Consider the following 57671-nt stretch of genomic DNA (forward strand, 5'->3'; position numbering starts at 1 on the left):
AGCACTCCAAATATCAAAACATTACAGAATGTAACATAAAGAATCATCTACAAAATGTTCTATCTAAATGGCATTGCCCTCGCGCTCCCACCCCGTTGGGCACGGAAGGAGTTCTGCGTTGTTGTGTGTGCTACGTTGTTGACTTTTGTCTGTATGCTTCGGTATTGGATGTGGAACGTTGTGCTGATCTGGTTCCTGGATTCTTCGATATTTATGGCGGTACGCTGTGCCGATCTGCGATCTGGTTCTGGGATTCTTCGGTACTTATAGTGGTACGCTGTGCCGATCTGCACCCTGTATTCTTCGATATTTATGGTGGTACGCTGAGCCGGGCTGCTGCGGAGGAGGGGTGATTACTACTTGGGCTGCGGGAGACGGCGTTATTGCGGCAGGGCCTGCTTTCTGAGCCGAAGGCGAGTTCTGTACTTGGCGATCTTTGCGATCCCTTTCACAAAGGTGACCGTCGTCAGCCGCAAAAATTCCCGGATACGCCGGACTCTCACCCACATAACCATGTGTAACCATTGATGCAGGAATATGGATACGGGTAAGACTTGTACATTGCTTAAATGCACCTGCTTCTACCACCACCCCATTATCCAGAATGTGGATGGAAGAAAGGGATGTACAGCCGGAAAAAGCTCCTCTTCCACTGCCTGTTCCACACTCTCTTCTGCTGAAAAATCAGCTGCACTGACCAGCATTCCCGAATCCAGGCTGCCAGCCAGAAGCGTCATTGTCAGCATCAATGCCAGTTTTCTTTTCATACCCAATCCTCCTTAAAAAATATAAAGCAGCCATATTTTATTACTGCTTATTATCCTGATTTTCTTTCTGATTCTTTTCTTTTTTCTGAGCAGTACTGTCGGACTCTGCAGAATCTCCCTGCATGATCTTATTCAGTTCCTGGATCATCTCTTCATCCTTCAAACGGAATTTTACCTCTACACGTCTGGACGCATCCTTATCTACATTTCCATCTGCATCCAGAACCGGATCTGACATGGAATGCCCATTCACTGTCAGACAATCCTTCAGTTCCTGAACCTGTGAATCCTTCAGAAAATCACTCTTAATATCCAAAAGATACTGCGCTACCGCCAGAGACCTCTTCTGTGACAGCTCCAGGTTATAACTGTAATCTCCGTCTGTATCCGTATAACCATCAATAATGATCTCGCCAAGATATTTCTTGTAGGAATCATCCAGCAACACCTTACAATATGTCGGCAGCACCATAGACAATGTCATCTTACCGGAATCGGTAAGCTCTGCCTGATCATAATCAAACATAACATTGGCATTCAGCGTCAGCGCACCTGTCTGTGGATCAATATCCACATTGAGGTTCTTTTTTTCAAATTCCTTCTGCAAAGCTTCCACAACCTCAGCTTTCACGCCGATGATCTTGTCAATCTTCTCCTGTTGCTCTTCCAGAAGCTCTGTTTTTTCATCCAGCGCAGACTGCTGCTCTTTCAATGTATCCTGCTGGCTGGAAAGCTTCTTTTTCTGAGAGGCCAGCTTTTTCTGCTGCGCCTCAAGCGTTTCCTGCTGTCTGGCAAGCTTCTCCGCCAGAGAAGACAGTTCTTCATCCTGAGATTTGATCTGCTTGTCCTTGGACTTGAGCTGCTCATCCTGGCTTTTTAATGTCCCTGCCTGCTCATCCAGCGCATTCTGTTTTTCCAGAAGCTCTTCTGTATATTTTTCCTGAAGAGCGATTTTTTCATCCCGTTCCTTCAGACTGTCCTGATAGCTCTTCTGTGCCTGAAAAAGTGTCACACACATGATCAGAACAAAAAGCAGCAAAACTCCTGCCATCATATCCGAATAAGAACGCCAGACATTAAACCCATGCTCCTCCGGCTTTCTTTTTTTGCGCATTGACAATTCCTCTCTTATTTAAATAAACCAAAACGGCTTTTCTGTGCTGCCTTCGTTGCCTCACGGATACTGCGCTCGATCTCATCCAGCAGCGCTTCCTGTCTTGCGCCCTGTCCTTCCAGAAGATCCTCCAGACCCGTCAGCTTATCCTTAAGTTCCTGGATACCGGCATTGCTTCCATAACCCCAGGGCTGTCCGGCGATCAGATGGATATCACGGTTATTTTTTGCCGTCTTGATCTCAGAAAGAAGCCTGCGTACCTCATCCAGAACACTATTGACCATCTTCTGGCTCTCGGTAAATTCTTTCACTCTGGCTTCAAAATCTTCGATCATCTTCTTATCTTCACGAAGAAGCTCCTCGCTGATCCTATTGGAATCCGCAACTGCTTTCATCCCTTCTGCAGCACTGTCCACATACTGGCGCATAGATGCATTGCAGGTTTTCCAGAGATCTGCGGATTCTTTTTCATTTTCATGCATATGCCGGGCAAGCTTTTCGTAATCCTGTTTCTGTAGCTGCTGGATCATCTGATTATCCCGGATAATACGATCTGCAGTCTTCATATAACTGCTCTGCATCTCATCGATTTCCTTAATGGCATCCTTCATGGCACGTTCCTGCCTCGTAAAAGTTTCACTCAGCTGACTGCTCATGGTCTTGTACAATTCTGATGTATATTCTGTATTCTCCTTCTGCACCTTCTTAAGTTCTGCCAGAGCATCATTAAAATCTTCAAACTGCATCTGAAAGGAACCATGCATCTCGCTTAAAAACGTATCCAGGATCTCCCGGATCGCATCCTGCTGCCCTTTTGTCACAGATGCGGTAAGAACGTCCAGAGAATCATTCATCTTCTGAAAAGTAGGTGTGATCACTTTCTCAAAGCTATCTGCCATCTGCACAGAAAACTGTTCCGCCATCTGTTTCATGGCTTCTGTCTGCGTCTTCTGGCTGGAAACAAGGAGATTCCAGGACTCATTCTCCGCAGTAGGGAGCACCAGTGCGTGAAAACGATCCAGAAAATCCTGCATCGCCTGGGACATCGCAGAATATCCGCTTTTCATCCCAAATGTGTACACAACAGAAAGTGCAACTCCATAAATGGAAGTCAGAAACGCAACTTTGATGCCATCTACAAGAGCGGATACCGAGCTTGTCATCACTTCATAATCTGTGGGCTGGAAATTCTTAAGTCCCCACACAAGACCGATAAATGTTCCAAGGATACCAAGGCTTGTAAAAATGTCCGGAGCCATCTCAAGGAGTCTCTTGTGGATATGTACATCTACATCCTCAATATTCACAAAATCCTCTACTTCAGCGATCCCTTCTTCCGTTCTGCTGATGCTGTCAACAAAATCATCCATCTTTTTGTCGAGATAGCGGTCACCGAAAATCCCTCGCAGCTGCCCAATCTCTTCTTTTCTGGCTCTTCCCGGAAGCTGAAACACTTCTGTGATCTCACCAGAGCCATGCTTCAGTGCTCTTGACAGGTTATCCATCCGATATAAACCTGCAAAAAGCCCCACTGCGTATATGATCAGCATAAGTCCCAGAAATGCAAAATTATAAAGCAACACATTCCCGGAGCCTTTTCCAACATAAGCAGTCAGGGTTGCCGCGGCCACTGTTACTGCCAGAAACAGCACTGTATTCATAAACTTTTTTCCCATAATATGCCTCCCCTGTCTTTATTTTTGAAAAAAGTTACTCTTTTGTTCCCATACTATCATAACATCTTCCCTAAAACAACCAGAAAGGACAATTCCTTCGCCAAAAGAATTGTCCTTTCGTCTTTTTTCTATTTATACTTTTATTTATACTTTTATACGGCAGGCTGCATCATCGCTGATCAGGATCCTGCGTCCGCAAACACCTACGATCACTCCGCCAAGTATCCTGCTTATGATCTGTACGGTCTTTCCTTCGCTGACATCATATTGCCTGATCTGTTCCATAGTCTCCGGCATTCCGGTCATCCACTTGATCGTGTAGCTTTCCCCTGCTTTTGTCTCATTTAATGACTGCATATACTCACCCCATTCCATATATCACATCGCTATCAGTAATTATCCTCTATCCGTAGGCGGATATTCGCAATCCGCACTTGGTTAAATGATTTCATATAATTTCAACACAATTCTGCATCTTTATATAATTAGTAAAGTTTAACTTTTATTTTTCTGAATCATTCATTGCTTTTATATATTTTATCTCATTTTATCTCAATTAGTCAATCATAACCTGTGAAATTCCACCAATAAAAACAAGCAAAAAAAGAAACGCAGAACAGCCATTACAGTTATTCTGCGTTTCTCATTATTTTCTATGCATAAACTCTATCTTCTTCCAGAAGCGTTGTCTTTCCATTCTTTACTTCCACAAGATTAACACAGCAGTTTGGCGGCACGGAGCCTCTCCAGAAATTCTCCGGATCAGGATCTACATTCTGAAGAAGAGCACGGACTGCACATCCATGAGAGGCAACAAGAATTGTTTTATCCGCAAGAGTCGGATCTGATGTTATTTCATCCCAGAAATCCTTTGTCCTGGCGATCACATCAAAAATATCCTCGCCCTTTTCCGGTCGTTTAAAATTTACCGGAGCACGGAAAAAAGTCTCGATCTGCGGATCGATATAATTGCCATCTGCATCTCTTACTTGATCACCCTCCAACACACCAAAATCGATCTCCTGGATCCGTTTATCCGGTATAATCGGAACATCACGTTTCCCCAGAACATATTCTGCTGTCTGTTTTGCCCTTGAGAGCGGACTTGTAAAACAGATATCAAACTTCACATTACGGAGAGCTTCTCCGGTTTTTTCTGCAAGAAGGATCCCTTCCTTCGCAAGAGGTACATCCGCTGCACCCTGAAGCTTTTTTAATTTATTCCACTCAGTCAGGCCATGTCTTACAATGTAGATCAGCATCAGCTTCTCAGCTCGATTCCAAGTCCGTTAAGACCATTCATGATCTTTTTCATTGCTGCGGAGATCTCGTTTTCACCAAGAGTCTTGTCATGGGCACGGAATACCAGAGAATAAGCCATGGATTTGAAACCTTTCTCAATCTGTGCGCCCTCGTAGATATCGAACAGCTGATAACTCTCAAGAATATTTCCGCCTCTCTGATCAAAAATCTCCTCAATCTGCCCTGCGAGAACTGCATGGGGAACTACAAGGCTCAGGTCACGAGTTACAGCCGGATATTTGGCAATTCCTGTATATTTGTGGTTGAAACCAGCAAATTCCAGAACATCCAGAATGTCGATCACTGCGATATATGCCTTTTCTCCGATAGAGTAATTATCTGCAACAGCCGGATGAACCTCACCTAAGTATCCAACTACCTTACCCTCGTAGATCATGTTAGCCTGTCTTCCCGGATGAAGGAATGGTTTTCCGCTGTTTGGATCGTAGGTAACCTTTTTCTTCATTCCGATCTTCTCGAAGAACTCCTCGCATACACCCTTCATATCAAAGAAATCGCCTTTTCCGTACATTCCAAGTGTAAACATGGTACGCTCATCCGGAAGCTCTGTAACCGGAAGGGACTTCGGAAGATAGATATTTCCAAGCTCGTAAAGACGAACATCTTTATTACGTCTGTTATAGTTTGTGGAAAGGGATGCCAGCATACCGTTCAGTGTGCTTGTACGCATGATACTGTAGTCCTCTCCAAGAGGATTGCTGATGGTGATGACTTTACGAAGATCACTGTCCTCAGGAATACAAAGCTTGTCAAATACCTTCGGGCTTTCGAAAGAATAGGACATTCCCTCTGAGAATCCGCAGTATTCTGCGATATCTCTTGCAACCTCCTGGATACGAAGCTTAAATGGCAGCTTACCTGTAGTAGCCTCTCCTGTAGGAAGTGTCATCGGGATCTTATCATAGCCATAGAATCTTGCAACCTCCTCTGCAACATCTGCATTACAGTGGATATCCTGACGGAATGTCGGTGCAACGATCTCGTCTGTTTTTTCATCATAAGCCAGTTCTACACGTCCAAGATAATCGATCATCTCTTCTTTTGTAAGGCTGGTTCCAAGAAGCTTGTTGATCTTCTCAGGCTCAAATTTTACTCTGGATGGCTCTCTTGTCTCGCTGCAGACATCAACCATTCCGCCTACAACCTCACCTGCACCAAGCTCTTCCATCAGCTGGCATGCACGGTCAATTGCAGCCTGTGCATTGTTCGGGTCAAGACCCTTCTCAAATTTACCGGATGCATCTGTACGAAGTCCGATTCTCTTGGAAGAAAGACGGATGCTGGTTCCATCGAAGCACGCCGCCTCAAAAAGAACCGTTTTTACATCGTCTGTGATCATGGAATTCTCTCCACCCATGATACCTGCGATGCCGACAGCCTTCTCACCGTCACAGATCATCAGAACGTTCTCATCCATGATACGCTCCTGGCCATCCAGTGTGACGAATTTCTCATCTTTTCCTGCACGGCGTACAACGATCTCCTGATTTGCGATGGTATCCAGATCATATGCATGCATTGGCTGTCCAAACTCTTCCATTACATAGTTTGTGATATCAACCAGGTTGTTGATCGGGCGGATTCCATTGGAAGCCAGACATCTCTGCATCCACTTCGGGGACGGACCGATCTTGACATTTTTTACAACTCTTGCACAGTAACGCGGGCAAAGCTCCGGATCCTCTACAGTAACCTTTACATAATCGGAAGCTTTCTCATCATTTTCCTTAACCTCTACAATCGGCGGGCAGAATTTCTTCTGGAAGGTTGCTGCTGCCTCTCTTGCGATTCCAAGAACACCGTAGCAGTCTACACGGTTGGAAGTGATCTCATACTCAAATACCACATCGTCAAGGCCAAGTGCCTTAACAGCGCTCTCACCCACAACTGCGTCCTCAGGAAAAATATAGATTCCGTATTCCGGTGCTTCCGGATACATTTCTCTGGTGCTTCCAAGTTCCTCGATAGAGCACATCATACCAAAGGACTCAACGCCACGGAGTTTGCCTTTTTTGATCTTGATCCCTCCGGGAGTCATTTTTCCATCATGGCCGCCTGCAACACGTCCGCCATCAAGAACAACCGGAACCTTATCTCCTTCTTTTACATTTGGAGCGCCTGTTACGATCTGCACACTCTCAGTTCCGATATTTACCTGGCAGATAATCAGCTTATCTGCATCCGGATGCTTCTCGATCTTATCGATCTGGCCGATCACGATCTTATCGAGATCTGCATCCAGCTCTGTAAAGCCCTCTACCTTTGTGCCTGTTAAGGTCATGGCATCTGTATATTCCTGTGCCGTTACATCCAGATCCGGCACATATGTTTTAATCCAAGATAATGAAGTATTCATTTTGGTTGTCCCTTCTTTTTTCTATATTTACTGTCAGACGGATACTCATGATCCGTGTTCACTGTTTTAGAACTGTTTCAGGAATCTGCTGTCGTTCTCATAGAGAAGACGCATATCATCGATCTCATATTTCAGAAGTGCGATACGCTCCAGACCTACACCAAAGGCAAATCCTGTATACTCATCCGGATCGATCCCACACATACGGAGAACATTCGGATGAACCATACCACAGCCAAGGATTTCGATCCAGCCGGAACCTTTACAGAAACGGCAGCCTTTTCCGCCGCATTTGAAACAGGAAACATCAACCTCAGCGCTCGGCTCTGTGAACGGGAAATGATGCGGACGGAATTTGGTCTTTGTCTCCGGTCCGAACAGCTCTTTTGCAAACTCCTGAAGGGTTCCCTTAAGATCTGCAAACGTAACATTCTTATCAATAACAAGGCCCTCGATCTGATGGAAGGAAGGTGAATGTGTTGCATCTACCTCGTCAGAACGGAATACACGGCCAGGTGCGATCATACGGATCGGAAGCTTACCTTTTTCCATCTCACGTGCCTGCACCGGTGATGTCTGGGAACGGAGCAGAATGGAATCATTGATAAAGAATGTATCCTGCTCATCTCTTGCCGGATGATCCTCCGGAATATTCAGCTTTGTAAAGTTGTAGTCCGCATACTCAACCTCCGGACCTTCCACAACCTCATAGCCCATTCCGATGAAAATACGCTCAACCTCTTCCAGAGCAATAGTATTCGGATGGCGATGACCGATCTTCGCTTTCTTTGCAGGAAGTGTTACATCGATCACTTCTGCTTTCATTTTTTCCTCACGGACCTTCTCCTCGAAATCCTTTTTGGAGGCTTCCAGAAGTTCTTCGATCTTAGCTCTTGTCTCATTGACAAGCTGTCCAACCTTCGGACGTTCTTCCGGAGCAACATCCTTCATACCTTTTAAGATTGCAGTAAGCTCACCTTTTTTTCCAAGATATGCAACACGCACATCATTCAGCTTATCCAGGCCCTCGGATTCCTCGATCCGTTTTCTGGCATTTTCAGCCAGTTCCTGAAGTCTTTCTTTCATATCCATGGTCTATTTCTCCTTTAATTAAAATGATCAAATGATCCGCCGCCCACCCCGAAGATCCAGATATGGGCAATAAAAAAACCGTCCCTTATAAAAGGGACGGAATATCCGCGGTACCACCCAGTTTCCCATGAAAAGATCACGGGCACCTCTTGTCTGCTTAACGCGCAGCTTACGTCATCTCCTACTGTTACTTCAGAGAGGCAGCTCCGGTGGGAAATTCAAGAACCATCTGAACCCGGGGAAGCTTACAGCCGGTGACTTCCCTTCTCTGTGAGAAAATGATCCTCTATAAACACCTTCACAGCTTTTCTGTCTTTTAATACTATGCCACAAGGTCTGCCTTCTGTCAAGCGCAAAGTCAGGATTCTTTGGAACTGTTTTTTTCATTTTCTTTCTTGGAAAGAAGTGTTTTTACAGATCTCTGGGCCTTTCGGAATTCATTTTCGAAGTAGGCATTGATCTCCGCCCCGTAAAGAAGCAGGTTCATACACACATACAGCCACAGCATTACCATGATCAGCGCAGTCAGACTTCCGTACATATTTCCAAAACTCGGAAAAAATTCAAAATACAGGGAAAATCCATAGGAAAATATCATCCATGCCACTGCGATCATAAATGCACCCGGAAGCTGGCTTTTAAAGGTTGCCTTTCGGTTTGGAAGCACTTTATAAAGGACCAGAAACACTGCAAACAGCACGGCAAATACAAGCAATGTCCTGGCCCCTATAACCTTGGCCAGCAGCCTCCCGAGAATCGGAATGGTTCTCTGTGCAGCTACTTGGATTCGATTACCAAGAACCAGGACCAGAAGAGTGACAATGATCGCCAGCACAAACAACAGCATATAAAAAACCGAATAGATTCGGGTCATCAGCCAGTTTCGGGTTTCCTTTACATGATAAATGGTATTTAAGCCATTGGTGATCGCCTGCATTCCCTTTCCGGACGCCCAGAGTGCCATCAGCGCAGACAACGGCACGATGGCTGTACTTCTTTTGTATACTTCTACCACAATGCTCAGCACAAAGGTCTGCAGATTTCCGGGCACAAACCCGATGATGGCATCCCTGACAACATTATAGCTTAACGGTGTATAACGGATCAGCGTTGTAAGAAACAGTATAAACGGGATAAAAGACATGATCAGAAAATACGCTGCCTGGGCCGCATATGCACTGACATGATCTCCGTTTGCCCTGCGCACAAATCCCAGCATGAGCTGGATTATATTTTTCTTTTCCTCGTCCATGCTGACCTCCCTCAGGTTTTTTTTCACCAGGAAAAACGTTCAAATCCGATCTTATCCTGGATTTCCGGAAAAAGCTTTACTTCCGGCTGCAGGCTCTTATGTTCGCCTATCATCTTTTCCATCCATACCATATTATACCAGCGGTTAAACTTATAGCCGCATCTGTGGAACTCTCCCACACGCTTATAGCCGAAATGCTTATGAAAATCCACACTGGCACTGGTCAGGTATTCATCATCTTTTGGTGCAACTGCAATGCAGGCGTTCAGGTTCAGAATTCCCATCTCTGCAAGAAGACTCTCCAAGGCTCGATAGAGTCTGCCTCCTGCACCGCTGCCCCGCCGGTCATGCCTCACATAAATGGACATTTCCGCACACCAGCCATAAGCAGCCCTCGGGTGAAACGCCGAACCATAGGCATATCCCAGGATCTCTCCCTTCTCTTCTGCCACAATATACGGATATTTCGCCTTTATATCATGGATCCGATGCGTAAACTCTTCTATGGAAGGTGTTTCATATTCAAATGTGATCGCAGTTTTTTCTACGTAGTAGGAATAAATCTCTAAAAGTGTTGCTGCATCTCTCTCTTCTGCCACACGTATCTGCATTGCCTTCTCGCACCTCTTTTAATTCTGTTTATCTGTTATTTCACAAAGAAACGGTAAACCGTTTCAGAGCTGTACTCTTCACCGGGAAGCAGGATCGGAGAATGGAAATCCTCTACATTGACTGCATTTGGCTCCACCTGTGTCTCCAGGCAGAATCCATAGCGTTCATGATAAACATGACCGTTCTTTCCCTTCTCATCCTTAACAAAATTGCCTGCATAGAACTGCACACACGGACAGTCGGAGGAAACCTCCATACCGATACCGGATTCCCTGCAGTATGCAGTAGCGATCGAACGGACATTGCCCTTTGCATAATTATCGGTTACATAGTTATGGTCATAACCGCCTGTAAACTTCAGCTGTTCAAAGTCCGCCTCAATGTCTCTGCCGATCGGTTTGGAAACATTGAAATCCATCGGTGTTCCCGCCACCGGTGCATATTCACCGGTAGGAATGGACTGGCTGTCTTTTACCGGAGTAAAATACTTCGCATGAATACATACTTCCTGATCAAGCACATCTCCGCTGCCTTCTCCGTTCAGATTAAAATAAGAATGGTTGGTCATATTGGCAACGGTAGCTGCATCAGAGCGTCCTCTGTAAAAAATCTTCAGTTCGTTTTCCTCTGTGAATTCATATTTCACAACAATGGAAAATTCTCCCGGAAATCCGTTCTCTCCATCCGGACTGATGCGGAAGAAATCCACGCTGTTCTTCTCCTGGGAAATTTCTTTTACCTCCCACAGCTTTTTCTCAAAGCCATCCGGACCGCTGTGAAGATTGTTATGATTCTCATTCTCTGCAAGAACCACTTCTTTATCATCAATAAAAAATCTGGAATTCTCGATACGGTTTCCACTTCTTCCAATGATCGCACCGAAAAAGCATCCATTAATCTCATATCCCCGGATATCGTCATATCCAAGGACCACATCCTTCAGATCTCCCTTCTTATCCGGAACACATATCTTCACCAGGATCGCACCATACTGAAGCACTTCAGCATAGGCACCTTTTTTATTCTCAAGATGATAGATTTTTACTTCTTCCCCTGTAGGAAGTGTCCCAAATTTCCTTTCAGAAACACTCATGCTGTAATTCCTCCCATATATGAAAAAAGAGCCACTAACCGGCTCTATGTCTTTAACCGATTAATCCCGGGATGCCGTTCCCTTATTTTTGACGCCTAGCAGATGCTAGGTGGGTATCCTCAACAGTGTCTTCTGCCTACCACGACGTGAGGTCTGACATCCAACCTGCGATTTTGGATTCCCAAAATGTCAATGTAGGTTCAAAAAGAAAAGGGGGATCGAACATTCCAGGATTCGGTTTTCGTTGTTTTTATTATAAACCAGTATTTGTGCTTTTTCAACAGAAAATACATTTTCTTACTGATTTTATTATCAATTATTATTTGATCTTAAGGATATCCTTTACTGCTGCCGGCATATCCACTGCATCTACCACCCTGTCATGAAGAACCGGGGCAGTACGGATTTCTTCAACTGCACGTGGAACAGGTACTCCGGAAAGCGCACTTAATGCGTCTACAAGGCCAAAATCATCCAGATCTTTATGCTCCTCACCAAGTGCTTCCATAACACTTCTTGTGAATTTATACGGACTTGCAGTAGAGGCGATCACTGTCGGAAGATGATCCGCTGTCTCACTTACATACTTCTTATATACGCCGGCTGCAACTGCAGTATGCGTATCGATCACATAATTGCTGTTTTTGTAGATATCACTGATGGCCTGTGCAGTCTCATCTTCACTGCAGAAATTACCATAAAAATCAACAAGCTGTGCTTTCATCTCGTCAGTAATGGTATATTCGCCGCCCTCACTTAAGGATTTCATAAGCTCTGCACATTTTTCAGCATTTTCTCCGGTAAGACGATAGATCAGTCTTTCCAGATTGCTGGAGATCAGGATATCCATGGAAGGAGATGTCGTAAGGATGAAATCTCTCTTTCTGTCATAGGTTCCTGTGCGGAAGAAATCATAAAGAACACGGTTCTCATTCGATGCACAGATCAGCTTGTGGATCGGAAGTCCCATCTGTTTCGCATAGTATGCAGCAAGGATATTTCCGAAGTTTCCGGTAGGAACTACCACATTGATCTCCTGTCCGTCTTTGATCCTGCCGTCGCGTACCAGTGATGCGTAGGCATATACATAATATACGATCTGAGGAACAAGACGACCGATGTTGATAGAGTTTGCAGAAGAAAACTGGAAACCTGCCTGATCCAGCTCTGCTGCCAGCTCATGATCATTGAACATCTTCTTAACTGCAGTCTGGGCATCATCAAAGTTACCGGTAATACCTACCACATAAGTGTTGGCACCCTTCTGAGTTACCATCTGTTTCTCCTGGATCGGGCTGACACCATGCTTCGGATAAAATACAATGATCTTCGTTCCCGGCACATCTGCAAAGCCTGCCATGGCAGCTTTACCGGTATCTCCTGATGTTGCGGTAAGGATCACGATCTCATTCTTAACATTATTCTTCTTCGCTGCAGTTGTCATCAGATGCGGAAGAATGGAAAGTGCCATATCCTTAAATGCAATGGTCGCGCCATGGAACAGTTCCAGGAAATATGCCCCATCCGCTTCATGAAGAGGCGCGATCTTTTCTGTATCAAATTTGCTGTCGTATGCTTTGTTGATACAGTTCTTAAGCTCATCCTCGGTAAAATCTGTAAGGAAACGGCTCATTACCTCATATGCTGTCTCCTGGTAGGTCATCTGCGCCAGCTTGTCCATTGGTACATCCAGCTGTGGAATGCTTTCAGGCACGAACAGTCCGCCGTCCTCAGAAAGGCCCTTAAGTATGGCCATAGACGCTGTAACTGCCTGCTCTTTTCCTCTGGTGCTCTTGTACAATACCTGCATTGGTGTTCCGCCTTTCTATTGTAAGATATTCGTTTTCTTTTCAACGTTATCACATTATAGCATGGAATTATGGAAAATGCCACCACTTTTAAAAAAGAATCTGTCTTGCCCAATCCCACCCTGTGATCAGACAAATATTCACAGCTTTCGGATAAAAAGAAACCGCCGGTCTGTTTCTGCCGGCGGTTGGTTCCTTTTGTACTGCATCAGTTCTTCCTATTTATATGTATAAAATTCATGGACCCCGTATTTAAAGAGCCTCTTCAGGTCCTTTTCAAACCATTTCACATTATGTTCCTCTGCTGCAGATTTCTGGATAAAGAACAGTGCACCTTCAGAATAATCCGTACCCTTCAGCGCCTGCTTGACCGCTTCCCTTGTTTCATCGGAAACTGCAACTTCATTGATCCTGCCATCATAGGTCGGTGAAAACTGCGGAACGCCGTCACTGTTATCCCAGACAACCTCTGTCACCGTATTCGGAAAATCTTCGCTTTTTACACGGTTCATGATGACGTTAGCCACCAGAACACGGCCCTTGATATCTTCACTTCCTGCTTCTGCCTCCACGATCCTCAGAAGTGTATCATAGTCTTCATCTGACATCAGTGTGGGATTTTCTGCCAGTGTGATCGACCTTGCATCAAGTTCATTTACTTTGTTTTCCATAGAGGAGCTTACATTAAGATCTGCAGCAGTATTGGTTACTTTCTGTACTCTCTGGCCTACGATCACCTGCTCACAGGAGCTTCCGATCCTTGTAACCGTGCTTCCGGATAATGGTGTATCCGTAACTCCTGAAACCACACCTGCGATCCCGGTAGGAACAGCAACCTCTTCATAGGGAGAGCCCTCTCCTCCATCTGAAGCTGCATAAACCCTGCCTCCTTCACTTTCTGCAAATGTCCTTGTCCCCAGAGAAATAACCATCGCCAAAACTGCACATAATGTCAGCACTGCAAAACTGCGCGCGGAATTTCCTCCGGTTTTTCCATTTCTACGTTCATCCTGCACTTCGTCAGCCTCGCGTAAATCTTTCTCAACTTTCATAATCTCATTCCTTGCGTTTCATTTTCTGTAACAGCCCATAATCCTCCGATGCGACATCACAGCCCCCATTATCATCGCTTCCCGGATAAATACGGATCATTACGATTTCCTTTACATGTTTGTAACATTTTTGTAATGTATGGGAAAATTATATTTAATAATATTGAATATGTCAAGCTTTTTCCCGTATTTAACGCTTCAACGGCGGTATTTGTGTTTTATCCACACCTTATCCACATAAAATCCACATAAAACCGCAGAGTTATCCACACTCATGCCGTATTTCATTTCAGAAAAAAAAGGCAGATAGCGTCTCTATCTCCGTCCAATGTTGTACACCCACTTTCCGGAAATCGTACTTCTATCTGCCTGTTTATCCTTTTTCAGAACAGTTTTTTCCTCTGTTATTTACAGATTTGATTATAATATTTTGTTTTCAGTCAGTCAAGGATTTTTGCTCGACCAGATCCGACGCCTTATGCAAAACGGCACAATGCCTGCACGAAAAGTGTCGCATAAACACACAGATCGATACTCCAGGCTCCCAGAAACAGTCCCCATGGTGTTTCCCCGGCTCCTTCGGCAAACCGTTTGGGCTTCAGCGCAAGAATCAGTGGAAAAAGAAGCGGCAGAAAATACCGTCCCTGCACGCCCAAGATCTTATCGTAGCCATAGGCTGTCCACTGTCCGTATAACGTTACAAAGATCAGCGCAAATACCAGGAGACTGACTCCTCCCAGAATGCTCTTTACCGGAAGATCCAGACGGATTCCCGACATATCATCATTCCCGGAAACCTGAAGGACCAGGAGCAGAAGATATCCTATTGCCAGCAGGGCACAGACAGGAATATTCAGCCATCCAAGATTACTTCCTATCATTTCTGTAAGATAGGTCACACCAAAATTATCCAGGCTCCGCACAAAAGTCAGGACAAAGGCAACCGGATCCTTCAGGATCCCCACAAGCTGTGCAGCTGTATCCACACCTGGCTGTGACTCACAGAGATATCGGGATGCAATGACCAGCCAGCCGAAACTTAAGATCAAGATCACAGTTCCTGCACAGACCACATGAAACCAGTAATTTTTTCTGCTTTTAAACCGTTCTTTCGGGATCAGGAACAGGAGCAGGCAAAACGGCATGTAAACCACTTTGCAAAGACACAGGAATCCGGTCAGCACGTACATCCATATCAGCTGTCTTCTACTCATCACTTCTTTTTGTTTATATCGCATAGCCAGTACAAAGGCAGCCAGAGCAACTGTCAGAGCCAGGGCCAGGGCATCTGCTGACGTGGAATTTGCTGACTGGATATTCACAGGTACCAGCCCCAGAAGTACGAGGAAATTTTTCCCAACAGGCGTCAGACGAATGGCAAAGAAAAAGAACAGTCCAAACATAAGCATATTGGCGATCCTTCCCGCATAGGCAAGAACCATCGGCCGGTCCGTAAACAGATCTGCAATGCGGATCCCTACTGCCTGGGGAAGATACGAAGTAGGTGCATACAAGGCTGTATTTCCAAATCCGTAAAACTGTGTTTTTTCCCGGTCGATACGCTGATCTGCATTCTCTCCGATATCCCATAATGATACATGATCCTTGGCGGAAAATTCCGGAACCAGACCACTGTTAAACGTCCTTCCATATGAGAATAAGTCGTTTCCTCCGTTGCCTTCCGACGTCAGATATCCTCTGGAAACCTCATAGCTTCTCAGATAATGGCTGTACTCATCCGGCGAATTAAAGGCCGGAACCGCCGCCAGCGTACAGATACTCATAAAAATATAAACAACGGCAAACACCACTTCTGCCCGGAGCTGTCTGCGTTTCAGAAATGCAAAGATCACCAGCATCACAGCTGCCGCCGCTCCAATCACCAGAAACACCAGTGATTTTGGAAATGGCCTGGAAATGATCCGATAGGCAAGTGTCTGTGTATCATCCTTCTGGCTCACCAGCCCTGCAGCCACTCCGGTATCCCCTTTTGCTCCATCTAAAACGATCCGGAATTTCTGCCCCTTACATTCCGTAAGCTTCTGGTCAAGCCGGAAATACGTGGTATCCCCCGACGATATGGTCAGTCTGCTGGCCTGCCAGCTCTGGATCTCCCTTTCATTCTGATACAGCGTTATCTGAAACGTTCCAGCAACCGATGCACTCTCTGTAGAAAGAAAAAGCTCCACACCGGACAGACGGTTCGTTTTGCAGGTAAACTCCTCTTCAAAGCTTCCTCCCGCACCGATCATAGACCAGGTATCCGGTCTTGCCTGCTGCTTTACATTTCCGAGGATCTCCGAATCACTAAGCAGATATGCGGAAAAGATCAGGATCATTCCCCATATCAGCAGATATTTCAGAGCGTTTTTCAGCTCTGCAGACAGGCTGTATGAGCTTCTGTTTTTTTTCCTATTTTTCATAATATCCCTCTTACTCACTGTTATTTTCACATTCCGCACTATTATAGCATCTGCACGGCAAAAAAAGAAGCTGCGTTTTATGGCAGCTTCTCATTTTTTGTAAACCTATCCGGAACCGGATGCTTATCGATTGTTGATCGCAGTTACCAGTGCATCAATAGAGGCACGGATGATATCCTGATCAACACCCGCTCCCCAGGCAAGCGTTCCATCCGGTTTGCGGATTCCCACATAAGCGATAGCCTGGGAGGAAGAACTCTGCTCCAGAGCATGCTCCTGATAAGTCTCCAGTGTGTATTTCAGTTCGTAAGCTTTCTTCAGTGCATTGCTTACCGCATCCAGACGACCATTTCCGGAAGCCTCTGTAACGATGGTTTTTCCACGGAATGTAGAAGTAACCCGTGTTACGATGCCGTCTTCCTTCTGCTGGAAATGAACCTCATTGATGCTGTATGGTTCAACCACATTTTCGAAGGTAGATTTGAACAGACTGAAGATCTCGTCCGGATGAAGCTCTTTGTGCTTGTGATCGGACACTGCTTTGGCTGCATAGCCCATAGCCTCGCGCATTTTCGGAGGAAGGTTCAGGCCAAACTTTGTCTCCAGTATATAGCCTACACCGCCCTTTCCGGACTGGCTGTTGATACGGATAACATCTGCGTCGTAGTTTCTTCCCACATCTGTCGGATCGATCGGCAGATACGGAACAGTCCAGTGCTCCAGATCTCCGTTCTCTCTCCAGTGCATACCCTTTGCGATAGCATCCTGATGAGATCCGGAAAATGCAGCAAATACAAGAGCTCCACTGTACGGACTTCTTTCATAGATCTGCATTCCAGTACATTTCTCATAAACCTCACAAATATGCGGCATATCAGAAAAATCAATCTTCGGGTCCACACCCTGGGAATACATATTCATACCAAGCGTTACAATATCCACATTACCGGTACGCTCACCATTTCCGAACAAAGTTCCCTCAATTCGGTCAGCACCTGCAAGAAGACCCATCTCGGAGTCTGCAACGCCACATCCACGATCATTGTGCGGATGAAGAGAAACGATCACGTTTTCACGGTATTTCAGATTATCACACATGTATTCCACCTGACTTGCATACACATGCGGCATAGAATGCTCAACCGTAACAGGCAGGTTGATGATCGCTTTGTTATCTGCAGTGGGCTGCCATACATCCAGAACCGCATTGCACACCTCCAGTGCATACTCCGGCTCTGTTCCCGTAAAGCTCTCCGGGCTGTACTCAAACTGAAAATTGCCTTCTGTCTCATCAGCCAGTTTTTTCAGAAGTGCAGCGCCATCTACTGCGATCTTCAGGATCTCCTCTTTTGATTTTTTGAATACCTGCTCTCTCTGAGATACGGATGTGGAATTGTATACATGAACGATCGCTTTTGGGGCGCCTTTAACAGCTTCAAAAGTCTTACGGATAATATGCTCTCTTGCCTGAGTCAGCACCTGGATCGTTACATCCTTCGGGATCAGATCCTGCTCGATCAGCGTACGGAGAAACTCATACTCTGTCTCAGAAGCAGCCGGAAATCCAACCTCGATCTCTTTAAAACCGATCTTTACAAGAAGCTTGAAAAATTCCACTTTCTGCTCCAGGCTCATCGGGATCACAAGTGCCTGATTTCCGTCACGAAGGTCTACAGAGCACCAGATCGGGGCCTTATCTACATATTCTTTCTCCGCCCATTTCATACATTTCACCGGCGGCATGTAATACTGACGTTTGTACTTGGATGGTGTCATCATTTTGTTTTCCTCCACTTTCTGTTTCCATTAAAATTTCTCTTTGGTTTCTGTTTTTGATATAAAGACATAAAAAAAATCTTCCGACTCTGCAGATTCTGCAAGAGACGAAAGACAACTGCTGTCCTACGCGGTACCACTCTTATTTCATGAATAAAAATTCACACACTTGACAGATACGGAATGTATATACATCCTTATATCCTCTCCGGATAACGGCGGACACCGTCTGCGTCTACTCTCTTATATAATACATAAAGATTTCAGGCAGATGCTCCGAGGCGAGTTCCACAAATCCCTTCCGCTGCTTCTCACCGGCCAGCAGCTCTCTGTGTTCCGTTCCCTTGTGTACTATTCCTCATCTACGCATTTTCTTTTTGAAACTGGTATTAGGTTAACACGTTATGGAAGATTTGTCAACGAAATTTTAACGATGCACCGCGCAAAAATTTCAGTGCATCACTCACGAACAGCAATCCGAGCTGATCCGTTTCTCTGTCTTCCTGCTATCTGCGGCAGACATTATTCGGCTCCCCGCCCGACTGAAAGCTGATGACCAATCCAGTACACAGCCCCGCCAATACCTCCTCCAAGAGTATTATATGTCAAATCAGAAACCTGGAACGTCCCAAGCCTCAGGAAAAGCTGCAGAAGTTCAATGGACAGTGAGAATACAAAGGTAATCTTAAGTCCGGTCCACACAATATTCAAGAATGTTGTTTTTTTCAATATTTTCTTTCCTGCGGTCCAGAACAGCAGGATCGTGAACGGAATGAACAGCATCAGATTCTCAATACACTCGGTTGTGAGATATCTGGTACCATCCTCTCCATATTTCCAGATCCACCAGTTCGCCATCACATCCGAAAGGGGATTCATCCACATATCTCGGTTCAGCAGCGTGCGAAACAAGATCATGGTTGTATAAAAGGTCAGAAAAAACAGCTTCCGAAAAAAAGCATTTCCTCTGAAATACTGCCACCACACGGAAAAAGCTCCCCTGATTCCCCTTCCACCTGTCTCATTATGGTAGGCAAAGAGATAAAAAAACAGTACCATCACAGACAGGATCACAGAAAACCAAAATGGCTGGTACAAAGCTGTCAGTACACTTGTAATAATACTTGATATGATGTCTTTCATTATAAGTCCTTTCACATAAGCCAGACAGTCGACCATTCTTCTGTCCGGCAGCTCTGTCATTATTCCTACCTATATTACTACACTCTTCCCACAAAAGCCAGAAAAAGATATCTCTCACCGCTCTGTCAATCGACCTGCATATCGTTTTTATATTCCTGAAAATGTGAGGGTCATGCGGATATTCGCAATTGAAGTAAGAGACTTACTTAATTCGGCTAAACTACAATATTTTTTTATTTTTAACGAATTTTTGTTATATTTTACCAGCAAAACATGCTATAGTTCATAGTAAGAAAAAACATTTCGGAGGTATTTTTAATGAAACGTGATCTGAAAAAAATCGTAAGCCAGATGACACTGGAAGAAAAAGCCGGCATGTGCTCAGGTCTTGATTTCTGGCATCTGAAACATGTGGAACGCTTAGGGATCCCGGAAGTAATGGTCAGCGACGGCCCTCACGGACTTCGTAAGCAGGATGATAAGGGCGATCATCTTGGAATGAATGACAGCATCAAGGCCGTCTGCTTCCCGCCGGCCGCTTTAAGCGCCTGCTCCTTTGACCGCAAGCTGGTGGAAGAAATGGGCAAAACCATCGGAAAAGAAGCTCAGGCCAACGATGTATCCATAGTTCTCGGACCGGCCGTAAACATCAAACGTTCTCCTCTCTGCGGAAGAAACTTCGAATATTATTCCGAGGATCCATATCTCGCAGGTGAGATCGCAGCCGCTTTTATAAACGGAGTACAGTCCCAGCATGTAGGAACCTCTATCAAGCACTTTGCAGCAAACAACCAGGAATATCACCGCATGAGTAATTCTTCCGAGGCTGATGAGCGCACTTTACGTGAGATCTATTTCCCTGCATTCGAAACCGCAGTAAAAAAGGCTCAGCCATACACCTTCATGTGCTCCTACAACCAGATCAACGGCACTTTCGCATCTGAGAATAAATGGCTTCTCACAGATGTTCTCCGCGGCGACTGGGGCTTCAAGGGCTATGTAATGTCCGACTGGGGTGCAGTCAATGACCGCGTCAAAGGTCTTGAGGCAGGTCTTGAGCTGGAAATGCCTTCCTCCAATGGGGTCAACGATGCCCTCATCGTACAGGCCGTAAAAGACGGTTCCCTCAAGGAAGACATTCTTGACCAGGCTGTTGAACGCATTCTACGCATAATTTTTGAATATGCAGACAACCGGGCACCGCAGGAATTCACCATGGAAAAAGACCATGAAGAAGCACGCCACATTGCCGAAGAATCTATGGTTCTTCTGAAAAACGATGAGCAGATCCTCCCTCTGAAAGCATCCGAGAAAATCGCTTTCATCGGTGGTTTTGCAAAGAAGCCTCGTTTCCAGGGCGGCGGAAGCTCTCATATCAACTGCTTCAAGATCACAAACGCACTGGATTCTGTTCCTTCCGATGCACAGGTTACTTATGCAGAAGGTTTTCCTGCAGACAAAGATCTCTACGATGACGCACTTGCAGCTGAAGCGATCAAAACTGCTGCCGCCGCTGACAAGGTTGTGATCTTCGCCGGACTTCCGGACAGCTTTGAATCTGAAGGATACGATCGTTCCCACATGAGGCTTCCTGAATGCCAGAACCGTCTCATTGCTGAGATCCTTAAAGTACAGCCGAATACCGTGATCGTCCTCCACAACGGTTCCCCCGTGGAGCTGCCATGGCTCAATGATATAAAAGGCCTTCTGGAAGCATACCTCGGCGGTCAGGCAGGCGGTACCGCTGTCGCAAACATCCTTTACGGAAAAGTAAATCCCAGTGGCAAGCTTGCCGAGACAATGCCGCTCAAGCTCTCCGACAATCCATCCTACCTGAACTTCGGCGGTGGTGAAAAGGTTGAATACCGTGAAGGCGTATTCGTAGGCTATCGCTACTACGATACAAAAGAAATGGATGTAGCATATCCGTTTGGCTATGGCCTCTCCTACACTACCTTTGCCTGCAGCAACCTGAAGATCTCCAATGAAAATCCTACAGACAAAGACACCATCACTGTTTCGGTTGATGTAACAAACACAGGAGATATGGTAGGAAAAGAAGTCGTACAGCTCTATGTCAAAGACTGCACCCATTCCGCGATTCGTCCGGAAAAAGAGCTCAAGGGCTTCGAAAAAGTTTTCCTGAACCCAGGCGAGACCAAAACAGTAACCATGGAGCTGGACAAGAGAAGCTTCGCATGGTACAATACAGAACTTCACGACTGGTTCGCAGCCAGCGGCGAATATAAGTTCCTTGTCGGTACCTCTTCCAGAGATATCCGTCTTGAAGGCAAGATCCATCTGAACAGCAGCCAGGAACTTCCGATGCATGTTCATATGAACACCACCCTGGGCGAACTGTTCCGCAACCCGAAAACAAGCGAAACAGCAAAAGAGCTTACAGCAAAATATATCTCAGCTATGAACGTCGGTGAAGAGTCCTCTTCTGAAGCCGCTTCCGAAGCTGTCACCGAAGAAATGACAGAAGCCATGACCGACTCCATGCCATTACGTGCGCTGGTAAGCTTCGGCGGGTATTCCAGAGAAGAACTTACAGAAATTATTGAAAAATTAAATAAACTGATATAATTTCACAGGACATCCTCTGCCGCACGAATTATACTTACATAAAAAGCTGCGTAAAACGACATAATTGGACAGCTATAGCAGTTTCAGATCGCTTGACAAGCATTAAAGCGGATGTTATCATTACATATGGTTCAAAATCTTGAATCAAACAACAGAATAATCCGAAAAAATTACTGTCGCTTAATCTAACATTAAGCGGCAGTTTTCACATTCTCTTCATTTTCCTTTCACACAATGCACACATTTTTTTACTATATTATTAACTGTAGATAGCAAATGCTAAACAATCTTTTTCTTTTTCATACTTTTTGCCGGGAGTCAGCACAACTCCCGGCCTCCTTTTTTTATTCTTCAGGTAGTTCGCCTGCATTTTCTATTATTATTAAAGATATAAAAATATGTCTTGTTTTTTCTTATTATATATATTATACTAGTCAAGAACTTATTGTTCCCGTCCATTTTGTTCTTTGATAATTTCATAGACTTCACACTCGAAACATGATACAATATCCGCACAGAGAAATATGCGGTACAATTTTTGTGGGAGGATGCGCATATGCTAGATCAGAAAGATTTGGAATTATTAGCCGGTATGATAAACCCGATCAATGTCCAGCTGGGCAATATAAATAACCGATTAGATGGTATCGATGCCAGACTGGATGCAGTGGATACTCGTCTCGACGGTATCGACGCTCGTCTCGATGCTATGGATGTTCATTTTGACGGTATCGACGCTCGTCTCGATGCTATGGATGTTCGTTTTGACGGTATCGACGCTCGTCTTGATGCTATGGATGTTCGTTTTGATGAAATAGATGCCCGCTTCAACCGGGTAGAAAACAGACTTGAAATGATCGATCTGAAATGTGATACCAACAGAAAACGCCTGGACGACCTTTCACTGGATGTTAAGCTTGCAGAACGGGATATCCGAAAAGATATCAAGAATTTACAGGACACAACAGAAACTCTTGTCGTTGTACTTCAGGGAAGAGGTATTTTACCTGACCCAGGTAACACAATACAGACAGCCTGATCATATCATGTAAAGAGTGTGAAGCCTATGAAAGTATCAAGGGATCACACTCTTTATTATCATCCATACAACCATCTTTCTCCTCAAAAAATGGTTGCATTTACAATTTGTTTATGTTATAGTTATATGCGTTGCGGGGTATGGCGTAGCTTGGTAGCGCGCACGGCTGGGGGCCGTGAGGTCGCAGGTTCAAATCCTGTTGCCCCGATATTTCTAACAAATTCAAGGATTTCCGAGGTCTGATGACTTCGGATTTTTTTATTACCTTTATTACCTTACTATTTTTCGAAAGGAAGGTTTTGCATGCAGGATAATCTGTCTCTTTATCATATTTTTTATACGGTAGCACGTACCGGCAGTATCTCCCACAGTTCCCGGGACCTTTATATCAGTCAGCCTGCTATCAGCAAGGCGATCCAGAAGCTGAAGCAGAATCTGGATACCGTTCTTTTTAAACGCAGTTCCCGGGGTGTCACTCTGACCCCGGACGGTGAGCTTCTTTTTGAAAAAGTAAAAGAAGCTCTTTCACTTCTGGATGAAGGAGAAAATTCCATTCGCCATAACCGTTCCCGGGACATTCCAAAGCTGCGTCTGGGCGCCAGTTCTACTCTTACCAGATATGTACTGCTCTCCCACCTGGAAAACTATATTGCACGTTTTCCTCATGTACGTATCACAATTTCCTGCCAGTCTACTTATCAGACGCTGCAGCTTCTGGATGAGGAAAAAATCGATCTGGGACTCATCGGACGGCCGCAGAAGCTTCGGGGATATTATTTTCAGCCTCTTTTGAAAATCCAGGATACCTTTGTCTGTACACAGCAGTATCTGGAAAATCAGAAAAAGCTCTATCCGGATGAACCTCTGATCCAGGCAGCAACTTTCATGATGCTGGATGAGGACAATATTACACGTCAGACCGTGAACACTCAGCTGAAAGAACATCATGTGGAATTAAGTCATATTCTGGAAGTAACAACTATGGATCTTCTGATCCAGTTTGCGGAAATTGGTCTTGGGATTGCATGTGTGATCCGTGATTTTGTAAAAAAAGAGCTCGAAGAAGGAACTCTGGTGGAAGTACCGGTAGGATTTTCTTTTCCGCTGCGTGAGATCGGGTTTGTATGCAGACAGAAAGATACTGATTCGGCTTTGATCGCGCCATTTTTTGATGATGAAACAGGGCATCCGGATAAATAAAGGAATGAAAAAAAATCCCATCTGATCATTGCGACCAGATGGGATTTTTAAATTTCAAAAAAGTTTCCTACCACTGTATTACGTGTGTGACTTCTTTGACTCAAACTTCGCTGCGCTTCGTTCGAGTAGCGCAAAATTTATTGCACCTGCAATAAATTTTGCTTAGTTATTAATAAGCTTATCCTCGCCGTTCCAGCTGTAGAGTTTACGGATCTCTTCGCCGACTTTCTCAGACTGATGCTCAGAAGCTAATTTTCTCATAGCCTTGAAGTGTACCTGTGCACCTGCATCGGACATGTCGAGTAAGAACTCTTTTGCGAATGTACCATCCTGGATATCGGAAAGAACTTTCTTCATTGCTTTCTTTGTATCCTCTGTGATGATCTTCGGTCCTGTGATGTAATCGCCATACTCAGCTGTATTGGAGATAGAATATCTCATTCCGGCGAATCCTGACTGGTAGATCAGGTCAACGATCAGTTTCATCTCATGGATACACTCGAAGTATGCGTTTCTTGGGTCATAACCAGCTTCAACAAGTGTCTCGAAACCAGCCTGCATAAGTGCGCAAACACCACCGCAAAGTACAGCCTGCTCACCGAAGAGGTCTGTCTCTGTCTCTGTACGGAATGTTGTCTCAAGAACACCAGCTCTTGCTCCGCCGATTCCAAGTGCATATGCAAGTGCGATATCCTGAGCTTTACCTGTAGCATCCTGCTCTACAGCGATCAGACAAGGAACACCTTTACCAGCCTGATACTCGCTTCTTACTGTATGTCCAGGTCCTTTCGGAGCGATCATTGTAACATCAACATATGCTGGTGGTTTGATGCATCCGAAATGAATGTTGAAGCCATGAGCGAACATAAGCATGTTGCCTTCCTCAAGGTTCGGCTCGATATCCTTCTTGTAAAGTGCAGCCTGTTTCTCATCGTTGATCAGGATCATGATGATATCTGCTTTCTTAGCTGCTTCAGCAGATGTATATACCTCGAAGCCCTGCTCCTCAGCTTTTTTCCAGGATTTGCTTCCTTTGTAAAGACCGATGATTACATTACATCCGGACTCTTTAAGGTTCAGTGCATGTGCATGTCCCTGGCTTCCGTATCCAATAATCGCAATTGTCTTACCATCTAATAATCCGAGATTACAGTCTTCCTGGTAAAAAATCTTATTTGCCATTTTACTTTCCTCCTCTGATGTTTACAACATCTTCTTCATAAAAATTATTTATCGTTAAGAGAGTAGCTGCTCTCCTAGCAAACATATGTAAAAATTTTTACAGGTACCGGACATCGTCACTGCCTCGTGACAGACCTGTGATTCCTGTTCTTGCAAGCTCAAGGATCTCATAGTCAGCCATCAGCTCCACAAACGCCTGCAGCTTGTTCTGGCTTCCGGTCATCTCCATAATAAGAGAATCCTTACTTACATCCACCACCTTGGCACGGAAGATATCTGCAACAGAAAGAGCTCCCTGTCTCTGTTCCGGCTTCACAGCAACCTTGACGAGCATCAGCTCACGGGCAACGCTGTCGTCCTGTTCAAGGACCTTAACATCCCGTACATCTTCCTGCTTCGCCAGCTGCTTAGTGATCTGCTGGAGCATCTGATCATCTCCCTCACAGACAACTGTCATACGGGAATATCTCTGATCTGCAGTCACTCCTGCGGTAATGCTGTCAATATTATATCCACGGCGGCTGAAAAGACCAGCCACACGGCTAAGGACTCCGGAGGTATTATCCACAAGGATGGATAGTATTCTCTTTTCCATAATACACCTGCTTTCAACACTTTTATGTATAGAAAACCGACTTCGTCAGTTAACGCTTTAATCTAATAAACCCTTGCTTTCTTACCATTATAACAACTTCGAAAATTTTGTCAATCAAAATTTCCTGCAAAATCCCTTCAGGCTGATAAGAAATGTTTTTATCCTCAGATCAGATATTTTTTCTTAAGCTCCTCGGATGCCTTTGGTGTCAGATAAAGTTTTTTCCGAAGGAATCTTTCAATTCCTCCGTTTTCTTTTTCGATGACATCAAAAACTGTATTGATATAGGACTCCTTCACCTGATAGAAGGCTTTCAGATCTGCAAGCTTCCGGCTGTTTTCCGGCCAGTCTGCCCGGTAAAGCCTGCGCATATATTTCAGTTCATCTTCCAGACATGGATTCGACCGCATATAATCCCTTCGTATCGTTTCCTTAGGTACACCCAAAGCAAAGAGCAAAAGTGCTGTTCCGACTCCTGTCCGGTCTTCTCCTGTGGCACTGTGAAAAACAACAGCTCCATTCTTTACATGAAGCAGGACGTCCAGAAAACGTGCATACTGCTTCAGAGAATACTCATCCGTAACGAAATTCCGGTACCAGTCCTGCATATACCGGTCTACATCACCATAGCAGGACATCACATGTTCAAAAAAGCTGTTTCCACTGCTGTCCTCATCCCGGATTGGAATGTGATAATACTCCACTCCTGCCATGATATCATCCGGTTTTTTCTTTACTTCTGCAGCTGACCGGAAATCGATCACTGTTTTTACATTATATTCTTCTGAAAGGATCCGGTTGTCTGCAGCAGAAGCATGATAGATTTCTCCGCTGCGCAAAAGTTTTCTGGGAAGAATATGCGAACCGTCTACTGTCATCAATGCACCCAGATCTCTTGTATTCGGAAGATTCTGAAGCGGAAGCCTGCTTCCTTTTGGAAAACCAACCGCAAGATCCGGATTCAGTACTTTAAGAAGCTGAAGGCAATCCTGTACCTCCTGCTCTGTCATATCAAATTTATAACGCTTCTGACGTCTGGTTATGATCACCAGATAATTGATGATCAGCTGCTTTTCACCGGTTTTATCGGTTCCCTCACGGCGCATGTACGCCCAGAGAATATCTTTACACGGAAGACTGTTGAGCATCATATGTCTGGTAAACACAAAAAAGCCATCTTCGATCCGTATTTTTCCGTATCTCATTTTCTTTCCTTTCTCCTTCTCAACCCCTGTGCTGCTTTCTTCGCAACACTTTTTATCATACCAGAAATCTCCAGTCCCGTATACCTCGTTTGACAATTTTCGTAGTTTGGATATAATAAACAGAGAAATTTTACCACAGGGAGGCTTTCTTTTATGGACAATCTTATTTTCTGTCTGAATGTTACCGTGCCCATCTTTCTTACGCTGCTCCTGGGATATTTTTTCCGGAGGATCGGACTGTTTGATGAAACATTTGTCAATCGTATGAACAAATTTGTGTTTGTCATCCCCCTGCCTGTGCTTCTGTTTCAGGACATCGCTAAAATCGATATCTATGAGGCCTGGGATCCCAAGATGATTCTTTTCTGTTTTGCGATCACATCGCTCAGTATTATGATCTCCGTGCTCCTGTCCCGTTTTCTCCACCCTTCCGATATCCGGGGCGAGTTTATCCAGGCATCCTACCGCAGCAGCGCAGCGATCCTTGGTATCGCCATTATTCAGAACCTTTACGGAAATGCAGGTATGGCACCACTGATGATCATTGCCAGTGTCCCTCTTTACAATGTAATGGCTGTTGTAGTTCTCTCTGTCTTTAAACCCGGTCAGGGAAAAATAGATGGTACCGTTCTGAAGCGCACTTTAAAGGGAATTGTCACCAATCCCATCATTCTCGGCATTGCAGCCGGTACACTCTGGTCCCTTCTTCGTCTTCCATTTCCGAAGATCCTGGACTCTACGGCAGGCAATCTTGCAAAAACCGCCACTCCTCTTGGCCTCATGGCTATGGGCGGATCTCTGCACTTCGGAAAAGCCTTTTCCCGGCTGAAAGCATCTGTTGCCTGTACATTTATGAAACTTGTCGGTTATGAAGCACTTTTTCTTCCTCTTGCCATCCGTTGCGGTTTTACAAAGGACAAGCTGGTTTCCATCATTATCATGCTGGGGTCTGCCAGCACCGTTACCTGCTTTGTCATGGCAAAAAACATGGGACATGAGGGTTCTTTTTCTTCGGGAGTCGTGCTTCTTACCACATTATTCAGTGCCTTTACCCTGACACTCTGGCTGTTTATCTGCAAAGGTCTGGGACTGATCTGATATTGCAGCTTCTGCATATTATCTACCCGGAAAAATCTGTAACATAAAATGCTGTAAGAACTATGATTTCTGGTTCTTACAGCATTTTTTTATAAAAGCATATTCACATAAAGCTATCATTTCTGATGTGGATGTTTCTGTTCTTACAATCTCATAGCCTACAAAACAAACGAAGCATTTTCTCAGATCAGCTTCAGATATTTCAAGCCATCCCGAATGCCGTAGTGGAACATATCAGACGTAACATAATCTGCCAGTTCTTTGATCTTCGGAGAAGCATTTCCCATGGCAACCTTTGTTGCAGCGTATCCAAACATGGCAAGATCATTGTTGCTGTCTCCAAAAACAACGGTATTCTCCCACGGAATATCAAACAGGCGGATCACAGCTGCGATCCCAACAGCCTTGTTAAAGCCCTTTGGCACCAGTTCAATGGTATTTCCCACAAACGAACTGCTGCCTTCATGGCGGATGATATCATAGTATTCTGATAAAATGGATAACGCTGCCTCCGCATCACATCCCTCCGTCATTTTTGCACTGATCTTATTGATCCGCATACAATCCTCATTTCCACGGATAGGCCTCCATTTATCGCCCAGGGATTCTGTGATCAGACTGGCATACCAGTTCACTTCATCGGTATACTCCTCTTTGTCATAATACATAAAATCCGCGCCTTCCATTACCGGGATCAGTCCGTATTTTCTGAGAACCTCCACAGAAAGCTTTGCAACCTCCGGCGTCATCTCTTTATTAAAAAGTCTCTTCCCGTCCTTCTCAATGGTGGATCCGCAGGCACTGATCATTCCCGTAAAAGGGATCTGCTCCAGATACCAGGATACAAACGCACGACTTCTTCCTGTGCAGAGCCACGCTTCATGTCCGTTATCTACCAGCGCACGGATGGCTTCTATGGCACTGTCCGGCACTCCTTTTTTCATATCACAGACTGTTCCGTCCGCATCAAAAAATACTGCTTTTCTGCTCATTTTCCTGTCCTCCGATATCACCTGTAAAATACCTTTGCCGCACGGATCAGGCTTTCCGTATCTTTCACTCCAGCTGTTTCATAAGCGGAATGCATCGCCAGCTGCGGCAGACCGATATCGACCGTATTTATGGCTGCCTGGGTATTGGAAATATTTCCCAGAGTGGAACCACCGGCAATATCAGAACGGTTCACAAATGTCTGATATGGCACATCTGCTTCTCTGCAGAGTTCCTTGAAGATTGCTGTGGAAATCCCATCGGTACAATATTTCTGATTGGCATTATATTTGATCACAATTCCACCATTCATCACCGGTCGGTTTACAGGATCTGCCTTGTCTGTATAATTCGGATGTAATGCATGTGCATTGTCCGCAGAGATCATAAAGCTCTCTGCAAGGGCCATCAGATAACTTTCCTGATCTCCGCCAAGGGCCAGATTGATACGAAACAGTACATCTTTAAGAAATGTGGATGCAGCTCCCTGCCTGGTAGTGCTTCCCACTTCTTCATTATCCAGTACACAGTGGACTGCAATGACCTTCTTCTTATCTGCCTGGAGAAAGCCTTCCATTGAAGCGAAAGCACACTGCAGATCATCTAATCTTGGACTGGAAACAAATTCATTCCTGGATCCCCAGATCGTTCCGGACATCCGGTTATAGAGAAACAGATCATGGCCCAGGATATCCTCCGGACGGATCTCTGCCTCTTCTGCCAGCATCCGCATGAAGTTTCCTTTTTCGCCACTGCCACTGTACAATGGAAGCATATCCTTCTGGACATTATAATGATAGCCTCCATTAATATCCCGGTTCATATGGATCGCAAGGCTCGGGATCATGACCAGATCTCTATCAATATCTACAAGCTTTTCCAGAATTTTTCCGTTTTTGTGGACGATCATGCGACCTGCCACAGAAAGGGGACGGTCAAACCAGGTAGAAAGGATCATTCCTCCGTACCGCTCCACATTCAGCTTCACATAAGCTCCGTTTACAGACATCTCCGGATTTTCTTTTATTTTAAAAGACGGGGAGTCACTGTGACTTGCAATGATATGATATCTCCTGCAGTCATTGACAGGAATGGAAAATCCGATGATCGCGGAATGATTTCTCATGACAAAATATTTTCCGCCCTTTTCCAGCTCCCAGCGCTCCTCTTCCTTCAATTCTGTAAAGCCTTCCTCCAAAAAACGTCTTCTTGTTTCCTCTGCCGCCTGAAAGGCTGTAGGACTTTTACTGATAAATTCCAGCAGTTTTTCTGTTGTTTCTTCGTACATAATCTTCTCCTCTGTCGACCCGGTAATATCCAGGCTGTTATGCTATTACCCATTATACGGCAAAACTTTTTTCAGGGCAATATCTCAGATTTCTGCACTCTTTCGTACCCACATATGCTGCACAAGCTTATCCCCAAGCTTATTTGCGAGCATAGTATAAATTGAACTAAATACATTGGCTCCAATACGGAGCAGCACTGCTGCCGGCATTCCAAACAGTCCTGATGCAATGGACAGTGCTCCAAATGTATTAAATGCAGTCTGCCACGCATAACCTGCGGAATATCCCACACCGATTCCTCCGATCATTCCAATATAGGGATACATAGATTCCGGAAGTATCAGATAAAGCACTGCAAACAGAATACAGCCAACGATGTTGAACATAGCTCTTTTTCCGGCCCTTCCCCTGCAATCCGCGGTAAACGGCAGACACACGGACATACAGGCAATTCCGGCCCACATTGCTCTTGGGAGTCCCAGAAGAGACATGATCAGCATAGCGCTGGAAACGATCAGCGTCAGTCTTAAATACCACCTGCCTCTTGCGGAATGCAGATCAAATTCCCGGAACAGGTCCAGAAACGTCCTGCGATACGGGCGGTTTTTCTGATTCTTATAAAAAACTACCATGCAGAGAACCATTCCGGCCAAAAGCCCCTCTACACGAAGCAGATACGCCTTTCCGGTTACGTCATATCCCATCAGAAGCAGATATCCGAGAACAAATGTGGAATGGTTATACATAATTACATTATGGCATCCCAGGGTCATCAGTAACAGGATGCTTATCGCATTAACAAAAAATGCCGGTACCGGTGAAACCATGTTGGATAATCTCGGTCCTGCGATCAGAATACAGAAAATCCCGGCAATGGACAACAATCCGTGGGACGTCCGGATTCCGAAATCCGCCTGTCTTAAAACCAGCACTGCCAGTAGTACGGTTACTCCTACAACACTGTTGTCATTGCCGGTTATCTTACTGTACAATGTCACAACCGCCACACAAAATGCCATGACAAGATACACTTTAAAATTATAGATCAGAATATGCCTTCTTTTCTCCTTTTTGTCTGTGGTATTTCTGATCAGCTGTTTTGATCCGGTTGAGCTTAACTGCAGTTCCTGATAAAATGTCATTTTCATCACTCCTTTTGTAAAACAGACATTCTCATTTCGCTTTTTTCACATGCTCATAAACGCAATCTCTTTACAATTTACGTTCAAAGATACAAACAGCCATTATACTTGGTTTATTCTAAAACGTCAAATATTTTTTCTGAAATCATGTTCACGCATTACACCTCAGCCCCGATCAGATCACTCCGAAAATGGCCAAGAACATTTTTATTATTTTTATATTTACTGCAGCTCCGCTATCCTGGTCACTGCTACATAAATGTCCTGTATCTTATACCAGGTTGGATAATCCACCACTCCGGATGCGGGAAGCCCGAATATATTCTGGAATTTTTTTACAGATGCAGCGGTAGCCGGACCATAAATACCATCCACAGTCACTGACGGGATGGCAGGATAGGCTTTTGCTATGGCATTAAGCTGTTCCTGGATCTGCTGTACCTTTTCTCCGGTAACACCGATAGTCAGGTCATATCCCGGCCAGGACGCGGGAATCCCGGAAACTGCTTCCGCCACATTGATATACATATCGTTTCCATAGAAGCTCCGCAGGATCTCAATGGCGGAATATCCCTGATCTCCCAGAGCTTTGCTTCCCCACTGGGTCATCCATCCCCGGTTCCTGCACTGCACCTGGTGTCCGTCACAGTACTGGGTCAGGATCGGCTGACGTACATCCGGTCTGGAAAGGTAGTTTTCAAAAAGTTCATCCACGATCCGGTCGATACTCTCAAAAATATTCCTGCCATGGATCCATTTGTGGTCGTATGCTGTGGAGGATGTAATGGTGAAATCATAACCCTTATTTCGGTACCACTCTGTATAAACTCTGTTCAGGGTAAACGACATGATTGCCAGAACATTGGCACGTATCGTGTCCTCCGGCCAAGTTGCGTAGATCTCACTGCTGGCCACGTTTTTGATATAATCCTTATATCTTACATAATAATCCTGTGCAGAGGTATCCCCTATTGGCCCGTCGTGGACTACGATATACTCCGGGATCACCACTTTGTTTAATACGATCTCGCCGGTTTCATTTATCGGCTTGATCTCTGCTTCCGGATTTTTGGGAGGATATTCCCCAAAAAGCGTATGGGGTCCGATGACGATCCGCTGATAGTCCTCTCCACTACCCTGCTGTCTGCTAAGGGATGCTCCCTGCCTGGCAATGGAATGGGGAAGAACTTCTGTCCCGGCAACTTCTTTTGGTGTAAAACCTTCTGCACTGATCCGAACTGTATATTCTGCATAAGGCTGCTGCTCCACCGGTTTCATGCTGTATTCCAGTGGAGGAGCTGCCAGCTCCAGCATGGGCGTTTTTCCGGAGGAATCCGTACGGATTTCTTCGATCACATTATCCGGGACTCCTGTGTACGAGATCCGCACTGTAGCATTTTCCACCGGACGGTTACTGGCACTGTCCAGCACCGTCACCTGCAGCTGTCCCTGATCCGGCATATCCTGCTGCATGGAAATATAAGAATAATTTTTCATAAACAGAGGCTCCTTTTTGTGCCTGAAAGCACACTGGTTCTCTGCTAGTATATGTACAGAATCTCAAAATGCCATATCTCCTACTGTGCTTCCTCCCAGTAATCTTCCGCATCCTGGATATCATCAAACTCATCTGCATGATCATAATAAAAATCTTCCGGATCATCATAATCCTGCACATCGTACATATCTTTTCTGTCATTATTCCTGCTGGTATTTCCATGGTAAGTTTTTTTCCCGGATGTTGTGGATGAAACAAATTCCACTACACTGCTGACCCGTCCGTTTCTGCAGACTGCCATGAATTTTTTTGCTCCATTGCTGTTATACCACATATATCTGTACTGAATGTCCTGTGTTCTTTTTCCCGGTGTGTCCCGCCAGTAATGTTCTGTTCTTTTCTCTTTTGCCCTTCCCAGAAGCGTAATGTTTATGTATTTTTCTTTCATTCCCTTATATGGCTCATCCTCCTTTCGCATTCTTTCTTCCTCTTCTTTTTCCTTCTGTGCCATATATTTTTTGTATTGTTCTTCTGTATCTTTCTGGGCCTTCCTCATTTCTTCTATATATTTGCTACTGTACTCATCTCCCTTTGGAACATACCATATAAGCTTATGCAACTCCTCAATTCCTTCTCCATTCTGAACAGCATCGCAAAACTTTGCATATTGGATAATATATTTTACATCCTCATAATATCCCGGAAGTTTTTCCAGCAGCTCTATCGCATCATCATATTTGCCTGCATCCATGCATTCTTCCGCTTTTTCATAACATTCCCTGTTCTGTTTTTCCTTAAATTCCTCATTTTTGATCTGGATTGCCTCTTCTGCCTTTGTAGCCAGAAAAGGAACTGCTATAACAACTGCTATCAATGCCGCCAGTATTAAAATATCCTTTTTCAAATTTATATATCCCCCCCTTTACTCTGATGCCTTTATTATATAATAAATATCTGCACAAAAAAAGTGCTGTATCATCTACTCACAGATCATACAGCACTTGCTAGTTATTGTTCACTCCGTTCTCAGTAACACTTGATATTTACCTTTTTCCGCCAGATATCAGAATATCTTCAGAATATCATTATACATAACGATAACCATCAACGCCATCAAAAGCATCAACCCCGCAAAATGGATCATGCCTTCTACCTGACGGTTTACCGGTTTTCTCCGGATCGCTTCTGCCACCAGAAATACCAGCCTTCCTCCATCCAGTGCAGGAAGAGGAAGAAGGTTCATCACTCCCAGGTTTGCAGAAAGAAGAACTGCCATATTCAACAAATTCATCCAGATCATCAGCGTTCCCTCACTCTTGGACTGTTCGTAAGTGTCGCCAATGGCATCCGCAATACCCACAGGACCACTTAAGTCTTTCATTCCAAGGTGACCGGTCACAAGCTCTTTCAGGCTTAAGATCGTAGTACGGATCATGTATTTCACTTCCACAGCACCATATTTCAGAACATTAAAGCCGGAAGTCTTTTCACTGTATGTGTTATATCCGAAACCGGAAACCGGTGTTCTGTATTCCCTTGGTGTTATCTCTGCCTCATATTCCAGTCCGTTACGCTCATAGGTGATCGTCACAGGTTCCTTGGATAACGGATGCTCCTCGATGTATTTTTCATATGCATTTCCATCCGGAACCTCCACACCATTGATCTTGGTGATCACATCGCCGGCTTCCAGACCTGCTTCTTCCAATGGCATTCCCTTGATCAGTGATTCCACCGTCATGGAATTTACATCGGAACGGTTAAAACCAAGGAGATACCGCACATTTACATCTGGTTTATAGGAAATCTCCTGTTCCTTTCCATCACGTTTTACTTTCAGCCGGATGGTATCTCCCTCCTTCAGTTCGTTGAGATACGAATATACATAAAGATCTTTCCCCAGATCAATATGGTAGCCCTGATATTCCGTGATCACATCGCCCTTTTTCAATCCGGCCTTTTCCGCAGCAGAATTTTGGGTTACTTCCAATACGGTTGCCGGATCATAGCCCATACAGCCTACAATGATCACAGACAAAACAAATGCCAGCAGAAAATTAAATACCGGACCTGCAGCAACCACTGCGATCCTGCCCCACACAGGAGCCGAATTAAAGGTTCCCGGACTGTCATCTTCCGCATCCTCTCCGGCCATGGCGCAGGAACCTCCAAGAGGAAACAGTTTCACGGAATAACGTGTGCCGCCCTTTACCGTACTTATGATCCTGGGTCCCATACCAAGAGAAAATTCCAATACCTCGATATGGTTCTTTTTTGCCAGAAGAAAATGTCCCAGCTCATGGATCAGTATCACAACACTGAAAATAATTACAGCAATCACAAATTTCAATTTACCACCTGCTTTCGATCCACTGATAAGTATCCTGCTCTACAGAAAGGATCTCATCCAGATCCGGATGTGCGATTTTTTTATGTCTTTCCATAGACTGTGCAATAATCTCATAAATATCCAGAAAGCCGATCTTTTCCTCCAGGAATTTCTTTACTGCAAGCTCATTGGCTGCATTAAAGACAGTCGGCATACTTCCGCCCTCCCGGGATGCCTGGATTGCCATAGGAAGTCCCCGGAATGTCTCCATATCCGGAACCTCAAATGTGATCTCATGAAGCTTCGTGAAATCAAGGCGGTCTCCATCCAGATATCGTCTGTGCGGATAGTACAGAGCGTACTGGATCGGAAGTCTCATATCCGGAGTTCCAAGCTGTGCCATGATCGCACCATCCTTAAACTCCACCATGGAATGGATGATACTCTGCGGCTGCACCACCACCTGAATATGATCCAGATCCATGTCAAACAGCCATTTGGCTTCCATAACTTCCAGCCCTTTGTTTACCAGGGTTGCGGAATCTACGGTGATCTTTCGTCCCATTACCCAGTTTGGATGCTTCAGAGTATCTGCAACAGTGACCCTTCGCAGCTCTTCTGTGGTACGTCCGCGGAAGGGACCACCGGATGCCGTGATCAGAAGCTTGTGGATCTCTTTGTTTTCTTCTCCGTGGATAGCCTGGAAAATAGCGCTGTGTTCACTGTCTACCGGAAGGATAGATACGCCATATTTCTTTGCCATGGGCATGATCAGATGACCGGCTGTGACAAGGGTTTCCTTATTTGCCAGGGCAATGTCCTTTCCGGCACGGATTCCCTCCATAGTAGGACGGATCCCGATCATTCCCACGATCGCAGTGACAAGAATTTCTGATTCCGGCATGGACGCAAGTTCCAGAAGTCCCTCCATTCCGCTGACTACCTTTGTATCTGTGTCCGCAATACGCGTTTTCAGATCCCGGGCTGCTTCTTCATCCCAGACTGCTGCCAGAAGCGGATGAAACTCACGGATCTGCTCTTCCAGCTTCTCCACACTTTTGCCTGCACTGACTGCAACAACCCGAAGGTCTTCGTTTTTTCTTGCCACATCCAGTGTCTGGGTCCCGATGGAGCCGGTAGAACCTAAGATTGCAATATTCTTCATTTTAATGTCTCCTAAATTCCAAGAATCATTTTTGCAAGATAGTAAATAACAGGGGCTGTGATGATCACACTGTCAAAACGGTCCAGGATTCCTCCATGGCCCGGGATCAGCTTTCCATAGTCCTTGATGTTCTGGTTTCTTTTGATCGCAGATGCAGCCAGATCACCCACCATGGAGATCAGAGCTCCAACTGCGCAGATCAAGGCATACTCAGCCATTTTTCCCTGTGTTGCTGCTGCATAGATCACTCCAAGAAGCGCCGCTCCCGCAACGCCTCCTACAGCTCCCTCGATGGATTTCTTCGGGCTTAAAACCGGCGCCATTTTATGCTTTCCGATAAGCATTCCCACACAGTAAGCACAGGTGTCACATCCCCAGGAGCACAGGAATATCAGCCATACCAGGAATTTTCCGTCCGGAAGGCTTCTGGTAAGATAGATAAAGGAAAGCATCACAGCAACATATACAACTCCAAAAAATGCTGCCATCACCTGTTCTGCATGGTATTTCGGATAACCGAATACATAAACAAACAGGATCAGGATCATACTGATGATGATCGCCATTGTTCCGTAATTTCCAAAATCAGCTTTCATGGCAATATAATAAAGCACTGCTCCAAGATATCCTACAAGTTCCAGCACAGTAACATGCTCATCGCTTACCTTCATTACCTTGTAAAGCTCTCTCATTCCGATCAGTGAAACAGCCAGAAGTGTAAAAAATAAGATCCAGCTTCCGGAAATGATAGTTGCCAGGGCAATAATGACAAGGACGATACCACTTATCAGTCTTGTCTTAAACATGATCTACTCCTCCTTGACGCCACCGTAGCGTCTGTCTCTCTGATTGTATTTCTCGATGGCTTTGATCAGCTCTTCTTTATTGAAATCCGGCCATGCAACCGGTGTAAAATAAAACTCGGAATAGGCAAGCTGCCAAAGCAGGAAATTGGAAAGCCGCTGCTCACCGCTTGTGCGGATCAAAAGATCCGGATCCGGTACACCTGCAGTATCCAGATAGCTCTCAATCGTATCTTCTGTAATGCCATCCGGCTCAACTTTTCCGTCTTTTACATCCTGTGCCATCTTCTGCATTCCACGGCGGATCTCATCACGGCTTCCGTAATTTAATGCCAGCTGAAAATAAATACCGTCAAAATCTTTGGAATATTCCTCCAGTTCCCGGACACTCTGCTGGATATCCGGTGCAAAGGCAGTAACATCTCCGATGACTTTCATCTTCATATTATTTTTCTTGGAAATCTTGATACATTTCTTAAGATAACCGCGGAACAGTTTCATCAGTGCTTCCACTTCTTCTCTGGAGCGTTTCCAGTTTTCTGTGGAAAAAGCGTAAACCGTAAGATATTTCACCCCAAGGTCTTTGATATCATAACAAATGTTTTCAAGATTGGCGCATCCCTTTACATGTCCGTAGGTTCTCGGCATTCCTCGTTCCTTTGCCCAACGTCCGTTTCCGTCCAGAATGATCGCGATATGATTTGGTACGTTCATAAATCTCCTCCATACAGAAAGAGAGCTTCTTCAAAGAAGCCCTCTCTATCCTCGTATTTCTTACAATTATACAGTCAGAATCTCTTTAGACTTGTTCTCGATCGCCTTGTCAACTTCCTTGATGTACTTATCTGTAAGTTTCTGGATCTGATCCTCAAGCTCTTTGATCTCATCCTCAGAAACATCCTGTTTTGCAAGTTTCTTAAATGCATCGTTGGCATCACGACGGATATTTCTTACTGCAACCTTGGCACCCTCGCCTTTTTTCTTAACGTCCTTCACCAGCTCTTTACGACGCTCCTCGGTAAGCTCCGGGAAAACAAGACGGATCATTTTTCCATCGTTGCTCGGGTTTAATCCCAGATCAGAGCAAAGGATCGCTTTCTCGATCGCTTTGATCATGCTGGATTCCCACGGCTGGATCTGGATCATACGTGCCTCCGGTACAGAAATGTTTGCAACCTGCTGGAGCGGAGTCGGTGCTCCATAATAATCTACGGTAAGTTTGTCAAGAATATGCGGGTTTGCACGGCCGGCTCTGATGGTTGTCAGCTCACTCTCCAAAGCATTCAGTGTTTTTCCCATTTTTGTTTCGTATACCTGAATTCTCTCATCCATTTCACATATCTCCCTGTATGGTTTTTTTTATTATTCCCTTTTGATCACACGGTTACCTTTGTTCCGGAGAACTTGCCATGTACGGTATTGACGATGCTGTCCTTTTCATCAAGACCGAATACCAGCATCGGCATCTTCTGCTCCATACACATGATGGAAGCGGTAAGATCCATAGCTGCCAGCTTCTTTGCAACTACTTCATCGATGGAAATCTCATCATACTTCTTGGCATCCGGATTTACCTTCGGATCACTGTCATAGATTCCATCAACAGCCTTGGCAAGAAGAATGGCATCTGCGCCGATCTCAACAGCACGAAGTACAGTAGCTGTATCTGTAGAGAAATACGGATGGCCGGTACCACCTGCAAAGAATACAACCTTTCCTTCTGCGAAGCTCTCTTCTACAGCATCCTTGGAATAAAGTGTGGTAAATGCACCACATACAAACGGGGTAAACACCTCTGTCTTAAGTCCCACATATCTGCAGATGTCAGACACATAGATACAGTTCATGATAGTAGCAAGCATGCCGATCTGATCCGCCTTGCTTCTGTCCATGGCTCCGCTGGTACGTCCTCTCCAGAAATTTCCACCTCCGATCACGATACCAACCTGAAGTCCTTCATCCACGATCGTCTTGATCTGTTTGGCAACCTCTGTAACAGTTGCTTCATCAAAGCCTCTCTTCTGCTCTCCTGCAAGAGCCTCTCCGCTTAATTTCAGTAACACTCTTTTCATATGTTTATTCTCCTTTACCATACGCCGGATACAACTTCATTGCCGTCATTGTCAAAAGTTGTGGATACCGTAAACGTATCATAATAATAATAACCTGTCTTACCGGACTCCGGCTCGTCCTCATAATCACTGCCATTTGGGCTGCCGCATGCATTCTCAAGCTCAGACATGGACTGACCGATATATCTTGCTGCTACAGATGCCGGATCATCCTCGCCGGATGGTGCTTCCGTAGGATCCGGTGCATCGGAAGAATCAGAGGAAGCTGGTGCAGATGTTGGATCCGGTGTGGATGTGGAGTCCGAACTGCCGGACGAACTGCTGTCTGTACTGTCTCCATTATCATCAGAACTCTCCGGAGTCGGAGTCACAGCCGTACTGTCTGAAGAATCTGTACTGTCACTGTCACTTTCACTGTCATCCTCAATGCCAAGCCTTGCCTTTACATCCTTCAAGGTAGACACCTCCTTGGTGCTTCCGCTCGCCAGATATGTAGCATATGGGATTCCGTCTTCACCCTCACCATCCATACAAAGACTCAGCTGTGAGATCGTCAGAAGCGGCAGCTGGCGGAAGAAACATTCATTCTGCTCTTCGTCAGAAAATGTGATCCTTACATCAAAGCTTGTTGCTGTATCTCCGTTATCGTCCTTCTGGCTCTTCTCCATATAATAAACAGCCTTGTCGTTGGAAGCCAGTGTGAATTTACCATTTACAAGATCGCTTCCCCAGGTCTCATCACTGTCATCGCCATCATCTCTGGTAGGACGGACATAAATTGCAGAAATCGTGGAGTTCATCTTATTGGTAAATACAATACTGGTAGTGGTCTCACTCTTGGTTCCCATTACGTTCTTGATATTTGCTGTTTCATCCGTAGAGGTCTGCATCTCCACCACATCCGTTTTCGCAGCTTCCGTTACCGTCGGGGTTGCCGTTGCCTCCACCTTCTGCTCCGGTGCCACAGAGTTCTTCTTTCCGCAACCGGCTGCAAGCATGCTCGCTGCAAGAATTCCGGCAAGAATCAAATAACGTTTTTTCATTATATCTCCTCCATATAAAATGGTCCTATTCGCTGTCAGGTTTTCCTTTTCTATTATTACAGAGTATCACTTTCTTGTCAACCTGACCGTTCTGAATTTCACAGAATCTTTAGATATTTTAAACTATGTCAAAAATTGGAACAGCTGAGGTCAGAACCCGTTTTCCCTTCGCTGTCTGCGCATATCACGGCGCATTTTCGCAGCTTCATTCCGGGCTTTTTCCGCTTCTGTGGTAATGATCAGTTCCGGCACCTGGATCGGTTTCTGGTCTTCATCTACAGCCACCATCACAAAAAATGCCCGGTTTACAGTATGACGCATGCCATCCGGCTGTTCCACATACGTATCGATCTCGACCTCCATGGAAGTTCTTCCCACATAAGTCACATATCCCTTAAGTACTACGATCTCTCCCTCATAGATCGCATGCTTGAACTGAAGATTGTCCACTGCCGCAGTTACCACCCGATATGTCTCCGCATGACGCATAGCTACCACTCCGGCAACCTCATCCAGCCACTGCATCAGCGCTCCGCCAAAAAGTCTTCCGCCTCCGTTCAGATGCTGCTGCATGATCAGATGAACCTGCTCCGTCATCGATGCTTCTACCGTTTTTTTACGTCTATCCTGTACCTCTGTCATTTCTCATTCCCCGCATTTTATCATACTTTTACTTTTTCAGTTGAAACCAGCCGATCAATAAAGATTTTTTACTTTAAAGTCTCGCTCCGCTTCTCTTCTCTGATCCTTCTTTGCAATATCCTGGCGCTTGTCATAAAGCTTTTTACCACGTGCCATGCCAATCTCTATTTTTACCAGGCTGTCCTTGAAATAAACCTTCAGTGGTACCAAAGTCAATCCTTTTTCCTTTAATTTAGCTTCGATCTTATTGATCTCGTAGCGATGCAGCAAAAGCTTACGCACACGAAGAGGATCTTTGTTAAAAATGTTTCCTTTCTCATAAGGAGTGATATGCATTCCATATACATAAACTTCTCCGTTTTCCACACGGACAAAGGCCTCCTTGATGCTGCATTTACCGGAACGTAAGGATTTCACCTCGGTTCCTGCAAGTGCGATCCCGGCCTCATAGGTATCCTCGATAAAATAATCATGAAAAGCCTTTTTATTATTTGCGATCAGTTTCATTCCTGTTTTTTTTGCCATTTCGCGCTCCCTCAGTCTTCCTCAGCCAGGACAAAATCCACGGTTTTCAGCATTTTATCCGCATCTGCCACACGGACACGGACCTTCTGCCCAAGACGGAAGATCTTTCCTGTCATGTCGCCCCGCAGTTCATATGCATCCTGGTCAAATACATAATAGTCATCTCGTAATGTATTGATATGGATCAGTCCTTCTACGGTATTCGGAAGCTCCACATAAAGTCCCCATCCTGTAACGCCGGAGATGATCCCCTCATACTCCTCTCCGAGATGATAGGACATATACTCTGCTTTCTTCAGCTTATCGGATTCTCTTTCCGCTTCGTCTGCACGCCGTTCGCACACACTGGACTGGCGCGCCACTTCATCCAGGATCTCCTTGTAATGCTCGGTACGTCCTTCCCTTACCAGTCTGCCTCTCAGACGGTCATGGATGATCCTGTGGATCTGAAGATCCGGATATCTTCGGATCGGAGAAGTAAAGTGGCAGTAATACTTCGCTGCAAGTCCGAAATGTCCGCTGCATTCCGTAGTATATTTTGCCTGTTTCATGGTACGCAAGGTCAGTCGGCTGATCTGTGCCTCATTGGGCATTCCCTCAATACTTTCCAGGATCTCCTGGATCTCACCAGGCGTGATCTCCTGTCCGGATTTCTGTATGTTGACTCCTTCATTATGAAGAAGCATCAAAAGACTTTCAATCTTTTCCGGATCCGGATTTTCATGCGTTCTGTATACAAAGGGATAATCTCCGGTACAGTATTCCTGTGCCACGGTTTCATTGGCAAGAAGCATAAAATCTTCAATGATCCTGGTTGCCACATTGGCCTCATAGGGCTGCACATCAATAGCTCTTCCTGCAGCATTCAGGATGATCTTACTCTCCGGAAAATCAAAATCAATGGAACCTCTTGTATGCCGACGGCTGCGCAGGATCCCGGAAAGCTCTTTCATCAGGAAAAACATGGGGATCAGAGCTTCATAGCGTTTCTTCGCCACATCATCGGTATCTTCCAGAATATTTTTTACATCGGTGTAGCACATACGCTCATCTACACGGATCACGGTTTCTGCGATCTTATGGGAAATCACCTTTCCTTTTTCATTAACATCCATCAGACAGCTTAAGGTCAGACGGTCCTGTCCCTGGTTCAGAGAACAGATACCGTTGGAAAGCCGCTCCGGGAGCATGGGAATGACACGGTCTGCAAGATAGACGGAAGTTCCGCGCTTCAGTGCCTCTCTGTCAAGGGCACTGCCGCCCTGAACATAGTTGCTCACGTCTGCGATGTGCACACCCAGATGGTAGATTCCATCCTTCTTTGTCAGGGAAATGGCATCATCCAGATCCTTTGCATCCTCACCGTCAATGGTGACTGTAACAAGGTCTCTGAGATCCAGTCTTCCATCCAGATCCGCCTCCTGTACATGGTCCGGCACACGGTCAGCCTGACGAAGTACTTTGTCAGGAAATACATTTGGTATGTTAAAGCTCTTCACAATAGCAAGGATATCTGTTCCAGGTGAACGTAAGTTTCCCAGCACCTCTGTGATCTTTCCTTCCGGCTTCCGGTTTCTGGAACCGTAATCTGTGATCTCTGCAACTACCTTGTCTCCGTCCTTTGCTCCCATGGAGTTTTTTCTGGAAATAAAGATATCTTTGGAAAATTTGGGGTTATCACTGATCACAAAGCCATAATCACGGCTGCTCTGGTATGTTCCCACGATCGAAGGCATTCCCCTTTCCAGAACCTTCAGCACAACGCCTTCCTGACGTTTTCCCTCTTTATGTCCGTTCCGTACAAGAATCTGCACCTTATCCTGATGCATGGCGCTTCCCGTGTCATTTTCCGGAATAAAAATATCCTGTTCCTGACCCTCCACTTCCACAAAGCCAAAGCCCTTGTAATGGCCAATAAAAGTTCCCTCCATGATGGTTCCGTCCTTCTCGGAGAAACGATATTCCTCATGATTCTTCTCTCTGCGTTCTCTTCCCTTACGGCCACGCTCCGGCTTTTCTGCCTTCAGAGCTTCTTTATTCTTTCGTCTGTCTCTGCGCTTGCCGGAAACTTTGCTGTATCTTCCTTTATTATCTACTTCAGCCTTGCCCTGGGCGCAAAGCTCGTCCAGCACGTCAAAAAGCTCTTTTTTCTCACTCTTATCCAGCTGAAGAAGAGATGCGATCTCACGCAGACGCATGGGCTTATACAGCGGATCTCCCAGAAGCTCCATTATAAACTTTTTTCTTTTTTCAAAATTTTTCGATCTTTTCACATTTTCTCCTGTTTCATATTTATATTTCATTTTTACCCTGTTATCCTTCCGGAGGAAGGCTCACCCGTGCCCCTGTATCAACGCAAAAACACTCCTGCTGATTAACAAAAGAAGTCCCCATCCGAGTTTCTTCTGCATGCTAACGCAGCAAGAGTGTTACCAACTTCTGTTCTGCCCCTGGCAGATCAGATAATGTTCAGTACGATTGACAGTACAAAGAAAATAACTCCCATGATAATGGTACCTCTTACAAGACCACCTTCCATGGAACGGCCCTTATTCTTACCCCAGTAAGTATCAGCTACTCCGGCGATAGAGCCAAGACCCTGCTGCTTGCCCTCCTGCATCAGTACGACAACAGTCAGAGCGATACAATCTATTGCATAAATTACAGTCAGAATAATCTTCAAAATGTTCACGCGGTTACACCTCCTAATCAACTAGAGGTTATTTTACCATAGCTAAACCGGGATTTCAACCATTTTCCGTTTATTTTATGCAGGGCTTTTTCTGAGATTTTTTTACAAAAGGATCTTTATATCTTCCAAGAGCTCCGAGCTGTTCGTGGATCCGCAGAAGCTGGTTATACTTGGCGTTCCGGTCCGAACGGCAGGGTGCGCCTGTTTTGATCTGTCCTGCCCCACAGGCAACTGCAAGATCTGCGATAAAGGAATCCTCTGTTTCCCCGGACCTGTGAGAGATCACTGCACGATATCCGGCATGCTGAGCCATCTCCACCGCATCCAGAGTTTCCGTGAGAGTTCCGATCTGGTTTACTTTAATAAGGATAGCATTGGCAACATCAAGTCCGATGCCACAGTGCAGCCGTTTGATATTGGTGACAAACAGATCGTCGCCTACCAGCTGGATCTTTTTTCCCAGGTGTTCCGTCAGATATTTCCAGCCTTCCCAGTCATCCTCCCAGAGACCGTCTTCAATGGAAACAATGGGAAATTTTTCCACCAGTTTTTCATAATACTCTGTCATCTCACCGGCATCCCGGTAGATCTTTTCTCCTTTCATGCGGCTCTCCCCAGGGAAAAAGTACACACCCTTTTCCTCATCATAAAGCTCGCTGGAGGCTGCATCAATGGCAATGGTGATTTCTTCTCCTGGTTTATATCCTGCTTTTTCTATGGCATGAACGATCAGGGTAAGCACTTCCTCCGAATCAGAAAGATCCGGAGCAAAGCCGCCTTCATCTCCAACTGCTGTGGAGAGTCCTTTTTCCCGGAGAAGAAGCTTTAAGTGCTGGTAGACTTCCGCACACATGCGGATACCCTTTTCCAGACAGCAAGCTCCTGTTGGCATGATCATAAACTCCTGAAGATCTACCGTATTGTCCGCATGCTTTCCCCCTTGTGTCAAGCTAATGACACAAAATTTTTGTAATTTGTCCAACAGCATTTTAACTGCAGATTTTCTGTGCCTGCTCTACATACTTTACCAGTTCATCAGCAAAATTCCATTCAATTTCTATTCGCTTATCATTATATACCTTGATACCACGAATAAAAGTTACTGCTATCTCTCTGGTTAATTGCTCATTTCCTTCAATCAAATCTGTCAGACACTGCCTGCCATCTGGTGGTAGTTCAAATAACCGTTCAGCCGCTTCACTCTGTTCTATCTCTATTTGTGCTATCGCTAAGGTCTCTTTCTCAATTTGTTTATCCAGCCTGTCATTTTTTCTGGTGAACTCTTCTTCTGAGATTTCTTCCATTGCATATCGCATATATAGTTCCGTTTTCTGGTGCTTGTATATGCTAATACTGTCTTTGGAGTTTCGAATATTCTTTGCAGCTTCATCCACTTTTGATTTTAATTCTGCTTTCTGTAATTCGAGTACCTGTTCAGCATCATCACTGATCTGTGCAAACAGCTTTATCGCCCTGAAAATCATCTCATTGAACTCGTCATCATATAAATTGTCTGTTACACAATCTTTATTTGCCGTATTAAATTTCCTTGGGCACTTAAAGTGCGGATTGCATCTGGTTACATGCTGTAGCTTCTGACCGCATCCCCCACATTTTACCAATCCTTTCAGCGGATAATTATTATTGTGAGTTTTGCTCTTTTTTCTGGAATTTAATTCCAACTTTTTCTGTACAGCATCAAATGTTTCTTTAGAAACAATCGCTTCATGGGTATCTTCAACCACGATCCAGTCTTCTTCTTTTGTTTTCAAATGCTTATTACTTCCTACTGAAGCAACTTTCCATTTACCGCCAATCGTAGTTCCCGTATACGTTTCTGTCATCAGTATCAGTCTTACAGTTACCGGATACCAGATATATTTTTCTGTTGTTTTCTTTACACCAGTTTTCAGAACTTCTCTTTTATATTGACCCGGACTCATAATTTTCTGCTCATTCAGATAACGTGCCAGCTGAGTGATATTCATTCCCTCAAGATATTTCTGAAATATCATCCTCACAACAGGTGCCGTTTCCGGATTAATCACGAGACTCGTCACATCTTCATCAGGCTTCAAGTATCCATATGGTGCTCTGGCACCCATATACTTTCCTGCTTTCTGACGCTGTAACAAAGTCTTTTTTACTTTAACGGAAGTATCAATGCTATGATGTTCGTTAATAATATTTCTGAAACCAACATCTATTCCCGGCATACCAGATTCATATTTCATACTATCAACATTATCATTGATTGCTATAAATCTCACATTCAGAAATGGAAAAATCTGCTCCAGATATGTGTCAACCTCTATATGATTCCTGCCGAATCGTGAGAGATCTTTCACTATAATTGTGCTGACTTGTCCGTCCCTTACTAATTCCATCATACTTTGGAATCCTGGGCGTTCGAAATTTGTTCCACTATAACCATCATCTTTGAATTCTAACACTTCCGCATTTTTGAACTCCTGTTTACTGGCTATGTATTGCCCAATCACAATTCTCTGATTGGTAATACTATTGGATTCATCCAGCATATCCTCATCTTCCAGAGATAATCTTAAATACTTTACTATGCACTTACCATCTGACATCTGATCACCCCCTCCTCTAAAATTTCTGATAACGCCTGTATTTCATCTTGAAATTTAAATTCGATTTCTATACGTTTATCTTCATATAAAGAGATTTTCTTTATATAAGAGCGGACAACATCTTTTGTAAGGAATTCCAAATTCTTTCCTTTACTGAATTCAGCAAGCCACGAGAAGTTTTTTTTACTCAATTTCTCTGTAATTTTTCTACTCTTCTCAATTTCTTTCTGTCTTGTAACCAGATCTTTTTCGATCACAGTTATTCTTTCTGTCATACGATTATATGCATCCGTATCAATCTCGCCCGAAACATATTGCTCATATAATTCAAATCGTCTTGCTTCGTTCCTTTTATTGACCTGAACAATCTTACTCTGTTCCCTGTTCAAATATTTTTTGAATGTCTCAAAATATTCATCATTAAAGCGTTTCAGTTGCGTTTTTAATTCACATACTGTTTTTAGCTGCATGATGAGTGCCCGATACACCAGTTCATCAATTACTTCTTCATTCCAGCGATTACAGTTATATTTTTCCTTGGAAATTTTTGCATAATTACCACAAATGAAATAATAATTGTAATACAAGACACCATTCTTTTCGCTGTAATAATATCTCCGAACCATATTAGCACCACAGTCACCACAGTATATCAATCCAACATACTTATTATCCTGTTTTCCCTGAGTCTGCATATTCGACAGATCTTTTTTTGGCAATGCTTTCTCCTGCTTTAATTTGATTACATTTTGTACTTTTTCAAATAATTCAGCACTCACTATAGCCTTATGGGTATTCACATGTTCAATCCATTCTTCTTTATCCAGCATTACATTTTTTTCTTTTGTAAGAAGTGAGGTTCTTGTTTTATGTGAATACGTATTTCCCAAATAGTGCCTATTTTCCGCAATCTGTTTAATTACAGATGATTGCCAATGCATATCTGTTTCGTCAATTCTATCCAAGAATAACTTCCCAGTTCTTGCGTATACCCTTGGCGAAGCCAGCAACATCGTATTAAACTCTCTCGAAATTTTCAAATATGGCTGCCCTGCAGCAAGTTTTTCAAATATTTCTACTACATACGGTGCAGTTAAAAGATCAGGAACAGTAGTAGATCTTCCTTTTTCATCTCTAGCTCTCTTATACCCATAAGGAGCATCTCCACCACAATATTCACCTGACTCCATCTTAATTTTCATAGCACTTGTCATCTTTACTGATGCATCTTTTGCATACATATCATTTGCAAGATTTGATATCATGATCCCCAGCATCTGATTGTCACATTCTGGACTGATACTGTCATAGTTATCATTGACTGATATAAAACGCACTTGCATAAATGGAAATATTTTTTCCAGGTATTTCGATACTTCTTCCAAATCTCGACCAAATCGTGATAAATCCTTTACTATGACCGTATTTATTTCTTTTGATTTGATGTCACCAAGCATTCTCACAAAATCATCTCGATCAAATTTTGTACCTGATATACCGTCATCCTTATAAAACTTTACAACTTCAATATCCGGATGAGATTCTGCGTAAGAAAGAGTGATTAGTTTCTGTGTCTCCAGCGATTCTCTCTTCTCACCGTTGATATCTACTGATATTCTGGTATAAATACCGGCTTTCCAGATTTTCTGCGGTGATGCCTGTACGATTGCTTCAGTCTGCTTCATCTGGCGATTTCTTGTTCTTGCCATTATACAGCCACCTCCTGTTTTGTTTTTCCAATCTGTTCTGCCAGTCTTGCAGCTGTTACCAGTTCATCTTGGAAGCGGTAAACAATCTCTATTTTTTTCCCTTCAAATACATTTATTTTTTCCACATACTGAAGAAGCATATCCCTGTCAAGATCTCCCAAAGACGGTTTCTCAAGAAATGTGTTCACCCATTCTTCGCACAGCAGTTTATTTTCAAGGAGATCTTCCATATACTCTTCCTGCTTTTCAATATTGCTTTCCAAACTTTTAATTTCTGTCTGATACCGTTCTCTAAGCAAAGCGTAATCTTCCCTAGAAATAACTCCTGACGCAAGATTTCCTGATAATGAATGTAACAACTTATAATATTTATTGACTTTGTTTCGTAATTCAAGTATCTGGTCATCATGCTGTATCAACGTCTGTGTATCCAAAGAATTCTCTTTCAAATACTCTACGGCACTTCGTATGGCATCCGTCATCTTACTGTACATTTTCAAAGAATCAATCACCAGTTGAATCAGCACATCTTCTCTGATGCTATGTCTGGAGCATTGATCCTTCTTTTTATTGTAAGAAGAACAGATATAAAAAACTGTCTTTTCTCCTTTATAACTGTTAGTTCGCCGGATCAGATTACCTCCACAGTCTCCACAGGATAATAACCCACCAAACAAATAAAGTCTGGTTTCTCCGGGTGCTATCCTGGTATCCTTTGCAAGTAACATCTGAACTGTTTCATATTCTTCTTTTGTAACGATGCCTTCATGATGATTTTCAAAAATCACCCATTCTTCCTTTGATAATGCCCTCTGCACCTTAACTTTATAGTTAATTCTTTGGGATTTTCCCTGTTGAAGCACCCCGTAGTAGATTGGATTCTTTAAAATACGAATAATTGCTACTGCTGACCACCTGGATGTCAGATGTGTCTGAAATGACGATTTGAAGTTTACTCCGGTCGCACGTTTGTAATCAGCCGGTGCAAGAACTCCCAGTTCATTCAGTTTATCTGCAATCAGCTGATTGCTCATGCCCTCCATCTTCCAGTTAAAAATATCTCTTACATGCTTTGCAGCAACCGGATCAATTTCTATCTGACTTTTATCAGTATCACACTTTTTATACCCATATGACACGTAATTCCCCACATATTCTCCAATATTTCTTTTTGCACTCAAGTGGCTCCTTACTTTTTGAGAATTCTGTCTGCAATACGTGTCATTGACAAATGATTTTACCGGTAACACAAGATGTGTATCTGTAATATTTGCTGTTTCAGAATCATAATTATCGTTGATTGCTATAAAGCGTACCCCCAGTTGTGGGAACACTTTTTGAATATACCGATCTACATCTATATGCTCTCTACCGAATCGAGACAAGTCTTTTACAATGATACAGTTGATTTCCTTATTTTCAATTGCTTTGAGCATTGCCTGAAAACCAGGTCGATTAAAATCTGTACCTGAAAAACCATCATCTTTAAATGTCTCAACAATAGTAATATCAGACGTCGATTTCATATAGCTATCAATCAAAATTGACTGATTTACAATAGATTCACTTTCAGCCTTATCTCCGTCCTCAATACTGAGACGAAGGTACTTGGCTGCTATCCAGATATTTTTTTGCATAAAAAACACTCCTATCCAAAGATTCTGCCAAAACAGAACCCTTAAATAGAAGTGCTCTATTCAAATTTAGTCCTGTTAGCATTATAGCACACTTCGTCTTCTGTGTGAATATGAAATTTTGTTGTTCCAGTTATTCCCTTATGCCCTTATGCCAATCCAGCTTTCTTTGCTACAAGCTGTTTTGTACAGTCTATATAGGAAAGGGAAGCTGCTGCATTAAAAACACTTTTTACAACATAGCCCATATCTTCATATACATACGGGTTATCAGAGTGATTAAGCAGCACTTCCATCTTATTGCTTTTCCTGCTATCCAGCTCTGAAATCAAATCCTTGTACTTTGGCAAACTATCTCGGTCAATCTCTTTGATATCAACCGTTTTCAATGCTTCTAATCTTTCAACTGCTGTCATGGACATCGCCTCCTTTTCCTATAGTTACCATTATCGAAAATAAATATTCGTAACAGCTATGTAGTCTTCTCTTCCATTCCCATCTGAATCCGCACTGCTTCTGTTAAAGCGGTTGATCAGAAAATAGCACAACTCAACAGTGAGCTGAGCACGCAAAAACTCATTCAAAAACACTGTGATTCTTACCGGCTCTGCCGTAAAGTAATTGAAGATTGCAAATCTACTAAAAATCCAAAAGCATACCGAACCAAACATCAGGCAGAATACCAACTGCACGATTCACTAAAAAAAGAGCTTCAGGATCTCGGTGTTACCAAAATCCCAAGCTCTAATAAAATCCAGAAGCGGATAGAAAATCTTGAATCTGAACAGGCTGCTACTGTCCGGGAAAAAAGGAATTGCAGAAAAAGCAAAAGACACTGGATATCATCCGACAAAATTTCACCGCACTGCTCGATGCTCCTGAGATCAGTTCAGACTTACTTCCAGCAAAACGGGAACCTGTTTCTGTCACAAGAGATAAATAAGATTGCACTGACAACTCAATTATTCTTTTCCAAATCCTCCCAAGGTTTCAGGTCCATTTCCTCCCAGGTGACACCATACGGTGCACCTACGGAGATATTTACCTTTGGCTTACGCCAGTTGAGTAACTAAACGAAAAAAACGAGATTCCCTGATCTCCTCATATTATTTATGGACTTTTCTTTTGCATATACTAATCAAGCATAATGTGCTCAAACTGAAAAACCATAGAAAATTCACTGCCATCTGGATTACTATATTTCTTTGCAATTTCCGGTGTTGCTCCCCAGGCTTCTCCAACAGTGATCATATCCCCCTTCTGAAATGTTTCTCTGCTTAGTTCACGCAGAAATTTATGTAGCTTTGGTCCATTATTTGTGATCTTAAGATCTGGCTCTTTTGCAATCTGATCGATTACATCCAGACGAAATCCACCTGCTCCTTTTTCCATCCACCAGAGAATCATATCATAGAGCTCTCTTCTCACTTTCGGATTCTCCCAGTTCAGATCTGGCTGTTTCACTGAAAACTGATGAAAATAATACTGTCCCAGTTCTGGAACCCACTCCCATGCCGGTCCTCCGAACACAGAATTCATATCATTTGGGTAAATACCTTCTTCTCCGTCACGCCACACATAATAATCATGATACGGATTGTCTTTGCTTTTCTTTGCCTCCAAAAACCATCTGTGTTCATCTGAAGTATGATTCAGCACAAGATCCATCATAATTCGGATTCCGCGTTTCTTTGCCTCCACAAATAACTGTTCCATATCTTCCATTGCTCCGAACATCGGCTCAATATCCTGATAATCTGAAATATCATATCCATTGTCATCCTGTGGAGAACGATACACCGGTGAGAGCCAGATTGCATCTATTCCAAGTTTTTTCAAATAATCCAGTCTGCTGATAATTCCTGGAATATCACCTATTCCATCTCCGTCCGAATCTTGAAAGCTTTTCGGATAAATCTGATATACAACTGCATTTTTCCACCATTTATTCTTATTTTCCATACTCTGTCTCGATATCTCTCTGACAGATTTTCTGATTCTACCGGAATATCCTCTCCTTTCTTTATATTCTCTAAATTCTACGAATGAGCGTCCCGTTTACACCAAGTATCTCTCCATCAAATTCTCGGGCAAAAAGAATTTCCCCATTTCCTTTTACTTTCACTTCTTCCTCCGATGCATTTAATAGAACCTCAATTTGATTACCTTCTTCATCTAATTTAATATATTCTACACATCGATCATTTTCATATGTATCCGGGAAATGGAAATGCGGGCTTCTGCACATTTTCTCGTTTCTTCTAAGCATGATCAGTTTCCGCATCATTGCAATCTTTTCCTGATTCTCTTTGCTTTCAATCTCACTCCATGGCATACATCTTCTGCAATCCGGGTCATGAGCACCCTCCATTGCGATTTCCGTTCCGTAGTAAATGCAAGGGCTTCCCGGAAGCGTGAAGAGAATCGCAAGCTGCTGATAAAATTTATCCAAATCATGAAAACGATTCATAAGTCTCTCCGTATCGTGGGAATCCAACAGGTTGAAAAGTACATCATTATTCTGCTGCATATACATGGTATAGCAACGATTTACCATATATTCAAATTTCTCTTTTTTCATCGTTTTGTCAAGGAAAAAGTCATGGATTCCGCTGAGCAATGGGTAATTCATAACGGAATCATACTCATCTCCTTGCAGCCACTGACTTGCATCGTGCCAGATTTCTCCTAACAGATAAATGTCCGGTTTAACCATTTTTAAATGTTCTCGTATACGCTTTAAGAATCGATGTGATACTTCATTTCCTACATCAAAACGGATTCCGTCTATATCGAATTTTTGAACCCATTCTTCACAGACCTTGCAAAAATACTCAATTACTTCTTCATTATTCGTATTCAACTTTGGCATTGTATCTGCAAATGCAAAAGAGTAAAAGCGTCTGTCTCTAGTGTCTGCTCTTTTTCCGATTTGTTCCCAGTCTTCCACCATAAACCAGTCCGCATAACAAGAATCTTTTCCATGTTCCAGCACATCAATCCATGGCGCAAATTTTCTTCCACAGTGATTAAATACTGCATCTACCATAATGCGGATTCCTTTTTCATGTGCTTCCATGCAAAGTGCCTTCATTGTTTCTTCATCTCCGAAAGCCGGATCAATCTTTGTGTAATCTGTAGTATCATATTTGTGATTGGATTCTGCTTCCATAATTGGATTAAAATAAATTCCGGTAATTCCGAGGTTCTGAAGATACGATAGTCTCTGGCGGATTCCTTCTAGATTTCCTCCGAATTTTTCCTGATTGGTCACAGTTCCGTGATTTCTCCACGGTGTGATATCATTTCCATTCTTTTCCGGTGTCCCGTTGCAGAACCTGTCCGGGAAAATCTGATACCAAATCGTATCATTTACCCATGCCGGTGTACGATTTATATCTGACGGATTCATCCACGGTACAATAAAGCACTGCTGCATACGGCCATCCATCTGAAGCTGCTCTTCAGTCAGGAAACCATCTTCAAAATAATACCAGACTTCCTCTTCTGTTCTCAGTTCAAAATAATATTTACATCGTTTATATTCTGGAAAAAGCGTTGTTGTCCACCAGATTTGATGTGGCAGACGTTTTTTATAAATAATTTCCTCTCTTTTTCCAATCCATTTTTCCTTTCCACCCAGGATTCCTGCTTCATAAGGATCTCCGTAATGAATAAAGACCTGTTTCACATCATATCCGGTCTTAATGTTTACAATTAATCTGTCCTCATCCAACGGATAACTCATTTGCTCTGATGTTTTATGATATACTCCAGTAAACTCCATCTTATTTTTCCTCTAATTTTTCCTCTAATTTTTCATAAACACGCAGGATTTCTCCTACACTCCACGCCTGTGCAAAACATCCTTTTGAAGAAACCGGAACCTCTCCATCATAAATCTCCGGTAGCTGGCCAATACATCCTTCACGCATTGCACTTTCCAACACTTCCAGCTGCTTTGCCACAATCTCTTTTGCCTCTCTTGAATTTTTATTCACTTTTAGATATGCAAGATAATATCCACCCATTGGGAAAGTCCAGACGGTTCCCTGATGATAAGCAAGATCTCTTTTTATCATCTCTCCGCCATAGCTTGCATGAAATTCTTCGTCTTTTGGATCTAGTGTCCGAAGACCATACGGCGTATACAGCTTTTCAAATACCGTATCTACAATCTGTCTTTCTTTCTCTTCATCCAGCATCGTAAATGGCATAGACACCGCCCATATCTGATTACAGCGAATCTGTGTATCTGCCTTTGTTTCTGAAATTACATCCTTCAGGCAGTGTTTTTCCTCCATCCAGAATTCTCGTGCAAACGATTCTTTCACCTTCTGTGCAAGTTCTCTATATTTCTGCTCTTCATTTTTCTTCAAAACTTCAGAAAACTTTTGCATGATACAAAGTGCATTGTACCAGTAAGCATTAATCTCCACCGGTTTCCCATGCCTTGGTGTCGGAAGAATCTTTCCAACGCGCACATCCATCCAGGTTACCTGATCCAGCCCTGCCCCGGCACTGATAAGACCATCCTCTTCCATATGGATATTAAAATCTGTTCCTTTCTCATAACCGAAAATAATTCTTTGCATTACCGGATACATTTCCTCTACAAATTTGATATCCTTAGTTTTTTCATAATATAACCACACGCAGTTGATAAATAATAGTGCCGCATCTACAGTATTATAAAGAGGCTCATTCTCCCCCTCCGGGAACAGATTTGGCATCAATCCATCTTTTTCATAAAATGCAAATGTCCGCAAGATTGATTTTGCACTTTCAACTCTTCTTGTGGAGATGCAGATTCCCGGAAGTGCAATCATTGTATCTCTTCCCCAGTCTTCGAAAAATGGAAAGCCGGCAAGGATGGTCAATCCATCCGTAGACTCTCTTTTTGAAAGGAACTTGTCTGCACTACAAACCAGTGTCTGTGCCAGTTTATTTTTCAAACCTGAAGTCTTTATAAGCTTCTCTTGATAATGGATCTGCTCTTCTTTTATTTTATCAAATATTTTTTTTGCGTCTATACCTATCAGACTTTCCATCGAATAAATCACTGTTAAATCTGTCTCTTCCCCTGAATTTACTCGTTTTTTAATCTGATAAACTGCGCCTGCTGTTCCATTTTCTCGTCTTCCATCACATTCATCGTAGCTATAAAAATACGTCTCTTTCTTTTCTGTGAATCCTTCTACTTCTCCATTTGTTTCAAAGAAAAGAGCATACTTTCCATCGGTAATCTTTTGCTCTTGTCTTGAAAATATCTTACCTTCTTTCAAATCTTCCCCTTTGGGTTCAAATTGAAAAAACGGAGTTACACAGAGAGCGGCCTCTTTCTGACCACGGTTTTTCAGATGATAATTCACTGCAATCTGATTGCTGCCCTGTGCCATCACAATCTCTTTTTCTATCTCCACTCCGTTTATCAGATAACGCCACGAAGGAAGAATTTCAAAAGAAAATTCTGTAAGATAACGGTATCCTTCTTCTTTTGTTCCATCCGCAAATTCCTGGGTTGAAAGAACATATTTTGATTCTCCGATATCCAATTCTTCCTTCATCCGATGAATCATATTTATCCTATGATTTGGAGCTTTCGTACATGACATGAATACCGAATGGTCATTTCTTGCCACAGCTCCGGTCATCGTAAGCGAAGAAAAACCTCCCAGTCCATTGGTTAAAAGATAGCAATTTTCAAGTCCTCTCTCTAATGTTTTCCAATCCTGTCTGCCATAAATCCACTTCATTTACTACTCCCCCTTAATCATTATTTACGTCCAAGTATCAACACGCTCTGCGGTGCAGCTTCTATCTGTCTGTCTGCACAGATTCCTTTTTTCCAGCACCAGCTGTCATCTGCATCGCTTAAGATTTCCCAGCCGTCATCCAAATGTTTCACTTTATAAACACTTTTTTTTGCATTGTAAATTATCTTCACCTGACTCCATCTTGATGCTTCATCATTGAGCACAGTAAAACCTACTACGTCTTTTTCTTTCCACATATCCGTAATTTGTTTATAACTGTCTTTTGATTTGTCACAAAGTCCAGAGAGCTGTTTTCGAAGTGCAATCAATCCCTGATAATAATGAACCAGTTCCCTGTTTTTCCATGTTTTTTCCCAGTCGAGACGATTTAGAGAAATCGGAGCCTTAAAGGTATTATCCTGTCCATCTTTTGTACGGGCAAATTCTTCTCCTGATAAGAAAAATAATGTTCCCTGGCAGGTCATATAAACTGCCGCTGCCATTTTATTCAGCCTCATACATTCATTTTCCTCTACAACTGTCTCTTTTAATTTATCCCATAATGTATGATTGTCGTGTGCCGATACATAGGTAACAATCTGCGAAGGTGCTTTCACATTTTCAAAACCTTCTGCCTGATAAGGATTTGCGCACCATGCTGTCACACTTGCAAGCATTTCATCTTCTTTTCCTTCTGCGCCGTTTATAAACCCTGCTTCCTTTGCACGTAGTGCAGAACCTTTGATTCCGTCTCGGGTGCTGTCACAAAAAGCCCCGATATTTTCATCCAAAAGTCCGATATTTTCTTTTGCTGCCAGTTTTTTTTTGCCTTCTACAGCTGTCTTATCCGCCGCCCATGGTTCTCCGTAAATAATCTTCTTTCCTTTTCCGTATCTCTGATCCAGTTCACTTCGAATCCGATTCATCAGATCTACATCCAGAAGTCCCATCAGGTCAAAGCGGAATCCGTCAATATGATATTCCTCTGTCCAGTAAAGCACCGACTTTAGAATGTATTTTGCACACATCTCTCTTTCACTTGCCACATCATTTCCACAGACAGAGCCGTCAGATACTGTTCCATCTGGAAATACCCGGTAAAAATACCAAGGTACAGTTCTCTGAAACCAGGAATCCAATGAATAAGTATGATTGTAAACCACATCCATAATCACACCAAAACCAGCTTCATGAATTGCCTGAATCATCTCTTTCATTTCTCTGATTCTCACCTCTCCATGTCTGGCATCTGTCGCATAGGAGCCCTCCGGCACATTGTAATTAACCGGGTCATATCCCCAATTGAATTCCGTATCCTCCCCCGCTTCATTTACAGAACCATAATCATACATCGGCATAATCTGGATGTGTGTCACCCCGAGTTCCTTTA

47 protein-coding genes, 1 tRNA gene, 1 other RNA gene, 2 pseudogenes and 2 other annotated features (1 of these 53 running past the window's edge) are annotated in these 57671 nt (G+C 43.8%); of the genes and pseudogenes, 6 read left to right on the plus strand and 45 right to left on the minus strand.

Annotation, left to right across the window (positions count from 1 at the left end; genetic code table 11):
• Positions 1 to 353, plus strand: a 353-nt coding sequence (locus GPK58_RS08195) for a hypothetical protein (protein ID WP_215638478.1), incomplete at its 5' end; no start/stop codon positions are given.
• Here GPK58_RS08195 and GPK58_RS13420 read toward each other — a convergent pair.
• The 17 genes from GPK58_RS13420 to GPK58_RS08280 all read right to left on the minus strand — a co-directional run bounded on the left by GPK58_RS13420 (position 265) and on the right by GPK58_RS08280 (position 19547).
• Positions 265 to 591 carry a hypothetical protein gene (locus tag GPK58_RS13420; protein WP_412378457.1) on the minus strand — a complete coding sequence of 109 codons (327 nt, stop codon included), beginning with the start codon at positions 589 to 591 and terminating at the stop codon, positions 265 to 267. The genes GPK58_RS08195 and GPK58_RS13420 overlap by 89 nt on opposite strands.
• Positions 582 to 767: a hypothetical protein gene (locus GPK58_RS08205; RefSeq protein WP_114002824.1), complete on the minus strand. Its 186-nt coding sequence runs from the start codon at positions 765 to 767 to the stop codon at positions 582 to 584. The genes GPK58_RS13420 and GPK58_RS08205 overlap by 10 nt, the downstream gene beginning before the upstream one ends.
• A 40-nt stretch (positions 768 to 807) precedes the next feature.
• The gene (locus GPK58_RS08210; protein ID WP_173722731.1) at positions 808 to 1881 is read right to left on the minus strand and encodes an OmpA family protein; all 1074 of its coding nucleotides are present in this window, start codon (positions 1879 to 1881) and stop codon (positions 808 to 810) included.
• Between the two features lie 14 nt (positions 1882 to 1895).
• A complete protein-coding gene (locus GPK58_RS08215) occupies positions 1896 to 3557 on the minus strand; it encodes a MotA/TolQ/ExbB proton channel family protein (protein WP_215638479.1) in 1662 nt (553 codons plus the stop codon).
• Between the two features lie 144 nt (positions 3558 to 3701).
• Entirely contained in the window at positions 3702 to 3914 is a 213-nt protein-coding gene (locus GPK58_RS08220; RefSeq protein ID WP_044962386.1) for a ferrous iron transport protein A, read from the minus strand.
• Positions 3915 to 4210: 296 nt separating this feature from the next.
• Entirely contained in the window at positions 4211 to 4819 is a 609-nt protein-coding gene (locus tag GPK58_RS08225) for a histidine phosphatase family protein (protein ID WP_022427216.1), read from the minus strand.
• A complete protein-coding gene (pheT, locus tag GPK58_RS08230; protein ID WP_015526758.1) occupies positions 4819 to 7236 on the minus strand; it encodes a phenylalanine--tRNA ligase subunit beta in 2418 nt (805 codons plus the stop codon). The genes GPK58_RS08225 and pheT overlap by 1 nt, the downstream gene beginning before the upstream one ends.
• Before the next feature lie 66 nt (positions 7237 to 7302).
• Positions 7303 to 8322: a phenylalanine--tRNA ligase subunit alpha gene (gene pheS / locus GPK58_RS08235; RefSeq protein WP_044962388.1), complete on the minus strand. Its 1020-nt coding sequence runs from the start codon at positions 8320 to 8322 to the stop codon at positions 7303 to 7305.
• A 95-nt stretch (positions 8323 to 8417) separates the two neighbouring features.
• Positions 8418 to 8639, minus strand: a binding site (T-box leader).
• A 47-nt stretch (positions 8640 to 8686) separates the two neighbouring features.
• Positions 8687 to 9580: a YihY/virulence factor BrkB family protein gene (locus GPK58_RS08240; protein WP_059086355.1), complete on the minus strand. Its 894-nt coding sequence runs from the start codon at positions 9578 to 9580 to the stop codon at positions 8687 to 8689.
• 23 nt (positions 9581 to 9603) lie between these two features.
• Complete coding sequence (locus GPK58_RS08245) at positions 9604 to 10191, minus strand: GNAT family N-acetyltransferase (RefSeq protein ID WP_215638480.1); 588 nt, start codon at positions 10189 to 10191, stop codon at positions 9604 to 9606.
• A 35-nt stretch (positions 10192 to 10226) separates the two neighbouring features.
• Positions 10227 to 11285 carry an aldose epimerase family protein gene (locus tag GPK58_RS08250; RefSeq protein ID WP_022427218.1) on the minus strand — a complete coding sequence of 353 codons (1059 nt, stop codon included), beginning with the start codon at positions 11283 to 11285 and terminating at the stop codon, positions 10227 to 10229.
• A 59-nt stretch (positions 11286 to 11344) separates the two neighbouring features.
• A non-coding RNA gene (gene ssrS, locus GPK58_RS08255) (6S RNA) lies at positions 11345 to 11522 on the minus strand.
• Between the two features lie 82 nt (positions 11523 to 11604).
• A complete protein-coding gene (gene thrC / locus GPK58_RS08260; RefSeq protein ID WP_021652923.1) occupies positions 11605 to 13095 on the minus strand; it encodes a threonine synthase in 1491 nt (496 codons plus the stop codon).
• Between the two features lie 216 nt (positions 13096 to 13311).
• Positions 13312 to 14145: a cell wall hydrolase gene (locus tag GPK58_RS08265; RefSeq protein ID WP_215638481.1), complete on the minus strand. Its 834-nt coding sequence runs from the start codon at positions 14143 to 14145 to the stop codon at positions 13312 to 13314.
• Between the two features lie 476 nt (positions 14146 to 14621).
• The gene (locus GPK58_RS08270; protein WP_215638482.1) at positions 14622 to 16568 is read right to left on the minus strand and encodes a DUF2142 domain-containing protein; all 1947 of its coding nucleotides are present in this window, start codon (positions 16566 to 16568) and stop codon (positions 14622 to 14624) included.
• Between the two features lie 123 nt (positions 16569 to 16691).
• Entirely contained in the window at positions 16692 to 18347 is a 1656-nt protein-coding gene (locus GPK58_RS08275) for a 2-isopropylmalate synthase (RefSeq protein ID WP_174235852.1), read from the minus strand.
• 97 nt (positions 18348 to 18444) lie between these two features.
• Positions 18445 to 18718 (minus strand) — a binding site (T-box leader).
• Between the two features lie 148 nt (positions 18719 to 18866).
• Positions 18867 to 19547 carry a VanZ family protein gene (locus GPK58_RS08280; protein WP_252195785.1) on the minus strand — a complete coding sequence of 227 codons (681 nt, stop codon included), beginning with the start codon at positions 19545 to 19547 and terminating at the stop codon, positions 18867 to 18869.
• 258 nt (positions 19548 to 19805) lie between these two features.
• Here GPK58_RS08280 and GPK58_RS08285 point away from each other — a divergent pair, with 258 nt between their 5' ends.
• The 4 genes from GPK58_RS08285 (at position 19806) to GPK58_RS08300 (ending at position 24315) form a co-directional block, all read left to right on the plus strand.
• On the plus strand, positions 19806 to 22076 hold the full coding sequence (locus GPK58_RS08285) for a glycoside hydrolase family 3 C-terminal domain-containing protein (protein WP_173741761.1): 2271 nt from the start codon (positions 19806 to 19808) through the stop codon (positions 22074 to 22076).
• Positions 22077 to 22632: 556 nt separating this feature from the next.
• Positions 22633 to 23115, plus strand: coding sequence for a hypothetical protein (locus tag GPK58_RS08290; RefSeq protein WP_173741762.1), 483 nt, complete (start codon positions 22633 to 22635; stop codon positions 23113 to 23115).
• Positions 23116 to 23249: 134 nt separating this feature from the next.
• Positions 23250 to 23323: transfer RNA gene (locus GPK58_RS08295), tRNA-Pro, on the plus strand.
• 95 nt (positions 23324 to 23418) lie between these two features.
• Positions 23419 to 24315 (plus strand): LysR family transcriptional regulator, encoded by an 897-nt coding sequence (locus tag GPK58_RS08300; protein ID WP_215638483.1) that lies wholly within the window; start codon positions 23419 to 23421, stop codon positions 24313 to 24315.
• Between the two features lie 162 nt (positions 24316 to 24477).
• On the opposite strand, the gene ilvC is transcribed toward GPK58_RS08300, so the two are convergent.
• The 3 genes from ilvC to GPK58_RS08315 form a co-directional block, all read right to left on the minus strand.
• Positions 24478 to 25497 (minus strand): ketol-acid reductoisomerase, encoded by a 1020-nt coding sequence (gene ilvC, locus GPK58_RS08305; protein ID WP_059086364.1) that lies wholly within the window; start codon positions 25495 to 25497, stop codon positions 24478 to 24480.
• A gap of 97 nt (positions 25498 to 25594) precedes the next feature.
• Positions 25595 to 26092, minus strand: a complete 498-nt coding sequence (gene ilvN / locus GPK58_RS08310) for an acetolactate synthase small subunit (RefSeq protein WP_021652933.1) — start codon at positions 26090 to 26092, stop codon at positions 25595 to 25597.
• A 164-nt stretch (positions 26093 to 26256) separates the two neighbouring features.
• Positions 26257 to 27297 (minus strand): tyrosine-protein phosphatase, encoded by a 1041-nt coding sequence (locus GPK58_RS08315; RefSeq protein ID WP_118609078.1) that lies wholly within the window; start codon positions 27295 to 27297, stop codon positions 26257 to 26259.
• Positions 27298 to 27450: 153 nt separating this feature from the next.
• On the opposite strand from GPK58_RS08315, the gene GPK58_RS08320 reads away from it, so the two are divergent.
• Positions 27451 to 28395: an AEC family transporter gene (locus tag GPK58_RS08320; protein WP_022426519.1), complete on the plus strand. Its 945-nt coding sequence runs from the start codon at positions 27451 to 27453 to the stop codon at positions 28393 to 28395.
• Between the two features lie 182 nt (positions 28396 to 28577).
• Here the strand turns inward: GPK58_RS08320 and GPK58_RS08325 are convergent, their stop codons facing one another.
• From GPK58_RS08325 to pulA, 25 genes and pseudogenes are all read right to left on the minus strand, one after another.
• Positions 28578 to 29387 carry a Cof-type HAD-IIB family hydrolase gene (locus GPK58_RS08325; RefSeq protein WP_215638484.1) on the minus strand — a complete coding sequence of 270 codons (810 nt, stop codon included), beginning with the start codon at positions 29385 to 29387 and terminating at the stop codon, positions 28578 to 28580.
• A gap of 17 nt (positions 29388 to 29404) precedes the next feature.
• On the minus strand, positions 29405 to 30673 hold the full coding sequence (locus GPK58_RS08330; RefSeq protein ID WP_215638485.1) for a M18 family aminopeptidase: 1269 nt from the start codon (positions 30671 to 30673) through the stop codon (positions 29405 to 29407).
• An 84-nt stretch (positions 30674 to 30757) separates the two neighbouring features.
• Positions 30758 to 31816, minus strand: a complete 1059-nt coding sequence (locus GPK58_RS08335) for an FUSC family protein (protein ID WP_215638486.1) — start codon at positions 31814 to 31816, stop codon at positions 30758 to 30760.
• Positions 31817 to 32038: 222 nt separating this feature from the next.
• Positions 32039 to 33313 (minus strand): peptidoglycan-binding protein, encoded by a 1275-nt coding sequence (locus tag GPK58_RS08340; protein ID WP_274603120.1) that lies wholly within the window; start codon positions 33311 to 33313, stop codon positions 32039 to 32041.
• An 80-nt stretch (positions 33314 to 33393) separates the two neighbouring features.
• On the minus strand, positions 33394 to 34218 hold the full coding sequence (locus GPK58_RS08345) for a hypothetical protein (RefSeq protein WP_215638487.1): 825 nt from the start codon (positions 34216 to 34218) through the stop codon (positions 33394 to 33396).
• A gap of 159 nt (positions 34219 to 34377) precedes the next feature.
• The gene (rseP, locus tag GPK58_RS08350; RefSeq protein ID WP_288162033.1) at positions 34378 to 35655 is read right to left on the minus strand and encodes an RIP metalloprotease RseP; all 1278 of its coding nucleotides are present in this window, start codon (positions 35653 to 35655) and stop codon (positions 34378 to 34380) included.
• Between the two features lie 10 nt (positions 35656 to 35665).
• Positions 35666 to 36808 (minus strand): 1-deoxy-D-xylulose-5-phosphate reductoisomerase, encoded by a 1143-nt coding sequence (gene dxr / locus GPK58_RS08355; RefSeq protein ID WP_015526782.1) that lies wholly within the window; start codon positions 36806 to 36808, stop codon positions 35666 to 35668.
• Between the two features lie 11 nt (positions 36809 to 36819).
• Positions 36820 to 37614 carry a phosphatidate cytidylyltransferase gene (locus GPK58_RS08360; RefSeq protein ID WP_015526783.1) on the minus strand — a complete coding sequence of 265 codons (795 nt, stop codon included), beginning with the start codon at positions 37612 to 37614 and terminating at the stop codon, positions 36820 to 36822.
• Positions 37615 to 37617: 3 nt separating this feature from the next.
• On the minus strand, positions 37618 to 38325 hold the full coding sequence (locus tag GPK58_RS08365) for an isoprenyl transferase (protein ID WP_015526784.1): 708 nt from the start codon (positions 38323 to 38325) through the stop codon (positions 37618 to 37620).
• 66 nt (positions 38326 to 38391) lie between these two features.
• Positions 38392 to 38943 (minus strand): ribosome recycling factor, encoded by a 552-nt coding sequence (gene frr / locus GPK58_RS08370; protein ID WP_015526785.1) that lies wholly within the window; start codon positions 38941 to 38943, stop codon positions 38392 to 38394.
• Between the two features lie 44 nt (positions 38944 to 38987).
• Positions 38988 to 39683, minus strand: a complete 696-nt coding sequence (gene pyrH / locus GPK58_RS08375; RefSeq protein WP_021976283.1) for a UMP kinase — start codon at positions 39681 to 39683, stop codon at positions 38988 to 38990.
• 14 nt (positions 39684 to 39697) lie between these two features.
• Positions 39698 to 40726, minus strand: coding sequence for a hypothetical protein (locus GPK58_RS08380; RefSeq protein WP_173776111.1), 1029 nt, complete (start codon positions 40724 to 40726; stop codon positions 39698 to 39700).
• A 150-nt stretch (positions 40727 to 40876) separates the two neighbouring features.
• Positions 40877 to 41368, minus strand: a complete 492-nt coding sequence (locus tag GPK58_RS08385; protein WP_114002727.1) for an acyl-CoA thioesterase — start codon at positions 41366 to 41368, stop codon at positions 40877 to 40879.
• Between the two features lie 54 nt (positions 41369 to 41422).
• The gene (smpB, locus tag GPK58_RS08390; RefSeq protein WP_021652954.1) at positions 41423 to 41893 is read right to left on the minus strand and encodes an SsrA-binding protein SmpB; all 471 of its coding nucleotides are present in this window, start codon (positions 41891 to 41893) and stop codon (positions 41423 to 41425) included.
• Between the two features lie 11 nt (positions 41894 to 41904).
• Positions 41905 to 44196, minus strand: coding sequence for a ribonuclease R (rnr, locus tag GPK58_RS08395; protein ID WP_118609085.1), 2292 nt, complete (start codon positions 44194 to 44196; stop codon positions 41905 to 41907).
• Positions 44197 to 44351: 155 nt separating this feature from the next.
• Positions 44352 to 44585, minus strand: a complete 234-nt coding sequence (gene secG / locus GPK58_RS08400) for a preprotein translocase subunit SecG (protein ID WP_021652956.1) — start codon at positions 44583 to 44585, stop codon at positions 44352 to 44354.
• 70 nt (positions 44586 to 44655) lie between these two features.
• Positions 44656 to 45528, minus strand: a pseudogene (gene eno, locus GPK58_RS08405) (phosphopyruvate hydratase); the annotation flags it as partial.
• 46 nt (positions 45529 to 45574) lie between these two features.
• A complete protein-coding gene (locus tag GPK58_RS08410) occupies positions 45575 to 47182 on the minus strand; it encodes a recombinase family protein (protein WP_215638490.1) in 1608 nt (535 codons plus the stop codon).
• Entirely contained in the window at positions 47161 to 48891 is a 1731-nt protein-coding gene (locus GPK58_RS08415; RefSeq protein ID WP_215638491.1) for a recombinase family protein, read from the minus strand. The genes GPK58_RS08410 and GPK58_RS08415 overlap by 22 nt, the downstream gene beginning before the upstream one ends.
• Positions 48891 to 50528, minus strand: a complete 1638-nt coding sequence (locus tag GPK58_RS08420; protein WP_215638492.1) for a recombinase family protein — start codon at positions 50526 to 50528, stop codon at positions 48891 to 48893. Before GPK58_RS08420 ends, GPK58_RS08415 begins: the two co-directional genes overlap by 1 nt.
• A 146-nt stretch (positions 50529 to 50674) precedes the next feature.
• Positions 50675 to 50941 (minus strand): DUF6870 family protein, encoded by a 267-nt coding sequence (locus tag GPK58_RS08425; RefSeq protein WP_118142741.1) that lies wholly within the window; start codon positions 50939 to 50941, stop codon positions 50675 to 50677.
• A gap of 721 nt (positions 50942 to 51662) precedes the next feature.
• Positions 51663 to 52487 (minus strand): annotated as a pseudogene (locus GPK58_RS08430) (alpha-amylase family glycosyl hydrolase); the annotation flags it as partial.
• 70 nt (positions 52488 to 52557) lie between these two features.
• On the minus strand, positions 52558 to 54312 hold the full coding sequence (locus GPK58_RS08435; RefSeq protein WP_173722702.1) for a glycoside hydrolase family 13 protein: 1755 nt from the start codon (positions 54310 to 54312) through the stop codon (positions 52558 to 52560).
• A gap of 1 nt (position 54313) precedes the next feature.
• Positions 54314 to 56281, minus strand: a complete 1968-nt coding sequence (locus tag GPK58_RS08440; RefSeq protein ID WP_215638493.1) for an amylo-alpha-1,6-glucosidase — start codon at positions 56279 to 56281, stop codon at positions 54314 to 54316.
• 20 nt (positions 56282 to 56301) lie between these two features.
• Positions 56302 to 57671: the 3' portion of a type I pullulanase gene (gene pulA / locus GPK58_RS08445; protein WP_215638494.1), read on the minus strand. It continues 568 nt past the right edge of the window; only the last 1370 of its 1938 coding nucleotides appear in the window; its start codon lies beyond the right edge, outside the window; the stop codon is at positions 56302 to 56304.

The sequence above is a fragment of the Blautia sp. MCC270 genome (assembly GCF_018785605.1).
Taxonomy (GTDB): domain Bacteria; phylum Bacillota; class Clostridia; order Lachnospirales; family Lachnospiraceae; genus Blautia_A; species Blautia_A fusiformis.

Bases quoted from the DNA above. Each gene is read 5' to 3' on its own strand.
- GPK58_RS08205 (WP_114002824.1), bottom strand. From the start codon at position 767: ATGAAAAGAAAACTGGCATTGATGCTGACAATGACGCTTCTGGCTGGC.
- GPK58_RS08210 (WP_173722731.1), bottom strand. From the start codon at position 1,881: ATGCGCAAAAAAAGAAAGCCGGAGGAGCATGGGTTTAATGTCTGGCGT.
- GPK58_RS08215 (WP_215638479.1), bottom strand. From the start codon at position 3,557: ATGGGAAAAAAGTTTATGAATACAGTGCTGTTTCTGGCAGTAACAGTG.
- GPK58_RS08220 (WP_044962386.1), bottom strand. From the start codon at position 3,914: ATGCAGTCATTAAATGAGACAAAAGCAGGGGAAAGCTACACGATCAAG.
- GPK58_RS08225 (WP_022427216.1), bottom strand. From the start codon at position 4,819: ATGCTGATCTACATTGTAAGACATGGCCTGACTGAGTGGAATAAATTA.
- pheT (WP_015526758.1), bottom strand. From the start codon at position 7,236: ATGAATACTTCATTATCTTGGATTAAAACATATGTGCCGGATCTGGAT.
- pheS (WP_044962388.1), bottom strand. From the start codon at position 8,322: ATGAAAGAAAGACTTCAGGAACTGGCTGAAAATGCCAGAAAACGGATC.
- GPK58_RS08240 (WP_059086355.1), bottom strand. From the start codon at position 9,580: ATGGACGAGGAAAAGAAAAATATAATCCAGCTCATGCTGGGATTTGTG.
- GPK58_RS08245 (WP_215638480.1), bottom strand. From the start codon at position 10,191: ATGCAGATACGTGTGGCAGAAGAGAGAGATGCAGCAACACTTTTAGAG.
- GPK58_RS08250 (WP_022427218.1), bottom strand. From the start codon at position 11,285: ATGAGTGTTTCTGAAAGGAAATTTGGGACACTTCCTACAGGGGAAGAA.
- thrC (WP_021652923.1), bottom strand. From the start codon at position 13,095: ATGCAGGTATTGTACAAGAGCACCAGAGGAAAAGAGCAGGCAGTTACA.
- GPK58_RS08265 (WP_215638481.1), bottom strand. From the start codon at position 14,145: ATGAAAGTTGAGAAAGATTTACGCGAGGCTGACGAAGTGCAGGATGAA.
- GPK58_RS08270 (WP_215638482.1), bottom strand. From the start codon at position 16,568: ATGAAAAATAGGAAAAAAAACAGAAGCTCATACAGCCTGTCTGCAGAG.
- GPK58_RS08275 (WP_174235852.1), bottom strand. From the start codon at position 18,347: ATGATGACACCATCCAAGTACAAACGTCAGTATTACATGCCGCCGGTG.
- GPK58_RS08280 (WP_252195785.1), bottom strand. From the start codon at position 19,547: ATGACAGAGCTGCCGGACAGAAGAATGGTCGACTGTCTGGCTTATGTG.
- GPK58_RS08285 (WP_173741761.1), top strand. From the start codon at position 19,806: ATGAAACGTGATCTGAAAAAAATCGTAAGCCAGATGACACTGGAAGAA.
- GPK58_RS08290 (WP_173741762.1), top strand. From the start codon at position 22,633: ATGCTAGATCAGAAAGATTTGGAATTATTAGCCGGTATGATAAACCCG.
- GPK58_RS08300 (WP_215638483.1), top strand. From the start codon at position 23,419: ATGCAGGATAATCTGTCTCTTTATCATATTTTTTATACGGTAGCACGT.
- ilvC (WP_059086364.1), bottom strand. From the start codon at position 25,497: ATGGCAAATAAGATTTTTTACCAGGAAGACTGTAATCTCGGATTATTA.
- ilvN (WP_021652933.1), bottom strand. From the start codon at position 26,092: ATGGAAAAGAGAATACTATCCATCCTTGTGGATAATACCTCCGGAGTC.
- GPK58_RS08315 (WP_118609078.1), bottom strand. From the start codon at position 27,297: ATGAGATACGGAAAAATACGGATCGAAGATGGCTTTTTTGTGTTTACC.
- GPK58_RS08320 (WP_022426519.1), top strand. From the start codon at position 27,451: ATGGACAATCTTATTTTCTGTCTGAATGTTACCGTGCCCATCTTTCTT.
- GPK58_RS08325 (WP_215638484.1), bottom strand. From the start codon at position 29,387: ATGAGCAGAAAAGCAGTATTTTTTGATGCGGACGGAACAGTCTGTGAT.
- GPK58_RS08330 (WP_215638485.1), bottom strand. From the start codon at position 30,673: ATGTACGAAGAAACAACAGAAAAACTGCTGGAATTTATCAGTAAAAGT.
- GPK58_RS08335 (WP_215638486.1), bottom strand. From the start codon at position 31,816: ATGACATTTTATCAGGAACTGCAGTTAAGCTCAACCGGATCAAAACAG.
- GPK58_RS08340 (WP_274603120.1), bottom strand. From the start codon at position 33,313: ATGAAAAATTATTCTTATATTTCCATGCAGCAGGATATGCCGGATCAG.
- dxr (WP_015526782.1), bottom strand. From the start codon at position 36,808: ATGAAGAATATTGCAATCTTAGGTTCTACCGGCTCCATCGGGACCCAG.
- GPK58_RS08360 (WP_015526783.1), bottom strand. From the start codon at position 37,614: ATGTTTAAGACAAGACTGATAAGTGGTATCGTCCTTGTCATTATTGCC.
- GPK58_RS08365 (WP_015526784.1), bottom strand. From the start codon at position 38,325: ATGAACGTACCAAATCATATCGCGATCATTCTGGACGGAAACGGACGT.
- frr (WP_015526785.1), bottom strand. From the start codon at position 38,943: ATGGATGAGAGAATTCAGGTATACGAAACAAAAATGGGAAAAACACTG.
- pyrH (WP_021976283.1), bottom strand. From the start codon at position 39,683: ATGAAAAGAGTGTTACTGAAATTAAGCGGAGAGGCTCTTGCAGGAGAG.
- GPK58_RS08380 (WP_173776111.1), bottom strand. From the start codon at position 40,726: ATGAAAAAACGTTATTTGATTCTTGCCGGAATTCTTGCAGCGAGCATG.
- GPK58_RS08385 (WP_114002727.1), bottom strand. From the start codon at position 41,368: ATGACAGAGGTACAGGATAGACGTAAAAAAACGGTAGAAGCATCGATG.
- smpB (WP_021652954.1), bottom strand. From the start codon at position 41,893: ATGGCAAAAAAAACAGGAATGAAACTGATCGCAAATAATAAAAAGGCT.
- rnr (WP_118609085.1), bottom strand. From the start codon at position 44,196: ATGAAATATAAATATGAAACAGGAGAAAATGTGAAAAGATCGAAAAAT.
- GPK58_RS08410 (WP_215638490.1), bottom strand. From the start codon at position 47,182: ATGTCAGATGGTAAGTGCATAGTAAAGTATTTAAGATTATCTCTGGAA.
- GPK58_RS08415 (WP_215638491.1), bottom strand. From the start codon at position 48,891: ATGGCAAGAACAAGAAATCGCCAGATGAAGCAGACTGAAGCAATCGTA.
- GPK58_RS08420 (WP_215638492.1), bottom strand. From the start codon at position 50,528: ATGCAAAAAAATATCTGGATAGCAGCCAAGTACCTTCGTCTCAGTATT.
- GPK58_RS08425 (WP_118142741.1), bottom strand. From the start codon at position 50,941: ATGACAGCAGTTGAAAGATTAGAAGCATTGAAAACGGTTGATATCAAA.
- GPK58_RS08435 (WP_173722702.1), bottom strand. From the start codon at position 54,312: ATGGAGTTTACTGGAGTATATCATAAAACATCAGAGCAAATGAGTTAT.
- GPK58_RS08440 (WP_215638493.1), bottom strand. From the start codon at position 56,281: ATGAAGTGGATTTATGGCAGACAGGATTGGAAAACATTAGAGAGAGGA.